General features: G+C 68.2%; 49 protein-coding genes (2 of these 49 cut by a window edge). 27 read left to right on the top strand and 22 right to left on the bottom strand.

Features of this window, described 5'->3' with window-relative positions:
• Positions 1–738, bottom strand: partial view of an alpha-ketoacid dehydrogenase subunit beta gene (locus tag ABIC35_RS13335; protein ID WP_019370888.1) — the 5' portion only. Its footprint begins 267 nt before the window's first position; only the first 738 of its 1005 coding nucleotides appear in the window; it begins with the start codon at positions 736–738; its stop codon lies off the left edge, out of view.
• A gap of 11 nt (positions 739–749) precedes the next feature.
• Complete coding sequence (locus tag ABIC35_RS13330) at positions 750–2021, bottom strand: 3-methyl-2-oxobutanoate dehydrogenase (2-methylpropanoyl-transferring) subunit alpha (protein WP_121072528.1); 1272 nt, start codon at positions 2019–2021, stop codon at positions 750–752.
• A 245-nt stretch (positions 2022–2266) separates the two neighbouring features.
• Between ABIC35_RS13330 and ABIC35_RS13325 the strand changes: the two genes are divergently transcribed.
• From ABIC35_RS13325 to ABIC35_RS13315, 3 genes are all read left to right on the top strand, one after another.
• Positions 2267–2980 (top strand): ImuA family protein, encoded by a 714-nt coding sequence (locus tag ABIC35_RS13325; protein WP_121072526.1) that lies wholly within the window; start codon positions 2267–2269, stop codon positions 2978–2980.
• 145 nt (positions 2981–3125) lie between these two features.
• Complete coding sequence (locus tag ABIC35_RS13320) at positions 3126–5045, top strand: DNA polymerase Y family protein (protein WP_354278480.1); 1920 nt, start codon at positions 3126–3128, stop codon at positions 5043–5045.
• A gap of 5 nt (positions 5046–5050) precedes the next feature.
• Positions 5051–8461: an error-prone DNA polymerase gene (locus ABIC35_RS13315; protein ID WP_121072524.1), complete on the top strand. Its 3411-nt coding sequence runs from the start codon at positions 5051–5053 to the stop codon at positions 8459–8461.
• Positions 8462–8503: 42 nt separating this feature from the next.
• Here the strand turns inward: ABIC35_RS13315 and ABIC35_RS13310 are convergent, their stop codons facing one another.
• The gene (locus tag ABIC35_RS13310; RefSeq protein WP_121072522.1) at positions 8504–9511 is read right to left on the bottom strand and encodes a fumarylacetoacetate hydrolase family protein; all 1008 of its coding nucleotides are present in this window, start codon (positions 9509–9511) and stop codon (positions 8504–8506) included.
• A 106-nt stretch (positions 9512–9617) separates the two neighbouring features.
• Between ABIC35_RS13310 and ABIC35_RS13305 the strand changes: the two genes are divergently transcribed.
• Positions 9618–12998, top strand: a complete 3381-nt coding sequence (locus ABIC35_RS13305; protein ID WP_354278479.1) for a PAS domain-containing protein — start codon at positions 9618–9620, stop codon at positions 12996–12998.
• Between the two features lie 142 nt (positions 12999–13140).
• Entirely contained in the window at positions 13141–14430 is a 1290-nt protein-coding gene (locus tag ABIC35_RS13300; RefSeq protein WP_121072520.1) for an adenylosuccinate synthase, read from the top strand.
• A gap of 96 nt (positions 14431–14526) precedes the next feature.
• On the opposite strand, the gene ABIC35_RS13295 is transcribed toward ABIC35_RS13300, so the two are convergent.
• The 3 genes from ABIC35_RS13295 to ABIC35_RS13285 form a co-directional block, all read right to left on the bottom strand.
• Positions 14527–14859: a hypothetical protein gene (locus tag ABIC35_RS13295; protein ID WP_183049267.1), complete on the bottom strand. Its 333-nt coding sequence runs from the start codon at positions 14857–14859 to the stop codon at positions 14527–14529.
• A 124-nt stretch (positions 14860–14983) separates the two neighbouring features.
• Complete coding sequence (gene aroC, locus ABIC35_RS13290; protein ID WP_121072518.1) at positions 14984–16054, bottom strand: chorismate synthase; 1071 nt, start codon at positions 16052–16054, stop codon at positions 14984–14986.
• 123 nt (positions 16055–16177) lie between these two features.
• A complete protein-coding gene (locus ABIC35_RS13285) occupies positions 16178–16954 on the bottom strand; it encodes a crotonase/enoyl-CoA hydratase family protein (protein WP_121072516.1) in 777 nt (258 codons plus the stop codon).
• A 79-nt stretch (positions 16955–17033) separates the two neighbouring features.
• Between ABIC35_RS13285 and ABIC35_RS13280 the strand changes: the two genes are divergently transcribed.
• Both ABIC35_RS13280 and ABIC35_RS13275 read left to right on the top strand, forming a co-directional pair.
• Positions 17034–17486 carry a PaaI family thioesterase gene (locus tag ABIC35_RS13280; RefSeq protein WP_121072514.1) on the top strand — a complete coding sequence of 151 codons (453 nt, stop codon included), beginning with the start codon at positions 17034–17036 and terminating at the stop codon, positions 17484–17486.
• Positions 17483–17860, top strand: coding sequence for a PaaI family thioesterase (locus ABIC35_RS13275; RefSeq protein ID WP_121072512.1), 378 nt, complete (start codon positions 17483–17485; stop codon positions 17858–17860). The genes ABIC35_RS13280 and ABIC35_RS13275 overlap by 4 nt, the downstream gene beginning before the upstream one ends.
• 44 nt (positions 17861–17904) lie before the next feature.
• Here the strand turns inward: ABIC35_RS13275 and ABIC35_RS13270 are convergent, their stop codons facing one another.
• On the bottom strand, positions 17905–19185 hold the full coding sequence (locus tag ABIC35_RS13270; protein ID WP_121072510.1) for a PQQ-dependent sugar dehydrogenase: 1281 nt from the start codon (positions 19183–19185) through the stop codon (positions 17905–17907).
• Positions 19186–19403: 218 nt separating this feature from the next.
• On the opposite strand from ABIC35_RS13270, the gene rimP reads away from it, so the two are divergent.
• From rimP to ABIC35_RS13225, 9 genes are all read left to right on the top strand, one after another.
• Positions 19404–19958, top strand: coding sequence for a ribosome maturation protein RimP (gene rimP, locus ABIC35_RS13265; RefSeq protein ID WP_121072508.1), 555 nt, complete (start codon positions 19404–19406; stop codon positions 19956–19958).
• 6 nt (positions 19959–19964) lie between these two features.
• Entirely contained in the window at positions 19965–21584 is a 1620-nt protein-coding gene (gene nusA / locus ABIC35_RS13260; protein WP_121072506.1) for a transcription termination factor NusA, read from the top strand.
• A 57-nt stretch (positions 21585–21641) separates the two neighbouring features.
• On the top strand, positions 21642–22346 hold the full coding sequence (locus ABIC35_RS13255) for a DUF448 domain-containing protein (protein WP_121072504.1): 705 nt from the start codon (positions 21642–21644) through the stop codon (positions 22344–22346).
• Positions 22347–22350: 4 nt separating this feature from the next.
• Positions 22351–25260 (top strand): translation initiation factor IF-2, encoded by a 2910-nt coding sequence (infB, locus tag ABIC35_RS13250; RefSeq protein WP_121072502.1) that lies wholly within the window; start codon positions 22351–22353, stop codon positions 25258–25260.
• Positions 25261–25352: 92 nt separating this feature from the next.
• Positions 25353–25463, top strand: coding sequence for a putative holin-like toxin (locus ABIC35_RS13245; protein ID WP_354278478.1), 111 nt, complete (start codon positions 25353–25355; stop codon positions 25461–25463).
• Between the two features lie 148 nt (positions 25464–25611).
• Positions 25612–26010, top strand: coding sequence for a 30S ribosome-binding factor RbfA (rbfA, locus tag ABIC35_RS13240; protein WP_121072500.1), 399 nt, complete (start codon positions 25612–25614; stop codon positions 26008–26010).
• A gap of 31 nt (positions 26011–26041) precedes the next feature.
• Positions 26042–26335 (top strand): AbrB/MazE/SpoVT family DNA-binding domain-containing protein, encoded by a 294-nt coding sequence (locus ABIC35_RS13235; protein WP_121072498.1) that lies wholly within the window; start codon positions 26042–26044, stop codon positions 26333–26335.
• The gene (locus tag ABIC35_RS13230; RefSeq protein ID WP_183049266.1) at positions 26322–26711 is read left to right on the top strand and encodes a type II toxin-antitoxin system VapC family toxin; all 390 of its coding nucleotides are present in this window, start codon (positions 26322–26324) and stop codon (positions 26709–26711) included. The genes ABIC35_RS13235 and ABIC35_RS13230 overlap by 14 nt, the downstream gene beginning before the upstream one ends.
• Positions 26711–27295 carry a thymidine kinase gene (locus ABIC35_RS13225; RefSeq protein WP_121072494.1) on the top strand — a complete coding sequence of 195 codons (585 nt, stop codon included), beginning with the start codon at positions 26711–26713 and terminating at the stop codon, positions 27293–27295. The genes ABIC35_RS13230 and ABIC35_RS13225 overlap by 1 nt, the downstream gene beginning before the upstream one ends.
• Positions 27296–27376: 81 nt before the next feature.
• Here ABIC35_RS13225 and ABIC35_RS13220 read toward each other — a convergent pair whose 3' ends face one another.
• Positions 27377–29641, bottom strand: coding sequence for a TonB-dependent receptor (locus ABIC35_RS13220; protein WP_121072492.1), 2265 nt, complete (start codon positions 29639–29641; stop codon positions 27377–27379).
• Positions 29642–29850: 209 nt separating this feature from the next.
• Here ABIC35_RS13220 and truB point away from each other — a divergent pair, with 209 nt between their 5' ends.
• The 4 genes from truB to ABIC35_RS13200 all read left to right on the top strand — a co-directional run bounded on the left by truB (position 29851) and on the right by ABIC35_RS13200 (position 34169).
• Complete coding sequence (truB, locus tag ABIC35_RS13215; RefSeq protein ID WP_121078993.1) at positions 29851–30744, top strand: tRNA pseudouridine(55) synthase TruB; 894 nt, start codon at positions 29851–29853, stop codon at positions 30742–30744.
• A 23-nt stretch (positions 30745–30767) separates the two neighbouring features.
• Positions 30768–31037 carry a 30S ribosomal protein S15 gene (gene rpsO, locus ABIC35_RS13210; protein WP_010544825.1) on the top strand — a complete coding sequence of 90 codons (270 nt, stop codon included), beginning with the start codon at positions 30768–30770 and terminating at the stop codon, positions 31035–31037.
• Between the two features lie 182 nt (positions 31038–31219).
• Entirely contained in the window at positions 31220–33571 is a 2352-nt protein-coding gene (gene pnp / locus ABIC35_RS13205) for a polyribonucleotide nucleotidyltransferase (protein WP_121072490.1), read from the top strand.
• Between the two features lie 160 nt (positions 33572–33731).
• Positions 33732–34169 carry a hemerythrin domain-containing protein gene (locus ABIC35_RS13200; protein WP_121072488.1) on the top strand — a complete coding sequence of 146 codons (438 nt, stop codon included), beginning with the start codon at positions 33732–33734 and terminating at the stop codon, positions 34167–34169.
• A gap of 53 nt (positions 34170–34222) precedes the next feature.
• On the opposite strand, the gene ABIC35_RS13195 is transcribed toward ABIC35_RS13200, so the two are convergent.
• From ABIC35_RS13195 to ABIC35_RS13175, 5 genes are all read right to left on the bottom strand, one after another.
• Positions 34223–34693, bottom strand: coding sequence for a DUF3885 domain-containing protein (locus ABIC35_RS13195; protein ID WP_436286783.1), 471 nt, complete (start codon positions 34691–34693; stop codon positions 34223–34225).
• 172 nt (positions 34694–34865) lie between these two features.
• On the bottom strand, positions 34866–38273 hold the full coding sequence (smc, locus tag ABIC35_RS13190; protein WP_121072484.1) for a chromosome segregation protein SMC: 3408 nt from the start codon (positions 38271–38273) through the stop codon (positions 34866–34868).
• A 13-nt stretch (positions 38274–38286) separates the two neighbouring features.
• Positions 38287–39054 (bottom strand): thioredoxin domain-containing protein, encoded by a 768-nt coding sequence (locus tag ABIC35_RS13185; protein ID WP_121072482.1) that lies wholly within the window; start codon positions 39052–39054, stop codon positions 38287–38289.
• Positions 39055–39078: 24 nt separating this feature from the next.
• The gene (locus ABIC35_RS13180; protein ID WP_121072480.1) at positions 39079–39774 is read right to left on the bottom strand and encodes a DsbA family protein; all 696 of its coding nucleotides are present in this window, start codon (positions 39772–39774) and stop codon (positions 39079–39081) included.
• A 1-nt stretch (position 39775) separates the two neighbouring features.
• On the bottom strand, positions 39776–40312 hold the full coding sequence (locus ABIC35_RS13175) for a DUF721 domain-containing protein (protein ID WP_121072478.1): 537 nt from the start codon (positions 40310–40312) through the stop codon (positions 39776–39778).
• Between the two features lie 28 nt (positions 40313–40340).
• Here ABIC35_RS13175 and ABIC35_RS13170 point away from each other — a divergent pair, with 28 nt between their 5' ends.
• The 3 genes from ABIC35_RS13170 to nudC are packed head-to-tail and all read left to right on the top strand — an operon-like array spanning position 40341 to position 43518.
• Positions 40341–41384 (top strand): A/G-specific adenine glycosylase, encoded by a 1044-nt coding sequence (locus tag ABIC35_RS13170; protein WP_121072476.1) that lies wholly within the window; start codon positions 40341–40343, stop codon positions 41382–41384.
• Positions 41381–42652, top strand: coding sequence for a serine hydrolase domain-containing protein (locus tag ABIC35_RS13165; protein WP_121072474.1), 1272 nt, complete (start codon positions 41381–41383; stop codon positions 42650–42652). The genes ABIC35_RS13170 and ABIC35_RS13165 overlap by 4 nt, the downstream gene beginning before the upstream one ends.
• Entirely contained in the window at positions 42649–43518 is an 870-nt protein-coding gene (gene nudC, locus ABIC35_RS13160) for an NAD(+) diphosphatase (RefSeq protein ID WP_121072472.1), read from the top strand. The genes ABIC35_RS13165 and nudC overlap by 4 nt, the downstream gene beginning before the upstream one ends.
• A gap of 51 nt (positions 43519–43569) precedes the next feature.
• On the opposite strand, the gene ABIC35_RS13155 is transcribed toward nudC, so the two are convergent.
• Positions 43570–44460 carry a prephenate dehydratase gene (locus tag ABIC35_RS13155; RefSeq protein ID WP_121072470.1) on the bottom strand — a complete coding sequence of 297 codons (891 nt, stop codon included), beginning with the start codon at positions 44458–44460 and terminating at the stop codon, positions 43570–43572.
• Between the two features lie 102 nt (positions 44461–44562).
• Between ABIC35_RS13155 and ABIC35_RS13150 the strand changes: the two genes are divergently transcribed.
• Positions 44563–45240, top strand: a complete 678-nt coding sequence (locus ABIC35_RS13150; protein WP_121072468.1) for a c-type cytochrome — start codon at positions 44563–44565, stop codon at positions 45238–45240.
• A gap of 146 nt (positions 45241–45386) precedes the next feature.
• Here ABIC35_RS13150 and prsR read toward each other — a convergent pair whose 3' ends face one another.
• Genes prsR through ABIC35_RS13135 form a run of 3 tightly spaced genes read right to left on the bottom strand, consistent with a single transcriptional unit; the run spans position 45387 to position 50166 of the window.
• Positions 45387–46739, bottom strand: a complete 1353-nt coding sequence (gene prsR, locus ABIC35_RS13145; protein ID WP_121072466.1) for a PEP-CTERM-box response regulator transcription factor — start codon at positions 46737–46739, stop codon at positions 45387–45389.
• Positions 46736–48778, bottom strand: coding sequence for an XrtA/PEP-CTERM system histidine kinase PrsK (prsK, locus tag ABIC35_RS13140; protein ID WP_121072464.1), 2043 nt, complete (start codon positions 48776–48778; stop codon positions 46736–46738). The genes prsR and prsK overlap by 4 nt, the downstream gene beginning before the upstream one ends.
• Positions 48778–50166, bottom strand: coding sequence for a TIGR03013 family XrtA/PEP-CTERM system glycosyltransferase (locus ABIC35_RS13135; RefSeq protein WP_121072462.1), 1389 nt, complete (start codon positions 50164–50166; stop codon positions 48778–48780). The genes prsK and ABIC35_RS13135 overlap by 1 nt, the downstream gene beginning before the upstream one ends.
• A 168-nt stretch (positions 50167–50334) precedes the next feature.
• Between ABIC35_RS13135 and ABIC35_RS13130 the strand changes: the two genes are divergently transcribed.
• On the top strand, positions 50335–51393 hold the full coding sequence (locus tag ABIC35_RS13130; protein ID WP_183049265.1) for a mannose-1-phosphate guanylyltransferase/mannose-6-phosphate isomerase: 1059 nt from the start codon (positions 50335–50337) through the stop codon (positions 51391–51393).
• A gap of 54 nt (positions 51394–51447) precedes the next feature.
• Here the strand turns inward: ABIC35_RS13130 and ABIC35_RS13125 are convergent, their stop codons facing one another.
• Together ABIC35_RS13125 and ABIC35_RS13120 are read right to left on the bottom strand one after the other, a co-directional pair.
• Positions 51448–51942 carry a PEPxxWA-CTERM sorting domain-containing protein gene (locus ABIC35_RS13125; protein ID WP_121072461.1) on the bottom strand — a complete coding sequence of 165 codons (495 nt, stop codon included), beginning with the start codon at positions 51940–51942 and terminating at the stop codon, positions 51448–51450.
• A gap of 169 nt (positions 51943–52111) precedes the next feature.
• The gene (locus ABIC35_RS13120) at positions 52112–52747 is read right to left on the bottom strand and encodes a trimeric intracellular cation channel family protein (protein WP_121072459.1); all 636 of its coding nucleotides are present in this window, start codon (positions 52745–52747) and stop codon (positions 52112–52114) included.
• An 80-nt stretch (positions 52748–52827) separates the two neighbouring features.
• On the opposite strand from ABIC35_RS13120, the gene ABIC35_RS13115 reads away from it, so the two are divergent.
• Positions 52828–53499, top strand: a complete 672-nt coding sequence (locus ABIC35_RS13115) for a YoaK family protein (protein WP_121072457.1) — start codon at positions 52828–52830, stop codon at positions 53497–53499.
• Here ABIC35_RS13115 and ABIC35_RS13110 read toward each other — a convergent pair.
• The 3 genes from ABIC35_RS13110 to ABIC35_RS13100 all read right to left on the bottom strand — a co-directional run bounded on the left by ABIC35_RS13110 (position 53483) and on the right by ABIC35_RS13100 (position 55165).
• Entirely contained in the window at positions 53483–53800 is a 318-nt protein-coding gene (locus ABIC35_RS13110) for a winged helix-turn-helix domain-containing protein (protein ID WP_121072455.1), read from the bottom strand. The genes ABIC35_RS13115 and ABIC35_RS13110 overlap by 17 nt on opposite strands.
• Positions 53797–54240, bottom strand: a complete 444-nt coding sequence (locus ABIC35_RS13105; RefSeq protein WP_121072453.1) for a hypothetical protein — start codon at positions 54238–54240, stop codon at positions 53797–53799. The genes ABIC35_RS13110 and ABIC35_RS13105 overlap by 4 nt, the downstream gene beginning before the upstream one ends.
• A 79-nt stretch (positions 54241–54319) precedes the next feature.
• The gene (locus ABIC35_RS13100; RefSeq protein WP_121072451.1) at positions 54320–55165 is read right to left on the bottom strand and encodes an oxygenase MpaB family protein; all 846 of its coding nucleotides are present in this window, start codon (positions 55163–55165) and stop codon (positions 54320–54322) included.
• A 72-nt stretch (positions 55166–55237) separates the two neighbouring features.
• On the opposite strand from ABIC35_RS13100, the gene ppc reads away from it, so the two are divergent.
• On the top strand, positions 55238–55728 hold the 5' portion of the coding sequence (gene ppc, locus ABIC35_RS13095; RefSeq protein WP_121072449.1) for a phosphoenolpyruvate carboxylase. 2176 nt of this gene lie beyond the right edge of the window; only the first 491 of its 2667 coding nucleotides appear in the window; its start codon is at positions 55238–55240; the stop codon falls past the right edge of the window.

Genomic DNA, 55728 nt, shown 5'->3' with positions numbered 1-55728 from the left:
CAGATCGAGGATCTCGGCATCGACGCCCAGCTCCTCGATCGTCGCGGCAACCACATGGACCATCGTGCCGTAGCAGAGAATCGTCACCGCCTCGCCCTCGCGGACCGTGGCGGCCTTGCCGAGTTCGACGCGGTAATAGCCCTCGGGCACTTCGCTCGCGGGATGCGCGGTCCAGTTCTTGGCCGGGCGATCGTAGTGGCCGTCGAACGGGCCGTTATAGATGCGCTTGGGCTCGAGGAAGAGGACAGGGTCGTTATCCTCGATCGCGGCGATCAGCAGGCCCTTGGCGTCATAGGGCGTCGACGGGATCACCGTCTTGATGCCCGAGACATGGGTGAAGATGCCCTCGGGCGACTGGCTGTGCGTCTGCCCGCCGAAGATGCCGCCGCCATAGGGCGAGCGCACCGTGATCGGCGCGGTGAAGTCGCCGTTCGAGCGATAGCGCAGCCGCGCCGCCTCGGAGACCAACTGGTCGAGCGCCGGGTAGATGTAATCGGCGAACTGGATCTCGGGCACGGGGCGCAGGCCATAGGCGCCCATGCCGATCGCCACGCCGATGATGCCGATCTCGGTGATCGGCGTGTCGAAGGCGCGGGTCTTGCCATATTTGGCCTGGAGCCCGGCGGTCGCGCGGAACACGCCGCCGAAATAGCCGACATCCTCTCCCATCACGACGACCTGGTCGTCGCGCTCCATCATCACGTCCATGGCGGAGTTGATCGCCTGGATCATGTTCATCCGGGGCGCGGTCATATGCCGGCCGCCTTGCGCTCGGCGATCATCTGGTCGCTCTGTTCCTTCAGGTGCCAGGGCATTTCCTCGAACACGCCCTCGAACATGGTCTCGAACGGCTGGTGCATGCCATGGCCGAGGATGCCGTTCTTCTCGGCTTCCTTCTGCGCGCGCTTCACCGTCTCGGCGAGTTCGAGGTCCATCGCCGCCTGGCGTTCCTCGTCCCATTCGCCGAGACCGATCAGATGGTCCTTGAGGCGCCGGATCGGATCGCCGAGCGGCCAGGCATTGGGCTCGCCCGAGGAGCGATAGGCGCTGGGATCGTCCGAGGTGGAGTGGCCCTCGGCGCGATAGGTGAAATGCTCGATCAGCGTCGGGCCCTGGTTGGTGCGCGCGCGCTCGGCGGCCCACTCCGTGGCGGCATAGACCGCCAGCGCGTCATTGCCGTCGACCCGCAGCCCGGCGATGCCATAGCCGATTGCGCGCGCCGCGAAGGTGGTCGCCTCGGCGCCGGCAAACCCCGAGAAGCTCGAGATCGCCCACTGGTTGTTGACGACGTTGAAGATCACCGGCGCACGGTAGACGGTCGCGAAGGTCAGCGCCGAGTGGAAGTCGCCTTCCGCGGTCGAGCCCTCGCCGCACCAGGTGGCGGCGATGCGGGTGTCGCCGCGCGCTGCGCTCGCCATCGCCCAGCCCACCGCCTGGGGGTATTGGGTGGCGAGGTTGCCGGAGATCGAGAAGAAGCCGGTCTCCTTCGACGAATACATGATCGGCAGCTGCCGGCCCTGCAGCGGATCGCTCCGGTTGGAGTAGATCTGGTTCATCATCTCGACCAGCGGATAGCCGCGGGTGATCAGGATGCCCTGCTGGCGATAGCTGGGGAAACACATGTCGTCGCCGGCCATCGCCAGCGCAGCCGAGACCGATACCGCCTCCTCGCCGGTCGACTTCATGTAGAAGCTGGTCTTGCCCTGGCGCTGGGCGCGGAACATGCGTTCGTCGAACGCGCGGGTGAGCGCCATGCTGCGCAGCATCCGGCGCTTGGCCTCCGCATCGAGCCGCGGATCCCAGGGGCCGACGGCGTTGCCTTCGTCATCGAGGACGCGGACCAGGCCATAGGCGAGTTCGTGGAATCGATCGGCCGGCTCGGCGGTATCGGGGCGGCGCGCGGCGCCGGCGGGGGGCACGACAAGATCGCTAAAATCGGCCTCGTCGCCGGGGCGAAAGCGCGGCTCGGGCACATGCAGCGATAGCGGCGGTAGGTTGGCGCGCGGGGCGTCCACCGTCATGGTCTCTCCATAAATTCGGCCGTGTCGCCACGGACAACGCACGGAACTCGATTTCACGCGCTTGTTATAAAATTTCAACGGGCCTGTCGAGATGGGGCAGCAGGGCTGGCCTAAAAATTTGGGACACCTAGCCCGATTGACTCGCGCTCCGATTAGAACAAAATAGGAACGAACGAGTCGGACCTGATATCAACCCCGAGCGAGTCGCCGTGCCCGATCCTGCCACTCTCGACCAGTTGCGCGCAATGCTCAGCGCACTCGACGGCACCGGGTTCCGTCGGCGTCCGGTGCTGCCGTTCGGGCTGGAGCGGCTCGATTCGAAGCTAGCCGACGGGGGGCTTCGGCTCGATGCGCTGCACGAGATTGCGGGGGCCACGCCCGACCTGACCGACGATTGCGCCGCCACGACCTTTATCGGCGGAATCGCCGCGCGCTGCTGGGGCCCCGTGCTGTGGGTGGTGCGGCGGCGTGATCTGTTCGCGCCGGGCCTGGCACAGGTCGGGCTCGATCCCAAGCGGGTGATCTATGCCGAGGCGCGCGACGACGACGAACTGCTCGCGATCATGGAGGAGGGGTTGCGCCATCGCGGGCTTGGCGCGGTGATCGGCGAGGTGAAGCGGCTCGCCATGCCCGCCACGCGGCGGCTGCAGCTGGTGGCCGAGGGGGGGCGCACGATCGCCCTGCTGCTCAAGCGCCATGCCCGCGAGGGGAGCGACCCGCTGGGGGCGCCGTCTGCCGCGGTGACGCGGTGGCGGATCGGCTGCGCGCCCTCGGCGCCGCTGCCGGTGGAGGGGGTCGGCCGACCACGCTGGGAATTGTCGCTGGCGCGGCAACGTGGGGGGGAATCGTTCCAACTCTTGGTGGAGGCCTGCGATGCAACGGGTCGCTGCGCTCTTCCTGCCCCACTGGTCGCTCGACCGCGTGCGGCGGGCCGAGCGGCGCGCGCTGCCGCCGCCTGAGCGGGCGCACCAGAACGTATATGCGAACGACGCTGTAGCTCTCGTTCCCCTTCCGCTTGCGGGAGGGGCTGGCGTAGAGAAGGCGTACGCGGCTGCCATCAGCCCCTCCCCCAACCCCTCCCGCAAGCGGAAGGGGAGCGCAGACTTGGAAGGGCTCGCTCAGGCACAGGCGCTCGCCGCCGCCGAACAGGAAGCCGCCTGCTCCGTCCAGCGGGGCGGTGGCTGGCGGCCGGGCGCGCGCTGGGCACGGGCGGCACGCGACGCCGCCATTGCCGCACTCCCGCCGCACCAGCGGCCGCCGATGCGCGAGCTCGGTCGGCGCAGCGAGGCGGCGGACCACGCCTTCAAGCGGATGCGGCCCGACGAGGGCGGCGCGATGGTGGGCGGGGTGGCGCGGCTGCCGCTGGCGGCACGCACGGCTGCGCTATCCGTTGCTGCGCCCCCGCCGCCGCCTCAACCGTCATCCCGGCGAAAGCCGGGATTCATTCGCCTGGCAGGCTCGGTTTCTTCCCCAGCAGAGAAGGCAATGGATCCCGGCTTTCGCCGGGATGACGAGGGGAGGGAGGATACGCCCCGCGTACTCTCCCGCCGCACCGGCAGCCGCAGCGAAGTCGCCGCCGTCTGCCCCGCAGCGATGACTGCGGGCATCCGCATCGGCATGGCGCTCACCCAGGCGCGCGCGCTGGTGCCCGAGCTCCGCGTCGACCCCGCCGACCCACAGGGCGACCGCGCCGATCTTGAGCGGCTGGCGCACAGCCTCGCGCGGCGTTGGTCGCCGAGCGTCACCCTCGCCGGCGAGGACCTGCTGTTCCTCGACCTGACCGGCGTCGCCCATCTCCATGGCGGCGAAGCCCGAATGCTGCGCCGGCTGTACGCGCTGCTCGCCCGGCTGGGCTTCGCCGCCAGGATCGCCGTGGCAGACACGCCCGGTGCCGCCTGGGCGTTCGCACGCTTCCGGCCCGAGACGCTGCTCCGCTGCCCGTCCGGCGAGCATGGCGCGTGGCTCGCCCCGCTGCCCGTCGAGGCGCTGCGGCTGGAAGGCGACGCGATCGACCTGCTCCACCGCCTCGGCGTCGACAGCATCGGCCAGCTCGCCGCGCTTCCCCGTGCGCCCTTGGTCCGCCGTTTCGGCACGGTCATCGCCGCACGGCTCGACCAGGCGCTGGGCCGTATCCCGGAGCCGGTCACCCCGGTCACCCCGCCCGAGCCGATCGCCGTCACCCAGCGCTTTGCCGAGCCGATCGCCACCCCCGAGGCGATTGCCCACTGGCTGGGCGACCTTGTCCACCGCCTCGCCGAAGCGCTGGCCGAAGCGGGGCAGGGCGCGCGCCGCATCGGGCTGGTTGCGGACCGGGTCGATGGGGTGCCGCAGCGGATCGGCATCGGTCTTGCCCGCGCCAGCCGCGATCCGGCGCATCTGCTCCGCCTGCTCGCCCGCCGGATCGACCAGATCGAGCCCGGCTATGGCCTCGACGCGATGACGCTGCATTTGCTGCGCAGCGAACCGCTGGGCGCGCTGCCGGTCGACGAGCGGCTCGATGCCGAGACGGTGCCCGACCTCGCCCCGCTGATCGACACGCTGGCGACCCGCATCGGCATGGCGCGGCTATGGCGGATGCGGCCGGTGGAAAGCGACGTGCCCGAACGCTCGGCAGCCGCCCTTCCGCCGCTCGACCCGCCCGAGCGCGAGGCCGCGCCGATGAAGGCCGACGATGTCCGCCAACTCGATCGCAATGCGCCGCTGCCGCCTTGGCACCCCGACTGGCCGCGCCCGATCCGCCTGCTGCGCCGGCCCGAGCGGCTCGACCATGTCGTCGCGGCCCTCCCCGACCAGCCGCCGCGCCGCTTCACCTGGCGGGGTGAGCGGCACGAGGTGATCCGCGCCGATGGCCCCGAGCGCATCCATGGCGAATGGTGGAAGCGCGCGGCGGAAACCCATGCCACCCGCGACTATTTCCGCGTCGAGGACGAGCGCGGCCGCCGCTACTGGCTGTTCCGCCAGGGGGACGGCGAGCGCCAAGTGACCGGCGATCTCAGCTGGTACCTCCACGGCCTGTTCGGGTGACGGCCATGTATTCCGAACTCCAGGTCACCAGCCATTATTCCTTCCTGCGCGGCGCCTCCGCGCCCTCCGAGCTGTTCGAGGCGGCGGCGGCCTATGGCATGCCGGCGCTCGGCATCACTGACCATAACAGCGTCGGCGGAATCGTGCGCGGGCTGGTCGCGGCGGAGGAGACCGGCGTGCGGCTCGTCACCGGCTGCCGGCTGGACCTGACCGACGGCAGCGGGGTGCTGGTCTGGCCCGAGGACCTCGCCGCCTGGTCGCGGCTTACCCGGCTGCTCAGCATCGGCAAGGCGCGGGCGGATGCGCAGCATGGCGAGAAGGGGCAGTGCTTCCTCCATTGGGAGGATGTCGCGGGGCATGCGGACGGCCTCGTCGCCGCGCTGGTGCCCGGCATGGCGGATAGCGGCGACCCGGCGGCGCTGCGCTGGATGGCGGATGTGTTTGGGGATCGCGGCCATGTCACGCTCACCCGCCATCGCCGTCCACAGGAGGCGGTGCGGCTGCATGGGCTGGCGGAGGCCGCCGCGGCGCACGGGCTGACCCCGCTCGCCACCGGCGACGTGCTCTACCATCATCCCGACCGGCGAATGCTGCACGACGTGATGACCGCGATCCGCCACACCACCACGGTCGACGATCTCGGTTTCCGCCGCGCCCGCAGCGCCGATCGGCACTTGAAGCCCCCGCACGAAATGGCGCGCCGCTTCGCCGCCTGGCCCGAGGCGCTGCAGGCGGTGGAAGCGGTGGTCGAGCGCTGCAGCTTCAATCCGCGCGAGCTAGGCACGCTTTATCGCTACCCCGACGAAGTAGTGATGTCCGGCCGCAGCCCGCAGGAAGCGCTGGCCAAGCTCGCGCGCGATGCGCTCGCCGCGAAGTTTCCGGAAGGGCCGCCGCCGGCCTATGCCGAGCTGCTCGAGAAGGAGCTGCGGCTGGTCGAGAAATTCGGCTATGCGCCCTATTTCCTCACCGTCCATTCGATCGTCCGCTTCGCCCGCGCGCAGGAGATCCTGTGCCAGGGCCGGGGGAGTGCGGCCAATTCACTGATTTGCTTCCTGCTCGGCGTCACCTCGATCGATCCGGTCGTGCACAAATTGCTGTTCGAGCGGTTCATTTCCGAGGACCGCGACGAGCCCCCCGATATCGACGTCGATTTCGAGCATGAGCGGCGTGAGGAAGTGATCCAGTGGATCTACGAAACCTATGGCGCGCGCCATGCCGCGCTCACCGCGGTGGTCAGCCGCTATCGCACGCGCGGGGCGGTGCGCGAGGTGGGGAAGGCGCTCGGGTTGTCCGAGGACGTGACGGCGGGGCTGGCGGGGCAGGTCTGGGGCTGGTCCAACGAAGGCGTGAGCGAGGCCGATGCTGCGGCGCTCAATCTCGACGCCAGCGAACCGCGGCTGGCGCTGACGCTGGACCTCGCCCGCCAGCTGATCGGCACGCCGCGGCATCGCTCGCAGCACCCCGGCGGCTTCGTGCTGGCGCAGGCGAACCTCGACGAGATCGTGCCGATCGAGCCGGCCGCGATGGTCGACCGGCGGGTGATCGAATGGGAGAAGGACGATATCGAGACGCTCGGCCTGATGAAGGTCGACATTCTCGGGCTCGGCATGCTCGGCTGCATGCGGCGGGCGTTCGATCTGCTCGAGCAGCACAAGGGGGTGAAGCTGACGCTCGCCTCGGACGCGATGCAGGAGGATGATCCCGCCACCTTCGCGATGATCCAGAAGGCCGACACGCTCGGCACCTTCCAGATCGAGAGCCGGGCGCAGATGTCGATGCTGCCGCGGCTGAAGCCCAAGGTGTTCTACGACCTCGTCATCCAGGTCGCGATCGTGCGGCCGGGGCCGATCCAGGGCGACATGGTCCACCCCTATCTGCGCCGGCGCGAGGGCAAGGAGAAGGTCGAGTATCCGAGCGAGGAACTGAAGGACGTGCTCGACAAGACCTTCGGCGTGCCGCTGTTCCAGGAGCAGGCAATGAAGGTCGCCATCGTCGGCGCGGGGTTCGAGCCGGCCGAGGCCGATGCGTTGCGCCGCGCGATGGCGACGTTCAAGTCGACCGGCGGCGTCACGCATTTCAAGGAGAAGATGATCAGCGGGATGCTGAAGAAGGGCTACACGCAAGACTTCGCCGAGCGGACCTTCAAGCAGATCGAGGGCTTCGGCAGCTACGGCTTTCCCGAGAGCCACGCGGCCAGCTTCGCCAAGATCGCCTATGCGTCGAGCTGGATGAAGTGCCACCATCCGGACATCTTCTGCGCGGCGCTGCTCAACGCCCAGCCGATGGGCTTCTACGCGCCGGCGCAGATCGTCCGCGACGCGCGCGAGCATGGGGTCGAGGTGCGCGCGGTGTGCGTCAACGACAGCGACTGGGATACGCGAGTCCTAAAATCCTCCCCGGAACAGGAAGGGCGACCATGTGCGCCAGCACATGATGGAGGGGGGGCGCCACACGGGCATCCCCTGCCGGGCTCCCCCTCCACCACCGCCTTCGGCGGCGGTCCCCGTCCCCGTTCCGGGGAGGATCTGGGTTACCTTCCCCTTCGCCTCGGCATGCGGGTGGTGCAGGGGCTGTCCGCGCGCGATGCAGACGCGATCCTCGCCGCGCGTGCCGAGCGGCCCTTCACCTCGATCGAGGATGTGTGGCGCCGTGCCCGGGTGTCCCCCGCCGCGCTGGAGAAGCTCGCGCGCGCCGATGGCTTCCGCGCCTTCGGGCAGGACCGCCGCCAGGCGCTCTGGGCGATCAAGGCGCTCGATCAGGCACCGCTGCCGCTGTTCGCCGGGATCGAGGGGCCGATCCAGGCCGCCGAGCCCGCGGTGACGCTCACCCCGCTCACCGCGGGGTGCGAAGTGGTCGAGGATTACCGCGCCACCCAGCTGAGTCTCCGCGCCCACCCGCTCCACTTCCTCCGCGGCACGCTGGCGGCGCGGCGCATCCGGCCGTGCGGCGACCTCAAGACGCTCAAGGACGGCGCGCGGGTGGAGGTGGCCGGCATCGTGCTCGTCCGCCAGAAGCCGGGCAGCGCCAAGAGCATCTTCCTGACGCTGGAGGACGAGACCGGCATCGCCAACGCGATCGTCTGGCCGGCGCGCTTCGCGCTCTACCGCCCGATCATCCTCGCCGCGCCGATGATTTCCGTGCGAGGACGCCTCCAGCGCGAGGGCGAGGTGCTGCACCTGATCGCCGAGACGATCACCGACCTCACCGACCTGCTGCGCAGTGTCGGCGCAATCGACCTGCCGCGGATGACGATGCCGGGCGACGGCGCGACGCATGGCGGCACGATCGATTCGCGCGACCGCAAGGTGACCCGATCGAGCGATCCCGCCCAAGCCTATCCGAAGCAGCGCACGCCCGAGAGCTGGCCCTCGCGCCGCGAGGACATCATCCCGATCAAGTCGCACGATTTCCACTGATGCCGGGAACGGCGGCCGCGGTGGACGCCGCTCCCGCGCGGATCAGCCCGCCACCACCGTCTGCTCGATCGTGCCGAAGATCGGGTGGTGCTTGTCGTCCTCCGCCCAGATGCGGATCGTGTCGCCGGGCTTGAGGAACGGCGTTTCGGCCGCGCCCCGCAGGATCGTCTCGACGGTGCGGACCTCGGCCAGGCAGCAGTAGCCCTTTCCGCCCTCGCCGATCGGCTTGCCCGGGCCGCCATCGGCATCGCGGTTGGAGACGGTGCCCGATCCGATGATCGTGCCCGCGCCCAGCGCCCGCGTCTTCGCCGCATGGGCGATCAGCGTGCCGAAATCGAAGGTCATGTCCTCGCCCGCCTCGACCCGGCCGAAGGGCTTGCCGTTGAGGTCGACCATCAGCGTGCGGTGGAGCTTGCCGTCCTGCCACCAGTCGCCCAGTGAGTCCGGCGTCACGAACACCGGCGAGAAGGCGCTGGCCGGCTTGGACTGGAAGAAGCCGAAGCCCTTGGCGAGTTCGCCCGGGATCAGGTTGCGCAAGCTCACGTCGTTGGTCAGGCCGACCAGCTTCACCGCCGCCAGCGCCTCTTCGCGGCTGGCACCCAGCGGCACGTCGCCGGTGACCACCACCACCTCGGCCTCCAGGTCGCAGCCCCAGCTCTCGTCCTTGAGCGGGATCGAATCACGCGGCCCGAGGAAGCCGTCAGAGCCTCCCTGGTACATCAGCGGATCCTGCCAGAAGCTCTCCGGCAGCTCGGCGCCGCGCGCCTGCCGGACCAGCGCGACATGATTCACATAGGCCGAGCCGTCCGCCCATTGATAGGCGCGGGGCAGGGGGGCCGATGCCTGGCGCTCGTGGAAGCGCATCATCGGGATGGTCTCGTGCTCGAGATCGGTGGCGAGGTTGCGCAGATCGCCTTCCACCCGCTCCCAATCGTCCAGCGCCGCCTGCAGCGTGGGGGCGATGTGGCTGGCATCCGCGCACCAGGCGAGATCGTTCGAGACGACGACGAGCTTGCCGTCGCGGCCCTGCTTGAGGCTGGCTAGTTTCATTTGACACCATCTCCTTCGGCGGTCGCCATAGGGCAACTTCGCTCGCCACGGAACCGTAACCCTTTGCTACGTATTTTGCCCAGTCGCATTGACTTCGGGGTGGGCCATGATCAACGAATTGCACATGGCCGCGCCGCTTCGCTTTCTGGATCATGGCGGCGAGATGGCCGAACGTATCCGCACGTTCGACTGGTCGGGTCATCCATTCGGTACGCCCGACACCTGGTGCGAGCCGCTGCGCATCACCGTCGACATGATGCTGGCCTCGCGCTTCCCCAAAGCGCTCTACTGGGGCCCCGAGTTCCGCCTGCTCTACAACGATGCTTGGGCACCAATCCCCGGCGAGCGGCATCCCTGGGCGCTCGGCCGCCCGGGCGGCGAGGTATGGGCCGACATCTGGGACGTGGTGGGGCCGCAGATGGACGAGGTGGTCGCCACCGGCCGCGGCTTCGCCGTCTATGACCAGCTGCTGCGCATCGAACGCGACGGGGTGCCGCGCGATAGCTGGTGGAACTACAGCTTCACGCCGATCCGCGATGCCGAGGGGCGCGTGCTGGGCATCCTCAACCAGGGCAACGAGACGACGCGGGTGGTGCTCGCCGAGCGCGCCAGACAGGCGGAGATCGAGCGACTGCGGGAGTATTTCCAGCAGGCGCCCGGCGCGGTGGCGCTGCTGGACGGCCCGGAACACCGATTCGTCCTTGCCAATCCCGCCTATCTGGAACTGGTCGGCCGCGAAGCGGTGGTGGGGCGTTTGGTCGCCGAGGCGCTGCCCGAAGTGGTCGAGCAGGGCTATGTCGAGATCCTCGACGGCGTCTATCGCAGCGGCGAGCCCTATCGTGCACTGGGCCGCGAGGTGATGCTGCAGCGTCGGGCGGACGCCGCGCCGGAGCGCCGCGTGCTCGATTTCGCCTTCCAGCCGATCAAGGATCCGCTCGGCGCAAGTACCGGCATCTTCATTTCCGCTGCCGACATTACCGAGCGCGCGACCGCCGAAGAAGCGTTGCGGCGGAGCGAGGAGCGGCTGCAGCTCGCACTCAACGCATCGACCGGGATCGGCACCTGGGACTGGACGGCGGAAAGCGGCCGGGTGACCGGCGACGAACGCTTCGCCGCGCTGTTCGGCATCGATCCCGAGCGCGTCGCCCATGGCGGCGCGTTCGATGCGGTGCTCAACTTCATCCATCCCGACGATCGCGTGCGCATCGCGCTGGAGGTGCGCCAGTCGATCGCCGATCGCGCGCCGCTCAAGCTCGAATTCCGCGTGGTGCGCGCCGATGGCGAGGTCCGCTGGCTGCTGACGCAAGGCCGCTGCACCTTCGATGCCGAGGGGCGGCCGGTCCGCTTTCCCGGGGTGAGCTTCGACATCACCGATCGCAAGCTGGCCGAGGAAGCCGCGCAGGAGGCGGCCGAGGATCTGCGCTCGGCCACCGAATCGCAGTCCTTCCTGCACGGCCTCGCCGAGCGCCAGCGCGCGCTCGATACGCCCGATGCGATCATGGAGCTCACCGCCGCCGAGCTGGGCGCGAAGCTGGGGCTCGCGCGCGTCGGCTTCTACCGCGTGGCGGGGGAGGTGATTCATCTCGGCCCGTGCTGGACCGATGGCAGCCTGCCCAAGTTCGCCGGGCAATGGCGGCTGGATGCGGTGGCCCCGCTGGTCGAGCGCTACCGCCAGGGCCGCACTGTCACCTTCGACGACAGCAGCGCCGAATTCCCACATACCGAACTGAGCAAGCTCTCGCCCTCGGCGATCGGCGTGCCGCTGCTGCGGGGTGGGCAATGGGTGGCGACCTTCTACGCCAACGGCGCGGGGCCGCGCGCATGGCGGCCCGAAGAGATCGCCTTCGTCGAGACGGTAGTCGAGACCACCTGGGATTCGGTCGAGCGCGCCGATGCGGTGCTGGCGCTGCGCGAGAGCGAGGCGCAGTTCCGCGCGATCACCAATTCGATCGATCACATGGTCTGGTCCGCCGATGCTGAGGGCGCGGTCGATTTCTACAATGACCGCTGGTACGATTATACCGGCGTGGAGCGCGGCAGCACCGACGGCCATGCCTGGGGGCAGGTGCTGCATCCGGGCGACCAGCGGCGCGCAGCGGCGGCCTGGCAGCATTGCATCCGCACCGGCGACCTGTACCGCATCGAATATCGCTTGCGGCACCACAGCGGCATCTATCGCTGGGCGCTGGGCCGCGCGCAGCCGTTGCGCGACGAGACCGGTCGCATCGTCCGCTGGTTCGGCACCAGCACCGATATCCAGGACATTGTCGATGCGCGCGAAGTGCTCGCCCGTTCGCGCGAGGAGCTCGAGGCGGCCGTCCGCGAGCGTACCGAACGGCTGATGGCCGCTGAGGCACAGCTCCGCCAGGCGCAGAAGATGGAGGCGGTGGGCCAGCTGACCGGAGGGATCGCACACGATTTCAACAATATGCTGGCGGTGGTGATCGGCGCGCTCGATTTGATGGAGCGCCGGGTTGCGCAGGGACGCACCGATATCGACCGCTATCTGATCGCAGCGCGCGACGGGGCGAGCCGCGCGGCGGCGCTGACCCAGCGGCTGCTCGCCTTCTCCCGTCGCCAGCCGCTCGCGCCGACCGCGCTCGACGTCAACGACATGCTTGGCGGGATGATCGAGCTGCTGGTGCGCACGCTGGGCGAAGGCGTGGTGATCGAGACCCAATTCGCCCGCCAGCTCGATCCGGTGGTGGCGGATCGCAACCAGCTCGAGAATGTCGTGCTCAATCTCGCGGTCAACGGTCGTGACGCGATGCCCGAGGGCGGCACGCTGACGATCGAGACCGAGCAGGTGGGGATCGGCGCCGAAGAAGCAGGCCGCTACGAGATCGCGGCGGGCGACTATGTCGAGATCCGCATCCGCGATACCGGCGTCGGCATGCCGCCGGAGGTGGCGGCGCGCGCCTTCGATCCGTTCTTCACCACCAAGGGTGTCGGCAAGGGTACCGGGCTGGGGCTCAGCCAGGTGTTTGGCTTCGTCCGCCAGTCGGGCGGGCATGTCACGATCGAGAGCGCGCCCGGGCAGGGCACCTGCGTGCGGGTGCTGCTGCCGGCCCAGCCCGAGGCGGTGCCGACGCCCGCCGCAAGCGGCGTCACGCGCCAACTGCCGCGCGGGCAATCCAACGAAGTGATTCTCGTCGTCGAGGACGAGGACCGGGTGCGCACCTATTCGGTCGAGGCGCTCCGCGAGCTCGGCTACGGCGTGGTGTTCGCGCGCGACGGGATCGAGGCGCTGCGGCTGCTCGAACGCGGGCAGAAGGTTTCGCTGCTGTTCAGCGACGTGGTGATGCCCGAGATGAGCGGCCGCGAACTGGCGACGAGGGTCCGCGAACGCATGCCCGATCTCAAGGTGCTGCTCACCAGCGGCTATGCCCCCGATTCGCCGTCGGCAAGCGAGGACGAGCATATCCTGCCCAAGCCGTTCGACATCGCCGCGCTGGCCACCGCGATCCGCGCCGCACTGGACGGGTGACGGCAGGAAAGGCTTGACCTTGGGCCCCGCGTTCGCCATTCGCGCCGCGGCTTCGGGCGACGCGTCCGGTTGACCAGTCCCTGCCGCCGAGTCCTGTCGAAGGGCGGCCAGGGTCCGCCCGGCAGGCGGAGGACGTGTATCCATGGCAAATGTGGCAGTGATCGGCGCCCAATGGGGTGACGAAGGCAAGGGCAAGATCGTCGACTGGCTCGCCGAGCGCGCCGATGTGGTGGTTCGCTTCCAGGGCGGGCACAATGCCGGCCACACGCTGGTGATCGGCGAAAAAGTCTACAAGCTCTCGCTGCTTCCCTCGGGCATCGTGCGCGGCACGCCCAGCGTGATCGGCAACGGCGTGGTGCTCGATCCCTGGGCGCTCAAGGCAGAAGTCGAGAAGCTGCGCGACCAGGGCGTCGGCGTGAACCCGGACACGCTCAAGATCGCCGATACCTGCCCGCTGATCCTGCCCTTCCACCGCGATCTCGACGCGCTGCGCGAGGATGCCAGCGGCGCCGGCAAGATCGGCACCACCCGCCGCGGCATCGGCCCGGCCTATGAGGACAAGGTCGGCCGCCGCGCCATCCGGGTGTGCGACCTCGCCAATCTCGACGCGATCGGGCCGCAGGTCGATCGCCTCGCCGCGCACCACGATGCGCTGCGCGCCGGCTTCGGCCAGCCGCCGATCGACCGCGAGGGCCTGCTGAACGAGCTGCGCGCAATCGCCGGCTTCGTGCTGCCCTTCGTCCAGCCGGTGTGGAAGATGCTCAACGAGGCCCGTTCGCGTGGCCGCCGCATCCTGTTCGAAGGCGCGCAGGGCGTACTGCTCGACATCGACCATGGCACCTACCCGTTCGTCACCTCGTCCAACACCGTGTCGGGCACCGCGGCGAGCGGCAGCGGCATGGGACCGGGCGCCGTGGGCTTCGTGCTCGGCATCGCCAAGGCCTATACCACCCGCGTCGGATCGGGCCCGTTCCCGAGCGAGCTGGACAACGAAGTGGGCGAGCGGCTCGGCACGCGCGGCCATGAGTTCGGCACGGTCACGGGCCGTAAGCGCCGTTGCGGCTGGCTCGACGCGGTGTTGCTGCGCCAGTCGGTCGCGGTCTCGGGCATCACCGGCATCGCGCTGACCAAGCTCGACGTGCTCGACGGGTTCGAGGAGATCCAGGTCTGCACCGGCTATCGTCTAAACGGTGAGGTGCTCGACTATTATCCCGCCAGCGCGCCCGACCAGGCGGCGGTGGAGCCGATCTACGAGACGATGGAAGGCTGGTCCGAATCGACCTTCGGCGCGCGCAGCTGGGCCGATCTGCCAGCGCAGGCCATCAAGTACATCCGCCGTGTGGAAGAGCTGATCCAGTGCCCGGTCGCGCTGGTCTCGACCAGCCCCGAGCGCGAGGACACTATCCTCGTCCGCGATCCCTTCGCGGACTGACGCGAAAACGCCCGGCCCTCGGGGGAGGGCCGGGCGCATCGGAGCTCAAGGCGCGGGGCTGAAAGGGGGAAAGGCCCCCCGCCGAGCTACCGCTTCTTAGCGCGGACGCTTGCGCTTCGGCTTGTCGCCGGTCTGGTCACCCGTGGTGGTGCCGGTCGTGCTGGCGCTCGGGTCGGTGGGCGAGGTCGTCGTCGTGGTCGAGGACGAGTCCGGCGTGTTCATCGTGCCCGAACCGGTGGTGCCGCCCGGCGTCGTCGTGGTCGACGGGTTCATCGACGGATCGGTCGGCGAGGTCGACGGCTGGCCCGGCGTGGTGCTCTGGTCCATCGTGGAGCCGCCCGGCGTCGTCTGGCCCGGCGTGGTCTGCTGCGCGAAGGCGGCCGGCGCGGCGATCAGCGTAGCAGCGGCGAGAATGGTCTTGATATACATTACACGGCATCCTTCTGTTGATTATGCCAACACAAGGTTAACCATCAAATGCCCAACAAGTCTCACCAGCTGATTTCGATTAATCGATAAAAGCGAACGGGTCAGGGGCGAGTCGAGCGCAAGATCAGCCGACCTGCGCCCGATGCAGCAATTTCTGGTCCGCCAGTACCAGGGCGACCATTGCTTCGACCACGGGCACGCCGCGGATGCCGACGCAGGGATCGTGACGGCCCTTGGTGCGGATCTCGCTCGCCTCGCCCTCGCGGGTGACGGTCTCGACCGGGATAAGGATCGAGCTGGTCGGCTTGAACGCCACCCGCATCCGCACCGGCTGGCCGGTTGCGATGCCGCCCGCGATGCCGCCCGCATGGTTGGCGAGGAAATCGACGCCGCCATCGCCGCGCGGCCGCATCGCATCGGCATTCTCCTCGCCGCGCAACGCTGCCGCCGCGAAGCCATCGCCGATCTCGAAGCCCTTGACGGCGTTGATCGACATGCACGCCGCCGCCAGTTCGCTGTCGAGCTTGGCGTAGAGCGGCGCGCCCCAGCCTGCGGGCACGCCGGTCGCCTCGCACGCGACGACGGCGCCGAGCGACGAGCCGTCCTTGCGGGCAGCATCGACCAGCGCTTCCCAGCGCTGCGCGGCGTCGGGATCGGGGCAGAAAAACGGGTTGTTGCCGATCTCGGCGGCTTCGAACTTCGCATAGTCGATTGTGTCGCCGCCGATCGCCTCGACCCAGGCGGTGATCGTCACTTCCGGGATCACCAGCCGCGCAACCGCGCCGGCTGCTACGCGGGCTGCCGTCTCGCGGGCCGACGAACGGCCGCCGCCGCGATAGTCGCGGAAGCCGTATTTCTGATCATAGGCATAATCGGCATGGCCGGGGCGATAGGCCTTGGCGACGTCCGAATAGTCCTTGGAGCGCTGGTCGACATTGTCGATGTGCAGCGCGATCGGCGTGCCGGTGGTGCGGCCCTCGAATACGCCGGAGAGGATGCGGACCTGGTCCGGCTCCTGCCGCTGGGTGGTGAAGCGTGACTGGCCGGGGCGCCGGCGATCGAGGAAGGGCTGGATGTCCGCTTCGGTCAGGTTCAGCCCCGGCGGGCAACCGTCGACCACGGCGCCGAGCGCGGGGCCATGGCTCTCGCCCCAGGTGGTGAAGCGGAACACGCGACCGAAGCTGTTGAACGACATCGGCGCACGCCCTCCGTCTGGGTTGAAACCACGGGCCGTTTCGCAGGTGTCGCGCGCGGCTGCAACCCGTTCGGCAGAGGCGGGGCGAGCGGCGCGGTCTTTTGAAGCTGCGGTATGGGCGCGCTAGTCGCGGAACTGGGGGCTGCGCTTCTGCAGGTTGGCCATCACTGCCTCGATCTGGTTGGGCGTGCGCAGCAGCGCCGCCTGCTCGACGCTTTCGGCCAGCAGCACGGCGGCAGCGTCGCCTTCATGGTTGGCGAGACGCTTGGCGGCGCGGATCGCGTCCGGGTTGCGGCCGGCGATGGCATGGGCGAGCGCGAGGGCTTCGGCGTGCGGATCGTCGGCCAGTCGGGTGACGAAGCCGAAGCCTTGCGCCTCCGCCGCGTCGAACTCGCGGGCAGTGTAGGTCAGCTCGCGCAGCACGTCGTCGCGCACGGTGCCGCGCCAGAGCACGAAGCCCGCCATGTCGGGCACGATGCCCCATTTCAGCTCCATCACCGACAGCCGGGTGTCGGGTGAGGCGATCCGCATGTCTGCACCGCTCGCGATCTGCAGCCCGCCGCCGAATGCAACGCCGTGCACCGCAGCGATCACCGGCACCGGCAGCGTCCGCCAGCCCCAGGCGACCTGTTGGTAGCTGTTCGCAAGGCCGTGCGTCCGCGCCGCGATGTCGACGCCGCTGCCGACATTGGCCATGCTCGCCATGTCGAGCCCGGCGCAAAAGGCGCGACCTTCGCCCGAAAGCACCACCGCGCGCACGCTCGGTGTCTGGCCGAGCGTGTCGATCGCCGCCAGCAGGCCTTCGATCATGGCGGGGTCTAGCGCGTTCATCTTGTCCGGCCGGTTGAGCCGTACATCGGCCACGCCGTCCTCGATGGTCCACGTCACGCGCTCGCTCATTTCGGTATCCTCTCTCGCTCGCGGGCAGTGTGCGGCGAAGCATTTGCGCGGGCAAGACGGTGGCGCTAGAAAAGTGGGTATGTCCCAACCCAGCGATCCCGCGGCGCCGCCCCGGTTCGATCCGCGCGCCTTCTTCGCGCTCCGTTTTCCCAACCATGGCAGCCGCCTGGGCGTCGCGCACCGCGACCATGGCGAGCACTGGTCCGAGCTTGAGCTGCCCTGGCGCGCCGATCTGGTCGGACAGGAGGAGACCGGCGTGCTCGCCTCGGGCCCGATCCTGGCGCTGATGGACATGGCGAGCAGCGTCGCGGTGTGGCTGAAGGTGGGCAAGTTCCTGCCGCATGCGACGCTCGACCTGCGGATCGACTATCTGCGGCCTGCGCGCACTGGGCAGACGGTGATCGGACGGTGCGAATGCTACCGGCTCACCCGCTCGATCGCGTTCGTGCGCGGCCAGGCGCATGACGGTGATCCGGCGGATCCGCTGGCGCATGTCGCGGGCACCTTCATGGCGGCGGAGGGATACTGGTGAAGCTGCCTCCTTATGCAGAGCTGCTGGGACTTACCGTCGAGCCGGGTGCCGATGCGCCGGTGCTGGTGATGCCGTTTTCGGGCGATGTGGTCGGTCGACCGGGATTCCTGCATGGCGGCGCGATCGGCGGGCTGCTCGAGATGGCAGCGGTCGGCGCGCTGCTCCAGGCGCTGGAGGCGGAAGGCGGGGCCAAGGTGAAGCCGGTCAACGTCACCGTCGACTACATGCGCGGCGGGCGCGAGAAGGAGACGCGGGCCAAGGGCACGGTCACGCGGCTGGGCAATCGGGTGGCGAATGTCAGCGCGGTGGCGTGGCAGGACGAGGAAGACCGGCCGATCGCCGCCGCGCGGATGAACTTCCTGATCGTTCGGTAATGCAACTCCTCCCCGAGCTGCGCCCGGGGAGGAATTTCACGGCCTCACTTCTTCGGGCTCACCCGCATCAGCCAGCCGCCATCGCCCTTGGCGCCGTCCTGCAGCAGCCAGAGCGAGCCGTCCGGCCCCTGCGCCACGTCGCGGATGCGCATCCCCGTGTCCCACTGGTCGGCCTTGCGGGCATTGGTGCCGTCGAGCGCGATGCGGATCAGGGCCTGGCCGGACATTGCGCCCATCAGCAGCGAGCCCTTCCACTGCGGGAACTCGCTGCCGGTGTAATAGATCAGCCCCGAAGGCGAGATCGACGGCACCCAGTAGAGCTTGGGCAGTTCATAGCCGTCGCCGGCCTTGGGCTTGGGGATCGGCTTGTTGTTGTAATTCTCGCCGAACGAGACGTTGGGCCAGCCATAGTTGCGGCCCTTGACGATCAGGTTGAGCTCGTCGCCGCCCTGCGGGCCCATCTCGTGCTCCCACAGGTTGCCGGAGGCATCGAAGACGAGGCCGTAGGGATTGCGATGGCCGCTGCTCCAGATCGAGGCCGGTGCCGGGTTGGGGCCGTCGAAGGCGAAGGGGCGGCCCTTGGCGGTCTTGGCGGCTTCGGTGTCCTCGGGCGGATCGATGACCTGCACGCTAGTAGCGCCGACCTTGCCCGCGTCCGGGTTGTCGGAAGCGGGTTTGCCGTCGAGCGTCAGGTGCAGGATCTTGCCGATCGCCTGGTTGGGGTCCTGCGCGGGGGTGAAGCGCTGGCGCTCGCCGGAAGACAGGAACAGCGACTTGCCGTCCGGCGCGAAGGCAATGACCGCGCCGAACTGGCCGCCGTCACCGTCCGCGCCAGAGCGGAACAGCACTTCCACATTGTCGAGTCGCGGCGCCATCGCCTTGCCGCGGGTGAGCTTGGCGCGGGCGAGCGCCAGCGCGCTGCCGTTGGCACGCGGCTCCGAATAGGTGAAGTAGATCGTGTTGCTGCTGGCGAAGTCCGGGGCGGGCGCCACGTCGAGCAGGCCGCCCTGGCCGCCGGCGGCGACCTTGGGCACGCCGGTTACTGCCTGCGCCTTCTGGTTGACCTCCCAATATTGCAGCTGGCCAGCCTTCTCGGTCACCAGCGCGGCACCATCGGGCAGGAAGGCGAGCGCGAAGGGCGAATCGAAATCCGCGACGCGGATCGCGGTGAACGGCACGCCGGCGGGCAGCGGCGCGGGGGTGCCGCTCGGCACCGGCAACGGTGTCGGCGTGGCGGTGGCGCCCGTCGGCTGCTGGGCATTGGAGCCGGGCGACGAGCAGGCAGCGGCGAACAAGATCGGGATCAGCAGCAGCGAACGGGGCATGGGGAATCCTCTCCGGCGATGGTTCGGCCACGAACGCAGCCGGTTTTGCAACGTGTTGCAACGACTTTCGTCCGCGAAAAGATGCAAGTAGCGAGCCGCCCCCTTGCTCCGCGCCACACGATTGCGTATATCGCGGATGCTTTCTCGGACATCGTCAAACATGATCGAGGTCGGCGCCACCAGGCACCGGCACCGAAGCTGCTTGATTTCAACCGGAGATGTGTGTGGCGAATCTCGCCGAACTGGCCAAGATGATCGAAACCGAGGCGCAGGCGCTGGGCTTTGCCCTGGTGCGCGTGAAGCTGTTCGGCGGCCAGAGCGATCCCACGCTGCAGATCATGGCCGAGCGCCCCGATACGCGCCAGCTGACGATCGACGATTGCGCCGATCTGTCGCGCCGCATCTCGGATCTGCTCGACCGGCTGGAAGCCGAGGGCCGCGACCCGATCGATCATGCCTATCGGCTGGAAGTTAGCTCGCCGGGCATCGACCGGCCGCTCACGCGGCTGCAGGATTTCGCCGACTGGAAGGGCCATGAGGCCCGCATTACGCTCGCCGAGAAGCTCGACGGGCGCAAGCAGTTCAAGGGCGATCTCGCCGGCATCGATGCGGACGCCGCGACCATCACGATCGTGACGCAGGACGAGGCGCACCATGTGCTGCCGTTCGCGGCGATCGAGGATGCCAAGCTGACGATGACCGATCGCCTGATCGCCGCCACCGCGCCGCTCTCTGCCGAGGGCGCCGACAAGATTATCGAAGTAGAAGGATAAGCCCGGATGGCCACCGCCATTTCTGCCAACAAGGCCGAGCTGCTCGCGATCGCCGATTCGGTCGCGAAGGAAAAGCTGATCGACAAGGCCATCGTCATCGAGGCGATGGAAGATGCGATCCAGCGCGCCGCGAAGAACCGCTACGGCGTCGAGAACGACATTCGCGCGAAGCTCGATCCGGTCTCGGGCGACCTCCGCCTGTGGCGCGTCGTCGAAGTGGTCGAGCAGGTCGACGACTATTTCAAGCAGGTCGACCTGAAGGGCGCCGAGAAGCTCCAGAAGGGCGCCAAGGTCGGTGACTTCATCGTCGATCCGCTGCCTCCGATCGAGTTCGGCCGCATCCAGGCGCAGGCCTCGAAGCAGATCATCTTCCAGAAGGTCCGCGACGCCGAGCGCGAGCGCCAGTATGACGAGTTCAAGGACCGGGTGAACGAGATCATCACCGGTGTGGTGAAGCGCGTCGAGTTCGGCCATGTCGTCGTCGACCTGGGCCGCGCCGAAGGCGTGATCCGCCGCGACCAGCAGATCCCGCGCGAAGTGGTGCGCGTCGGCGATCGCGTCCGCTCGGTGGTGCTCAACGTCCGCCGCGAGAACCGCGGGCCGCAGATCTTCCTGAGCCGGGCGCACCCCGAGTTCATGAAGAAGCTGTTCGCGCAGGAAGTGCCCGAAATCTACGACGGCATCATCGAGATCAAGGCCGCCGCCCGCGATCCGGGCAGCCGCGCCAAGATCGGCGTGATCAGCCATGACGGCTCGATCGATCCGGTCGGCGCCTGCGTCGGCATGAAGGGCAGCCGCGTGCAGGCCGTCGTGCAGGAAATGCAGGGCGAGAAGATCGACATCATCCCCTGGTCCCCGGACACCGCAACCTTCGTCGTCAACGCGCTGCAGCCGGCGAATGTTAGCCGCGTCGTGATCGACGAGGAAGAGGATCGAATCGAAGTGGTCGTCCCCGACGATCAGCTGAGCCTCGCCATCGGCCGTCGCGGCCAGAATGTGCGCCTGGCGTCGCAGCTGACCGGCAAGGCGATCGACATCCTCACCGAGGCGGATGCGAGCGAGAAGCGCCAGAAGGAATTCGTCGAGCGTTCGGAGATGTTCCAGAACGAGCTCGACGTCGACGAGACGCTGGCCCAGCTGCTGGTCGCCGAAGGCTTCGGCGCGCTGGAAGAAGTGGCCTATGTCGAGGTCGAGGAACTGGCGACGATCGAGGGCTTCGACGAAGACCTCGCGCAGGAACTCCAGAACCGCGCCCAGGAAGCGCTGGAGCGCCGCGAGGAAGCCAATCGCGAGGAGCGCCGCGCGCTGGGCGTCGACGATGCGCTGACCACCATGCCGTACCTCACCGAAGCGATGCTGGTCACGCTCGGCAAGGCGGGCATCAAGACGCTCGACGACCTCGCCGACCTGGCGACCGACGAGCTGGTCGAAAAGAAGCGCGCCGAACCGCGTCGCCGCGGCGACGACACCCCCCGCAAGGAGCCCAAGGGCGGCATCCTGGCGGAATATGGCCTGAGCGACGAACAGGGCAACGAGATCATCATGGCGGCCCGCGCCCATTGGTTCGCCGATGAAGAACCTGCGGAAGCAGGCGAGGAGGACGCAATTGCGGACTCCGAACAATGATACGCGCCGACTGACATTGGCATTGGTCATCCCCCCTCTCGGCAACGGGAGGGGACGATGACCGACGCGGTCCGTACCTGCATCCTGTCGCGCGAGGAATCGCCGCGGGAAGGGCTGATCCGACTCGTGCTTTCGCCCGAGGGCGAAGTGCTGCCCGACATCCGTGCCAAGGCCCCCGGCCGCGGTGCCTGGATTTCCGTCGACAAGGCGGGGCTGACGGCGTCGCGCGACAAGGGCAAGCTTCGCGGGGCCCTCTCGCGCAGCTTCCGCACCGGCGAGATCCGCATTCCCGACGATCTGGAAGACCGGATCGCCGCCCAGCTCCAGCGCGCCGCGCTCGACCGGCTGGGGCTGGAGGCGAAGGCCGGCTATGTGGTGATCGGCGCCGAGCGCATCGAAAAGGCTGCGCGCAGCGGCCGACTCCATCTGCTGCTCCACGCATCCGATGCACGCGACGACGGCAGCCGAAAGCTTGCGCAGGCGTGGCGGGTTGGCTCGGATCGGGAAGGTTCTTCCCTCAAGGGCTTAACATTGCCGGTCTCGCGCACCATATTGTCCTTGGCGTTAGGCCGCGAAAATGTGGTACACGCCGGACTCATCGACGCCCGGGCGGCGCAACGGACGAGCGAAGCGCTCGATCGCTGGCTGCACTTTATCGGACCCGAACCTGATCCCGTGTCTTGCGATTCCGCATCGCAAGGCGCATCGGCTTTGCCGTCCGCCGTGCCATTGACGACGAACATTATCGAGGAACTTGAGTAGCCGCATGAGCGACACCGAAAACGACAAGCCGAAACTGGGCATGCGCGCACCGCTGGGTCTGAAGCGCACGGTGGAAACCGGCAAGGTGAAGCAGAGCTTCAGCCATGGCCGTTCCAACACCGTGGTCGTGGAGGTCAAGCGTCGCCGTGTTCTCGGCCCGCAGGGTGCGCCGATCGACGAGTCGACGCCGGCCCCTGCCGCTGCGCCCGAGGCTCCGGCTGCTCAGGCTCCCCGCGCCGCTGCCCCGCAGCAGGCACCGCGCCCGGCTGCCCAGCCGCCGCGCAAGCCGATGGACAATCTCTCGCCGCAGGAGCGCCAGGCCAAGCTGCTCCGCGAGGCCGAGGAACAGCGCATGCAGGCGCTGGAGGAAAGCCGTCGTCGCGACGATCGCCTCCGCGCCGAAGCGCAGGAAGAAGAGCGTCGCCGCGCCGAAGAGCGTGCGCGTGCCCAGACCGAGGCGGCTGCCGCCCCGGCCGAAGCCGCCGCGCCCGAGCCGACGCCTGCCCCTGCGCCCGCCCCGGAACCGAAGCCGGAAGTGGTAGCGGAGGCTCCGGCCGCCGCGCCTGCTCCGACGCCGGAGCCGACGCCTGCACCCGCGCCCGCAACTGCTCCGGCAGCCCCGCAGGCCGCTGCCCCGCAGCAGCCGGCAGCGCCCAAGCCTGCCCAGCCGCAGGCCGCAGCCCCCAAGCCGGCCGCGCCCGCGCAGCCGCCGCGTCGTCCGATCCCGCAGGGTCCGATCACGCTGCAGCTCGATGCGTCGCTCCCTGCGCCGCGTCGCTTCACGCCGGTCGTGCGTCCGGAAATTCCCAAGCCGCAGCCCAAGCCCGAGCCGCAGCAGGCAGCCCCTGCCGCGACCCAGCAGACGCAGCAGGCACCGCAGCAGAACCAGAACCAGCAGCGTCCCGCCGCTGGCGCCGGTGCCGCGCGTCCGGCCCCCTCGGGTCCCGGCGCCGCGCCGCGCCGCCCGGGTGCCGATCCGGCCAAGCCGTCGCGCGACCGCAAGGGCGACGATCGCCGCCAGTCTGGCAAGCTCACCGTCACCCGTGCGCTTGGTGGCGACGATGGTGCGCGTGCGCGCAGCCTCGCGGCGCTGAAGCGCGCGCGTGAAAAGGAGCATCGCCGCTCCTATGGCGGCCCGCGCGAGCCGCAGATCAAGCAGGTCCGCGACGTGGTGGTGCCGGACGCCATCACCGTGCAGGAACTCGCCAACCGCATGGCCGAAAAGGGCGCGGACTTGGTGAAGGCCCTGTTCAAGATGGGCATGATGGTCACGGTCAATCAGTCGATCGACCAGGATACCGCCGAACTGCTGGTCACCGATTTCGGCCATAACGTGCAGCGCGTCAGCGAGAGCGACGTCGATCTCCAGATCGATACCGAGCTCGATCCCGAGGACAAGCTGCAGCCGCGTCCGCCGGTCGTCACGATCATGGGTCACGTCGATCACGGCAAGACCTCGCTGCTCGACGCGCTGCGCGGCACCGATGTGGTGCGCGGCGAAGCCGGCGGCATCACCCAGCATATCGGCGCCTATCAGGTTACCCTGAAGGACAAGTCGAAGATCACCTTCCTCGACACGCCGGGCCACGAAGCCTTCTCGGAGATGCGCGCACGTGGTGCCAACGTCACCGACATCGTGGTGCTGGTGGTGGCCGCGAACGACGGGCTGATGCCGCAGACGATCGAGGCGATCAACCACACCAAGGCGGCCGGCGTGCCGATGATCGTGGCGATCAACAAGGTCGACCTCGACAGCGCCAACCCGCAGCGCGTGCGCGAGCGTCTGCTCGAGCATGAGGTGATCGTCGAAGAGATGGGCGGCGACGTCCAGAACGTCGAAGTCTCGGCGCTCAAGAAGATCGGCCTCGACGCACTGATCGAGAAGATCCAGCTCCAGGCCGAACTGCTCGAACTGCGCGCCAACCCCGATCGCGAGGCCGAAGGCACCGTGATCGAGGCGAAGCTCGACAAGGGCCGCGGCCCGGTCGCGACGATCCTCGTCAACCGCGGCACGCTGCGCGTGGGCGACGTGTTCGTCGTCGGCGCAGAGAGCGGCAAGGTCCGTGCGATGATCGACGACAAGGGTCGCCAGATCAAGGAAGCGGGTCCGGCGATGCCGGTCGAGGTGCTCGGCATCTCGGGCGTGCCGTCGGCCGGCGATCCGATGCAGGTGGTCGAGAGCGAGGCGCGTGCCCGCGAGGTCGCCGAATACCGCCAGGGCGTGCTGCTCCAGAAGCGCACCACCCAGGCACCGGCGAGCCTCGAGAGCATGTTCTCCGCGCTCAAGGACAAGCAGGCGATCGAGTATCCGGTGGTGGTCAAGGCCGACACGCAGGGTTCGACCGAGGCGATCGTGGGTGCGCTCAGCAAGCTGGGCAACGACGACATCCGCGTGCGTATCCTGCACTCGGGCGTCGGCGGCATCACCGAGAGCGACGTGGCGCTGGCTTCGGCGAGCGGCGCGCCGATCATCGGCTTCAACGTCCGTGCCAATGCCAAGGCGCGCGAGATCGCCGAGCGGAACAAGGTGGCGCTGAAGTATTACGACGTCATCTATGACCTGACGGACGAGATCCGCGCCGGCATGGCGGGCGAGCTTGGTCCGGAAGCCTTCGAAACGGTCGTCGGCCGCGCCGAGATCAAGGAAGTCTTCTCGGCGGGCAAGCACGGCAAGGCAGCCGGTCTGCTGGTCGTCGACGGCTTCATCCGCAAGGCGCTCAAGGCACGCATCACGCGCAACGACGTCATCATCTACACCGGCGAGATCGCGTCGCTGCGTAGGTTCAAGGACGACGTGGCCGAAGTGCGCGCAGGTCTCGAATGCGGTGTGACGTTCACGCAGAACTTCGTGGACATCAAGGCCGGCGATTACCTCGAAACCTACGAAGTCGAGCTGCGCGAACGTACGCTGTAATGGGGCAGGGCTGCCGATGGACACCTTTTGTTCCTCGCCGGCCTCGCCTGTGATACGCTTCCTTTCCGGCTGCACCTGCGGCCGGAAAGGAGGTGGTTCATGTGCCAATAGAAACAGTTGCAGGTCTGGTTCTGGGTTTCGCGACGTTCATCGTCGCGTTGCTCGGATTGGTGGCGAAGCTCATTGAGCTAAGCCGCAAGTAACCCAGTGCGGGCTCTCGGTGCTGGAACGCCGGGAGCCCAAAATGCTTTGAGCCCGGGCGCTGGAACACCCGGGCTCAGGAGGTGACGTTGTACCAACGGTCACAGTTGCAGTGCTCTTTAGATAGCGAAAACCGGTCAGAATCACAAGATGCGCCAGAACGACACCGATGAAACCCGCTCCGTCCGCGTGCTGCGCGTGGGCGAACAGGTGCGCCATATCCTCAGCGAAATCCTCCAGCGCGGCGACGTGCACGACGAGGTGTTGGCGAAGCACCTGGTCTCGGTGACCGAGGTGCGCATGTCGCCCGATCTGCGCCATGCGACGGTGTTCGTGAAGCCGCTGCTCGGCAAGGACGAGGAGGCGGTGCTGAAGGCGCTGCGCACCAACACCGCCTTCCTCCAGCGCGAAGTCGCGCACCGGGTGAAGATGAAATATGCAGCCAAGCTCAAGTTCCTCGCGGACGAGAGCTTCGACGAGGGCAGCCATATCGACCAGTTGCTCCGTGCGCCCAACGTGGCGCGGGACCTGGGCGGGGACGAAGATTGACTCCGTAGGTGGTAAGACGCATCTTACCTACATGAACGCTACGACGACGCTCTCTGCGAAAGGCCAGGTGGTGATCCCGAAGGAGGTTCGGGACGCGCTCGGGTTTCTGCCCGGTCAGCAGCTGGAGGTGGTTCGCAGCGGCGCATCGATCGTGCTGCGCCCGATCGTGACCAAATCCGGCCGGTCGTTCGAGGAAATCACCGCTTCGCTTCGCGCGACGCTGCGGTACGATGGACCGCCGATCAGCATCGAAGAAATGAACCACGCCACTAGGGAAGCTGCGGCGGACGTAGCGGGTGCGCGGGACGATCGTGCGCGCCGTTGATACCAACGTCCTTGCCCGGTTCCTGATTGGCGATGATCCGGCGCAAGCCGCAGCGGCCGGCGAGGTGCTGCGTAGCCCCGTCTATGTGTCGAACAGCGTGCTGCTCGAACTCGGGTGGTTGCTGCGATCGCGCTATCGCCAGCCCCTCGACGCGGTGACCCGCGCCCTACGCGACCTGATGGATCTGCCCACCGTCCAGGTGGAGGATAGCGCCGCACTGGCTTGGGCACTCGACCGTGTCGCACAAGGCGCCGACATGGCCGACATGTTCCATTTGCTCGCGGTCGGCCCTGCCACCAGCTTCGTGACGTTCGACCGGGGCATAGAACGTGCCGCCGGTTCCAATTCTCCGGTCACCATCGAGACCCTCGCCTGATGGCCAAGCTCTATTTCTACTATGCCTCGATGAACGCGGGGAAATCGACCACGCTCCTCCAGGCCGATTTCAACTACCGCGAGCGCGGCATGCGCACCTTGCTGTTCACTGCCGGCGTGCATGATCGGGGCGGACACGGCGTTATCGACTCGCGGCTCGGCATCCATGCCGATGCGATCCCGTTCGACGGCACCACCGACCTGCGCACGATCGTCCAGGATGCCCATTTCTCGGCGCCGCTCGCCTGCGTGCTGGTGGATGAAGCGCAGTTCCTCTCCGCCGCGCAGGTGCGGCAACTGGCGGCAGTGTGCGACAAGGATGAGGTGCCCGTGCTCTGCTACGGGCTGCGCACCGATTTCCGGGGCGTGTTGTTCGAGGGCGCGGCGGCGCTGCTGGCGATCGCGGACTCGCTGGTCGAGATCAAGTCGGTCTGCGAATGCGGGCGCAAGGCGACGATGAACCTGCGCGTCGATGCCGAGGGGCGGGCCGTGCGCGAGGGCGAGCAGCGCGAGATCGGCGGCAACGACCGCTATGTCGCGCTCTGCCGCCGCCATTTCGTCGAGCGGCGCGGCGCGATCGGCTGATACGGAAAAGGGCGCCGCGAGGATCTCCCCGCGACGCCCTTCCGCTATGAAGCATGCGGGGATCGCTCCCCGCACCTCCGATCAGAAGTGGAAGCGGATCTCGCCGCCGATGATGCGCGGCTCGTTGATCATGCCGGTCAGGTTGTTGAAGTCGATCGCGCTCTGCGCGCGGATCTGGTTGAGGATGTTGCGGGCGAACGCCGCCACCTCATAGCCCTGCGGCGCGCGGTAGCCGATGCGCAGACCGCCCTCGAGCAGCGAACGCCCGCGGAACTCCTTCGCCTCGTAGAGGAAGTAGTTGATATCGCTGCGATACGCCCAGTCGGTATAGGCGTAGACCTCGCCGCCATTGGCCAGCGGCACGCCGTAGCGCGCGGTGGCGTTGAGCACGAAGCGCGGCGCCTGGGGTAGGCGGTTGCCGTCGATCCGCGCGAAGGTGCTGGTGCCGACGGTGAAGGTCGGATCGGTCATCGTGCACAGCGAGCCGCAGGCCGCCACGACCAGCTTGGGATCGCGGATCTGGGTGAAGTTGTAGCTGCCGCTGGCGGTGAGATCGAGCCCGCGGACCGGGCGGTAGCTGAACTCCGCCTCGACGCCATAGCCGTTGACGTGATCGGCCGAGAGCAGCTGGTTGGCATTGCTCGCGCCGCCCACCGCGGTCAGCTGCAGGTCATCGGTGCGGAACCAGTAGCCGGTCAGCGCATAGTTCAGGCCCTTGGCCGGAAGCGCGCCCTTCACGCCCACTTCGGCCGACTTGGTGAACTGCTTGCCTGCGGTGGTCGGCACCGAACCGAAGGTCACGCGGTCCTGGATCGCCGGGCCCAAGTAACCGGTGGCGAAGCGTGCGTAGACGTTGACGTCGGGGGTCAGCGCATAGGTGGCGCTGGCGTCCCAGGTCACCGCCTCGCCCTTGACCTTGGTCTGCAGCGGCAGGGTGAGGCCGCCGGTCAGCGGGCCGAAGCCGGTGATCACATCGTTCTTGCGGTCATGCGAGTAGCGCACGCCGGCGCGCAGCGTCAGCGCATCGGTCGCCTTGAACTCGCCCGAGGCGAATACGCCGATATTTTCATTGATGTTCACATGGCCGATATTCTGGTTCTGCGCGCCGCCGCCCAGATCATAGCCATATTCGCTGTAATCGAGGTTCTGGTCGAAATAATAGACACCGGCCTGGCCGCGGAACGCACCGAACTGGTCGGTTGCGAAGCGAAGTTCCTGGCTGAACTCCTTGGGGCTCGTGATGCCGCCGGTGTTCGACGGGAACAGGGCGTTGTTCAGGCCCAGCGCCGGGAAGGTGTAGTTGTCGCCGCCGTCGACGTCGCCGGTGCTCTGCACCTTGGCGCGCTCGTAGGCGGTTACCGAGTAGAGCGTGCCCAGACCCTCGAAGTGATAGTCGAGCTGCAGGTTGCCGCCCCACTGCTCGAGCCACTGGCTGGTATAGCCGTCGAGCTTGACGTGCTTGGGGTCGAAGCCCGCCGAGAAGTTGTTCGAGCCCTGCTGGAACAGGCCGGCGCGGAACACGCGGGGCGTGCCTTCGAGGTCGCGGCCATGGACGTTGATCAGCGCGTTGAAGTCGCCGCTGGTGTAGGACAGCTGCACGCGGCCGGCGCGATCGGTATAGCCTTCGAGCTTGCGGTTGGCGACGCTGAGCTTGCTGGTGCTGTCGTTCACCACCCAATTGTCGCGGTGCTGGACCAGGCCCGAGACGCGCAGCGCGAAGCCGTTGCCCAGCGGTGCGTTGAGCGCGAGATCGGCGTTGATCGTGTTGTAGGTCGCCCAGCTGACGCTGCCCTGCGCTTCATACTTGTCGGTCGGACGCTGCGATTCGAGCTTCACCACGCCGGCCGGCGTGTTGCGGCCGAACAGCGTGCCCTGGGGACCGCGCAGCACTTCGACGCGGGCGAGGTCGAACGCCGGGAAGGCCTTCAGCATCGGGTTCTCGAGCGCCACATTGTCGTACACCACCGACACCGGCTGCGCAGCGTTGGGATCGAAATCCGTGTTGCCCAGGCCGCGGATGTAGAAGCGCGGGAAGGTGCGGCCGAACGAGCTTTCGATCTGAAGGCTGGGCGTGCGCGCCGAGAGGAAGCGGATGTCGAGGCCCGAAGAGTTGAGCACGTCGAGCTTCTCGCCGCCGATCGCGGTGACGGCGACGGGGACGTCCTTGGCGGCTTCGGTGCGGCGCTGCGCGGTGACGACGATCTCGCCGGCCTGCTGCGGCGCGGCGTCCTCGGGCTGGGCGCCTTGGACGGGTGCGGGCGTTTCGTGGCTGGCGGCGAGTGCCGAGGGCGCGGTGAGCGCGGCGCTGGCGAGCAGCAGGCCGCGAAGAAGGGCGGAAGTGGTCATGGCTGAGTCGAGTCCCCGTACAGTGTTGGCTCGTCCTCTCCGGCGCGTTTTCGCGATCGCTTCTTGTCGATGTCGCTGATTTTTCGCGCGCCTGTAGCGGAACCGTCATTTGCAGCAAGCGTTTCGGGCGACGCCCGAACGGTTTGCTTCCGGGTGTTGCAATAATGTCGTGATTTGCACGGGTGCCGATCGCCACCTATGGCGCGGCGATGCACGGCTGGATCCTCCTCGACAAACCCCTGGGCCTCGGCTCGACACAAGGCGTGAGCGCGGTGAAGCGCGCGCTGCGTGAGGGGGGCTATGCCAAGGTGAAGGTCGGCCATGGCGGCACGCTCGATCCGCTGGCGACCGGGGTGCTGCCGATCGCACTGGGCGAGGCGACCAAGCTCGCCGGCCGCATGCTCGACAGCGACAAGGTGTATGACTTCACCATCCGGTTCGGGGTGGAGACGGATACGCTGGATGCCGAGGGGAAGGTGATTGCGACGTCCGAGGTGTTCGTAGACGGCGCGGACGTCGAGGATGTTCTCGGGCAATTTCTAGGCGAGATTGACCAACTGCCGCCTGCCTATTCCGCACTGAAGGTCAATGGCGAGCGGGCCTATGACCTCGCGCGATCGGGTCAGGAAGTTACATTGGGGACTCGTCGGATCACGATCCACGATCTGCAGTATCTATCTTCGCAGAACGAGGATGGCGCGCAGTTCGCCACCCTTCGCGCCCATGTCTCCAAGGGCACGTATATCCGCAGCCTGGCCCGCGACATCGCCCACGCCCTTGGCACCGTCGGCCACGTCACCTATCTCCGTCGCATCAAGGCCGGCCCCTTCACCCTGGACCAGGCGATTTCGCTGGACTCTTTGGCGGATGCCGCTAAGGAGCGGCGCCTTGAAGACATTTGCCTGCCGCTGAGGGCGGGGCTGGACGACATCCCGGCTCTATCCCTCACCCCCGATCAGGCAGGGCTGCTCCGCCAGGGGCGGGTCTTGGTCGGGATTGCCAAAGACGATGGCCTGTATTTCGCGCTGCTCGGGGATACCCCGGTTGCGCTGGTAGAGGCGGAAGCCGGAAGCATCCGGGTCGTACGCGGCTTCAACCTGTAGCCTTAGATGTCGAAGGAAAATGCATGTCGATCACGCAGGAGCGCAAGGAAGCGCTCGTCAAGGAACACGCTCGCAACGAGGGTGACACCGGCAGCCCCGAAGTGCAGGTCGCGATCCTCTCGGAGCGCATCGCCAACCTCACCGAGCACTTCAAGACCCACGCGAAGGACAACCACTCGCGCCGCGGTCTGCTGATGCTGGTCAACAAGCGCCGCAGCCTGCTGGACTATCTGAAGAAGAAGGACCAGGCGCGCTACGCAGATCTCATCGCGAAGCTCGGTCTTCGCAAGTAACACGGAAAGGCGACCTTCGGGTCGCCTTTTTGTCATTCCGGTGCGATACTGCATCGGCGATCCCCGGCGAATGGCGCCGGGATCGAAACGGGGGATCCGGCAATACGGTCGGTCCCACGAGCCACATACGGCTCACGCATAGGCCCCCCGCGTGATTGGCACCGGGGAGTGAAGGAAACAACATGTTCGACAAGAAGACTGTATCGATCGAGTGGGGCGGCAAGACGCTGACTCTCGAAACGGGCAAGGTTGCCCGTCAGGCCGACGGCGCGGTGATCGCGACCCTCGGCGAAACCGTGGTGCTGTGCGCAGTCACCGCCGCGAAGAGCGTGAAGGAAGGCCAGGACTTCTTCCCGCTGACCGTCCACTACCAGGAAAAATTCTCGGCCGCCGGTCGCATCCCGGGTGGCTTCTTCAAGCGCGAGCGCGGCGCCACCGAGAAGGAGACGCTCGTCTCCCGCCTCATCGACCGCCCGATCCGCCCGCTGTTCCCGGAAGGGTTCTACAACGAGATCAACGCCATCGCTCAGGTGCTGAGCTATGACGGCGAGAACGAGCCCGACATCCTCTCGATGATCGCCGCCTCGGCAGCGCTCACGCTCTCGGGCGTGCCCTTCATGGGCCCGATCGGCGCGGCGCGCGTCGGCTACATCAACGGCGAATACATCCTCAACCCGACCGACGCGCAGGTTGCCGAGGGCGAGCTCGATCTCGTCGTCGCCGCCACCTATGACGCGGTGATGATGGTCGAATCCGAAGCCAAGGAGCTTTCGGAAGAGGTCATGCTCGGCGCCGTGCTGTTCGCGCACGATGCCTGCCGTGAAATCGTCAAGGCGATCGTCAAGCTCGCCGAGCAGGCCGCCAAGGATCCGTGGGAAATCGCGTCGTCGAACGACAATGCGAAGCTCAAGGACAAGCTGAAGAAGCTCATCGGCAAGGACATCGCCGCCGCCTACAAGCTGACCGACAAGTCGGCCCGCTCGAACGCGCTCAACGAGGCGCGTGCCAAGGCGAAGGCGCAGTTCACCGAGGACGGCCTGAGCCCGCAGGACGTCATGGCCGGCATCAAGCTGACCAAGAAGCTGGAAGCCGAGATCGTCCGCACCGCCATCCTCAAGGACGGCAAGCGCATCGACGGCCGCACCACCACGCAGATCCGCCCGATCGAGGCAGAGACGCACTTCCTCCCGCGTGCGCACGGCTCGGCGCTGTTCACCCGCGGCGAGACCCAGACCATCGCCACCTGCACCCTCGGCACCAAGGATGCCGAGCAGATGATCGATGGCCTGAACGGCCTCAGCTACCAGAACTTCATGCTGCACTATAACTTCCCGCCCTATTCGGTCGGCGAAGTGGGCCGCTTCGGCGCGCCGGGCCGTCGCGAAGTCGGCCATGGCAAGCTGGCATGGCGCGCGCTGCACCCGGTGCTGCCCGCCAAAGAAGACTTCCCCTACACGATCCGCCTGACCAGCGACATCACCGAGTCGAACGGCTCGTCGTCGATGGCGTCGGTGTGCGGCGGCAGCCTCGCGATGATGGACGCCGGCGTGCCGATCAAGCGTCCGGTCTCGGGCATCGCCATGGGCCTGATCCTCGAGGGCAAGGATTACGCGATCCTGTCCGACATCCTGGGGGACGAAGATCACCTGGGCGACATGGACTTCAAGGTCGCCGGCACGTCCGAGGGCATCACCACGATGCAGATGGACATCAAGATCGCCGGCATCACCAAGGAGATCTTCGAGGCGGCGCTCAACCAGGCGAAGGCCGGTCGCGCGCACATCCTGGGCGAGATGAACAAGGCGCTGGGCGAAGTCCGCTCGGAGCTGTCGGCACACGCGCCGCGCATCGAGACCTTCACCATCGACAAGTCGAAGATCCGTGAAGTGATCGGCACCGGCGGCAAGGTGATCCGCGAGATCGTCGCCACCACCGGCGCCAAGGTCGACATCGACGACGAGGGCGTGACCAAGGTCAGTTCGTCGGATCCGGCGCAGATCGAAGCCGCGATCAAGTGGATCAAGGGCCTGGTCGAGGAAGCCGAAGTCGGCAAGATCTACAACGGCAAGGTCGTCAACCTGGTCGATTTCGGTGCGTTCGTGAACTTCATGGGCGGCAAGGACGGTCTCGTCCACGTCTCGGAGATCAAGAACGAGCGTGTCGAGAAGGTCTCGGACGTCCTGAGCGAAGGCCAGGAAGTCAAGGTCAAGGTCCTCGAGATCGATCCGCGCGGCAAGGTCCGCCTGTCGATGCGCGTCGTCGACCAGGAAACCGGTGCCGAGCTGGAAGACTCGCGTCCGGCCCGCGAACCGCGCGAGCCGCGCGGTGACCGTGGGGATCGCGGCGACCGTGGCGATCGTGGCGGCGACCGCCGTCGCGAGGGCGGCCGTGGCGGCGAGCGCGGTGGCGAGCGCGGCGAGCGTGGCCCCCGCCGCGACCGTGGCGACAAGCCGCGCGGCGAGCGCAGCGAAGGCGGCAAGGACGACGGCGGCGACATCGGCCTGCCTGCGTTCCTGACCGGCGATCGCGACTGATCGCACGCGTTTCGCCCAAGAAATGAAGAAGGGGTCCGGCGCTGCCGGGCCCCTTTTTTCATTAACCCATTCCGTCGTTCCACTTTGCGTTAAACAGCGCTATGCAATGGCTTGGGGGATTGGAGCGGAGCAGACGACGTTTAGGGGTGAGGACCGACCGATGATGGCAACGACGACGATCGCGGAATTGCGACACGATCACGAGATGATCGATATTCTTGCGCGGCGCCTGTCCGGCCTCCTCGAAAGCGACGCGACTCCGGTCGAGCTTTCCACCGCGCTCGATCACCTGCTCCACTGCGTCGCCGAGCACCTCGCCCGCGAGGACACCACCATCTACACGCTCACGATGTCGGCCCAGCCGGGCATCTCGCGCACCAAGGTCGACCAGGTCCGCGAGGATTTCGAGCGGCTCAAGGCCAACTGGCAGGAATATCTGCTGTTCTGGACCCCCGAGCAGATCGCCGCCGACCGCCAGGGCTTCGCCGCCGCCAGCCGCGCGATGCTGCCGCGCCTGCGCGACCGCGTGAAGCTGGAGGAGAGCCTGTTGGTCGCCGCCGCGCTGCAGGGCGAGCCGAGCTTTCAGACGCGGCATTGAGAGGCGGGCGGTTAGTTTGCAACCGCCCAATTGCGGACGTTTCAGGGCGAACCTCACAGCCCCGCGGGATGATCGGAAAGCCAGTTAGGCCATGCCGCCTTCAACTGGCGAACGCCTTCCCACGATTGCGGAAACAGGTCGAAGCCGCCGTCATAAGGCGCGAACACCGCACCGTTGTCGCACCTCATCCAAACCGCACGCCGAGGCTCATCGTCGGCAATCGACAGCAGCTTTGCGTTGCTCGATCCCGAGCGCCAACGTTCGTGGCGGACGTAAAAACTCCAGACGGGATCGTCGGGATCATCGGTTTCTCGGCCCAAGAGCGCTTCCTCGCCCGCAGTGACCGGATCATCGGTGTCGCCCTCAATCACCCAACACCACTCGTTCTCCCCGAGCAACCAGTCGGCCAACGCATTTGCTCGCGAGAGGATGATGCTTCGCTCGGCTTCATCCTCTCCGTATCTCTCCGAACCCGGGAGAGCGTGAAACCGGACCCAGGGCGCTCTCGCGCAGCTACGGAGCATCCATCCCAGCGGCAGGCATGTCGGATGATACCGCGCCCAATCGCGTCGAAACTGTTCGGCAGTGGCGCTGTCTCCGGTCATCGCTGCTACCTACAATGAACGTCCGCTTTCCACCAAAATTTGCCATGTCGACAGTCGAGGTGAGCGCAATCGGCTGTCGAAGGGCGGCCCCCTACTCCGCCGCCAACAAGCTCGTCGCCCCGCCGAGGTCGACCGACACCAGCCGGCTGACCCCGCGTTCGACCATCGTGACCCCGAACAGCCGGTGCATTCGCGCCATCGTCGCGGCATTGTGGGTGACGATCAGATAGCGCGTTGCGGTTTCGCGGGTCATCGCTTCCAGCAGGTCGCAGAAGCGGTCGACATTGGCGTCGTCGAGCGGCGCGTCGACTTCGTCGAGCACGCAGATCGGCGAGGGCTTGGTGAGGAACAGCGCGAAGATCAGCGCGACCGCGGTCAGCGCCTGCTCGCCGCCCGAGAGCAAAGTGAGCGATTGGAGCTTCTTGCCCGGCGGCTGCGCCAGGATCTCCAGCCCCGCCTCCAGCGGATCGTCCGAATCGATCAGCGCGAGATGCGCCTGGCCGCCGTTGAACAGCGTGGTGAACAGCCGCCGGAAATGCTGGTCGACCGCCTCGAACGCGGCGAGCAGCCGCTGCCGCCCCTCGCGGTTGAGCGTGCCGATCGAGCCGCGCAGCCGGTTGACCGCCTGGAGCAGTTCGTCGCGCTCCTTCGCGTTGGTGCCGAACGCGGCCTCGATTTCGGCCAGCTCGGTCTCGGCGACGAGATTGACCGGGCCCAGCCGCTCGCGATCGGTGGTCAGCTTTTCCATCGCGGCGGATTCGTCCTGCGGGCTGCGCACACTGTCGGCCTCGAAGTGCAGCCGCGCCGGGAGCAAGGGCGGCGGACATTCGAAGCGTTCGCCCGACAGGCGGCCCATCTCCACCCGGCGCACGTCCTGGTTCTCGGCGCGGGCGGCGGCGCCGGCACGGCGCTCGCGAGCTTCGGAGAGCGACTCGCTTGCCTTGCGCAGCGTCGCCTCGGTCGTGCGTAGCCGGGCGTCGGCCTCGCGCTCAGCGACCTGGGCGGCGGCGGATTCCTGCTGCATCCACGCATCCGCGGCCTCGGCATCGGCGAGCTGCGCGGCGATCTGCGCGGGGCGGGCGGCGATCGCCTCGCGCTCCTGCGCCAGCGTGGCGGCGCGCTCGTCCATCTCGGCGGAGCGGCGCGTGGCATCGGCGGCGCGGGCCGACCAGCTCTTCGCCTCGGCGCCGGCGCCGGCGAGCCGCTCGCGGACCTGGGCGAGATCGCGGTCGAGGCTGGCGCGTTCGGCGCGGGCGCTGGCCACCGCGGCGCGGGCATGGTCGGCCTCGCGGGAGAGGGCGGCAACCTTGGCGCGGGTTTCGGTCCCGTCCGGCAGCGCAGCCTTGGTTGCCTCGGCGCGGGCGAACTCGCCGGCGGCTTCCTCCGCTTCGGCGGCGATGCGGGCGCGGCGGGTTTCGAGATCGGCGCGCTGCGTCTCCAGCCTTTCGATCTGGTTGGCGGCGCGATCCTCGGCACGGGTCGCCTCGCGCGCGGCGAGATCGGCCTGGTCGAGCCGCTTGCGGTTCTCGGCGGCGCTGCGGCGGGCCTCGGCGATGCTGACCTCGATGCGGCTGAGTTCGGCCGCCGCCGCTTCCAGCGCCGCCTGTGCCGCCGGTCGCGCCTTCTCCAGCGCGGCGAGCCGGTTGACCCGCTCCAGCCGCTCGGCCGCCGCCGCGCCGCCCGAGCGGGCGCGATAGCCGTCCCAGCGGCGCAGCATGCCCTGCAGCGTCACCAGCCGCTGGCCGACCGCAAGCGGCTGGCCCCCATCCGCCTCGCACACCAGCACCTGCGCCAGCCGCCGGGCGAGTTCGGGTGGCGCGGTGACATGCTCGGCCAGCCGGGTCGTGCCCGGCGGCGGTGCGGGATCGGTCGGCAGTGCGTCCGCGCCGCCCCAATGGCGCTCGGCGCTCGCGTCGAGCCCGGCTTCGAGATCGTCGCCCAGGGCGGCGGCGAGCGCGCGCTCGTAACCGGCGGCGACGGTCACCCGATCAAGCAGACGCTCCTTGCCCGAGGGCTTGGTCGCCTTGGCAAGCGCGGTCGCCTCGCTGTCGATCTGGGCGAGTTCGGCATGCGCGGCTGCGCGTGCCGCCTGGGCGCCGTTGCGCGCCTCGATCGCGGCGCGCTCCTCGGCATCGGCACGGGCAAGGGCGTCGCGGGCGGAGTCGGCCTGGCGCTGCGCTTCCGTGCGCGCCTCGCTCGCCCGCTGGCGCTCGGCGAGGAGCGGTGCGGCATCGCCGAGCGCGCGGGCCTCGGCCTCGATCCGGGCCTGATCGCGCTGGCTGCGTTCCACCCGGCCGCGCGCAGCGGACAGCGCGGCGTCGGCGACGCGCACTTCCGCCGCTTCGGCCGCCTGCTGGGCCAGTGCCTGCGAGAGCGCGACTTCGGCATCGCGGGCGGCGCGTTCGGTATCGGCGAGCGCCGCCTCGAGCAGCGGCACGCGCGCGGCGGTCTCGGCGATACGTGCCTCCAGCGTCGCCTGCTCGGCGGTCAGCCGCGCGATTGCCTCGGCGGCGTCGCGCGCGAGCGAGGCTTCGCGCGCACGGTCGGTCTCCAGACGACGGCTCGCCTCGGCCAGTTCGGCGATCCGCCGCTCGACGCCGTGGCGGGCGCTGCGCAGCGTCTGGAGCCGGTGCTGCGCGTCGCTGGCGGCATCGCGCAGCCGGAGCGACTCGGCGCGCAGCGTGCCGACCGCCTCGGCCGCCGCCATCTGCGCGGCTTCCGCCTCGGCCTGCGCTGCGGTGCGCTCGGCAACCAGCGACTCGGCCTCGGCGGCCTCCTTGCGCGCGATATCGGCGGCCAGCGCCGCGTCGCGCCAGCGCGCGAAGATCATCCGCGCCTCGGCAATGCGAATGCGGTCGGAAAGCTCGCGATAGCGTTCGGCCTGCCGCGCCTGGCGCTTGAGCGCGGCGGCGCGCTGCTCCTGCTCGCCGATCAGCTCGTCGAGGCGAGTGAGGTTGGTCTCGGTTGCGCGCAGCTTCTGCTCGGCATCGCGACGGCGGACATGGAGGCCGGCGATCCCGGCCGCTTCCTCCAGCATCGCACGGCGCTCGCCGGGCTTGGCGGCGATGATCGCGCCGATCCGCCCCTGGCTGACCAGCGCGGGCGAGTGCGCGCCGGTCGCGGCGTCTGCGAATGCGAGCGCCACGTCCTTGGCGCGCACGTCGCGGCCGTTGATGCGATAGGCGGATCCGGCGCCGCGCTCGATGCGGCGGATGATCTCCAGCTCGTCCTGCTGTTCGGGCAGGTCCGCGACCACCGCCACTTCGGCGAAGTCGCGCTGCGGCCGCGTCGCGGTGCCGGCGAAGATCACGTCTTCCATGCCGGCGCCGCGCATCGACTTGGCGCTGGTCTCGCCCATCACCCAGCGCAGCGCTTCGAGCAGGTTGGACTTGCCGCAGCCATTGGGGCCGACGATTCCCGTCAGCCCCGGTTCGATCCGCAGATCGGCCGGGTCGACGAAGCTCTTGAAGCCTGTCAGCCGCAGCCGCTTTATCTGCATGAGGTGTCGTCGATCAGCGTGCGCCGGCCTTCTGGAGCAGCGGCTCCAGGCCGGCCCAGTCGTTCACCTCGGTCTTCTGGCCGTTGATGAAGAAGGTCGGGGTGGAGTTCACGCCATAGACGTTGGCGCCGTCGGCATTGACCTTGGCGATCGTCTCGATCTGCTTCTGGTCGGCGAGGCACGCCTTGGCCTGGGCCTCGGGCAGGCCGCGCTGCTTCATGAAGTCGACCATGCCCAGCGCCTGGGCGAAGCCGGCCGCGGCCTGGGGCGGCGGCATCTGCTGGATCTGGTCGAGCACCTGCGGGTTGGTTTGCTGGAGCGCCATGATCTTCTTCTCGAACTCTTCCTGGCCGGCATAGATCTGGTCCAGCGTCGGGAAGAAGGCGTCCGAAGGCACGCACTGGTTGAGCAATGCGAGCGCGAGGTCGGGGGCGCCGTGGATCAGGAAGTCGCGATATTCATAGCTCACCTTGCCGGTCGCGATGTACTTTTCGCGCAGCGGGCCGACGCCGGTGGTGCCGAACTGGGCGCAGAACGGGCACATGCGCGAGCCGTATTCGACCAGCTTGATCGGCGCGTTGGGATTGCCCTGGCGGAAGCCGTTGTCCTTGGTCTTCTCGACGACGTCGGTCCACTGCTTGCCGGCCGGGGCCGCCGCGCCGGCAACGGGGGCCGAGGCCTGGACCGGCGCGCTACTGTTGCCGCCGGTGCCGCCGGCCTTGTTGCCGCCGTTGCAGGCGGCGAGCGCCAGGATGGGAAGAAGCGCGAGGGCGAAACGCATGGAAGTCTCCGGGTTACGAAAGGGTCAGGCGCCGGCGGCGCGCAGTTCGGGCTCGAGATAGGGCCAGGTGAAGGCGCGCACCCGCCGGCCGTTGACGAAGAAGCTCGGCGTGCCGTCCACCTTGTAGAGGTTCGCGCCGTCCGCCTGGGTCTTGGCGATGCGGGCGATCGCCTTGGTATCGGCGAGGCACTGGCGCGCCTTGGCCTCCAGCAGGCCTTGGGTCTTGAGGAAGGCGATCATGCCCATATTCTCGGCAAAGCGCGTCGCCATCTGCGGCGGGGGCAGCTTCTGCCAAGCCTCCAGCGTGGCGGGCGTCTTTTCCAGCGCGATCAGCTTTTCTTCGAACTGGGGCTGGTGGGCGTAGATCGCGTCGAGCACCGGGAAGAAGCGCTGGGTGCCGACGCACTGGTTGAGCAGCGCCAGCGCGAGGTCGGGCGCGCCGTGCACCAGATAGTCGCGATACTCGTAGCTGACCTTGCCGGTGGCGACATACTGGTCGCGCAGCGGCTTCATCCCATCGTTCGCGAAGCGGCCGCAGGTTGGGCAGGTGCGCGAGCCATATTCGACCAGCTTTACGGGCGCGTTGGGGTTGCCCTGGCGATAGCCGCCCTCGGGTGTCGCCACCACGGTGGTGAGCCAATTGGCCTGCGGGGCAGGGGCGGCGCCGAGTGCGAAGAGCGGCACCAGGGCGAGCATCAGGGTGAGGAGTCGCTGCATCATCTCAATCGATCCGGCCGAACACCGGGGTTTCGTCCTGCGCCGCAACGCCCGCGGCAAGCGATTCGAGCACCGCGCGCAGTTCCGGATCGGCGATGCCGCGCAGGCTGTCGCCCATTGCCTCCGGGATCGGCTTGAGGCTGGGCGGCGGCGCAGGCTTGGCCTTAGGTGCGCGCAGGTCGCCGTGGCGGATCGCCAGCTTGGCGACGGCGGGATAGCCGAAGAAGCGATTGACCCGCTCGATGATCTCGGGCGCGATATGCTGCATCATCGGCGCGAAGGCACCCGATACGGTGAGCGCCAGCACGCCTTCCTCGCGCTTGCCGCGCGGGAAGCGAATCGATTCGGGGGCGGAGACGCGGGCATAGCGCTCGCCGACGATCTCGCTCCAGCGGCTGACCACGGCGGACTGGACGAAGCCGAACTTCCGGAATGCGGCGCCGCCTACGTCCGGCAGCAGCTCGGACACCGCACGGACGCGGTTCGAGCGCTGCGGCTCGAGGCGCGGCTGGCGGGTGGTGGTACGCGGGGGCTTCGTCATTGCGGGTCCCCCATGCCATAGGCGGGGCGTGCCCGACAACGCTCCTGAATCGATCGCCCCCGCCCTGCTCGCCTGGTACGACGCCAATGCCCGCCGCCTGGCCTGGCGCGCGCCACCCGGCGCTGACGCCGCCGACCCGTACCGGGTGTGGCTGTCCGAGGTGATGCTGCAGCAGACGCAGGTCGCCACGGTGATCCCCTATTTCGAGAAATTCACCAGCCGCTGGCCCAGCTTCGAGGCGATGGCGGCGGCGGAGGACGCCGATGTGATGGCTGCCTGGGCAGGGCTCGGCTATTATGCCCGGGCCCGCAACATGCTCGCCTGCGCCCGCGAAGTTGCGCGGCTCGGCCCGCTGCCCGACACCGAGATGGGTCTGCGCGCGCTGCCCGGCATCGGCGATTATACCGCGGCGGCCATCGCCGCGATTGCGTTCGGGCGGCGGGCAGTGGTCGTAGACGCCAATGTCGAGCGGGTGGTGACGCGGCTGTTCGCGCTGGCCGATCTGCTGCCAGGCTCGCGCCCGACGATCCGGCGGCTGACCGACACGATCACGCCCGATGCCCGCGCCGGCGATTTCGCCCAGGCGATGATGGACCTCGGCAGCGGCATCTGCACCGTCCGCGCGCCGAAATGCCTGCTCTGCCCGATCGCCTTCGGTTGCGCGGCGCGGGCGGAAGGCAATCCCGAGGCCTATCCGGTCAAGGCCAAGAAGGCCCCCAAGCCGCAGCGCCACGGCACGATGTTCTGGCTGGAGCGCGACGATGCGGTGCTGCTCGTCCGGAGACCCGACAAGGGCCTGCTCGGCGGCATGCGGGCGCTGCCCACCGGGCCCTGGGGCGAGTCGCCGCCGGGCGTGGTCGACGCGCCGGCCGCCACCCATTGGCGAATGTTGAACGAAACCGTCCGCCACGGTTTCACCCATTTCGACCTCGAGGTGGCGCTTGCGACTGCAACAATCCCTCGCCATGCAAGCGCACCCCCCGGCGAATGGTGGCCGATTGCCGACATCGAGTCGGCGGGTCTGCCCACCGTCTTCGCCAAGGCGGCCAAAGCGATACGGAGACTGCGATGACGGCCAAGCGCGTATTCGGACTTTTCGGGGCGGCACTATTGCTCCAGGCGCCTGTGGTGCAGGCCCAGACGGCCCCCAGCCAGGTCCAGAGCTTCGCGCGCCAGACCGTCGCCTCGGGCAAGGTGCCCGGGATCGTCATCGCCTATGCCAAGGGCCAGGCGCCCGTGACGATCGTGGCGGAAGGCCGCATGTCCGACGAGCCGACCGCGCCCAAGGTCAATGGCGACACGCTGTGGCGGGTCTATTCGATGACCAAGCCGATCACCGGCATCGCCGCGATGATCCTGATCGAGGAAGGCAAGCTCAAGCTCGACCAGCCGATCAGCGACTTCATCCCGGCGTTCAAGGACATGAAGGTGCTGGTCGATCCGAACAAGGACCTGACCAGCCGCCCGGCGACCAAGCCGATCACGGTGCGCAACCTGCTCACCCACACCGCGGGCCTCGGCTACAACATCATCACCAAGGGGCCGCTGCTCAACGAATATAACCGCCTCGGCATCAACCCGGCGCAGGTGAGCGACTCGTTCGAGGCGACCGCGCGGCCGGTGCGTCCGGCGACTCTCGAGGAATTCGCCAACCGCACCGCGACGCTGCCGCTGATCGCCGAGCCCGGCGCCAAGTTCAGCTATTCGATCGGGCTCGACGTGCTCGGCCGGGTGATCGAGGTGGCGAGCGGGATGCCGTTCGACAGCTTCGTCAACACGCGCATCCTTGCGCCGCTCAAGATGACGTCCAGCTACTGGACGGTGCCGGCGGGCGAGGCGGGGCGTCTCGCCACCGAGTATGCGATCGCGGGCGGCAACCGCTTGCCGATCGATCCGGGCGCGACCTCGGTCTATCTCAAGAAGCCGAGCTTCCCCTATGGCGGCGCGGGGCTGGCGATGTCGGCGCGCGACTATGATCGCTTCCTCCACATGCTGCAGAATGGCGGCGAACTGGACGGGGTGCGGATACTCAAGCCCGAGACGGCGGCGCTCGCCATGTCCGACCTGCTGCCGGCGGGCGTCGACAAGACCAACCTAGCGGTGATGGCGCGCGACACCGGGGTGCCGATGGGCTTCGGCGCGGGCGGATCGGTGTTCCTCGCCGACCAGCCGGGCGGCGCGGGCAAGGGCACCTATGGCTGGTCGGGTGCTGCCGGAACCTTCGCCTGGGTGGACCCCAAGAACCAGGTCCGCGCGACGATGATGGTCAACATCCTGCTTGCCGAACTCGGTCTGAAGGTACCGATGCGTACCGCCGTCTACGCCGATCTCGCCAAGTGATCGCCCCCGGCTTCACGGGCGGCACGCTCGACCGCGACGATCGCGTCCGCCACGAGCCCGAGCTGCTGGCGGCGGCGCTCGCCGATCCGCGCGCGCGGCTGCTGGTGATGGACGGGTTGGTGCCGGCGCTGGACGGCGAGGGGCGGCTGGTCTGGACCGGGCTCGACGCCGCGACCCAGCCGCTGCTGTTCCTCGGCTTCATCGACGGCGAACCGCGCTTCGTGCAGACGCTGGCACCCGGCACGCCGCTGCCGCCGGGCCGGCCGCCCGAGCTGTCGGCGATCCTCGACGCCTTCCGGCCCGAGGATGCCGCCAACTACGCCGCGGCGCGCAGCCTGATCGATTGGCACGCCCGCAACGGCTTCTGTTCGCGCTGCGGCACGCCGAGCGACATTTTCCGTGCGGGCTGGGGCCGGCTGTGCCCAAACTGCGGCACCGAACATTATCCGCGCGTCGATCCCGTCGTGATCATGCTTGCCGAGCATGGCGACCGGGTGCTGCTGGGCCGCCAGCCGAGCTGGCCGCCGGGGCGCTATTCGGCGCTGGCCGGGTTCCTCGAGGTGGGCGAAAGCATCGAGGATGCGGTGCGACGCGAGACGCTGGAGGAAGCGGGGGTGCATGTCGGCAAGGTCCGCTATGTCGCCAGCCAGCCCTGGCCGTTCCCGTCGCAGCTGATGATCGCGTGCATCGGCGAAGCGCTCGACGAGGAGATCGCGATCGACGCGCACGAGCTGGAACATGCCGGCTGGTTCGATCGTGCGCAGGTGCGGCAGGCACTGGCGCGGGATCCAGAGGCGCCGTTCCTCGCGCCGCCCGGTTATGCGATCGCCTATACGTTGTTGAAGGCCTGGGCGGAGGGAGAGTAGGTCAAGCCGTATCCTCCCCCGGGCGGGGGAGAATACGGCTTTTCCTCTATCTTATGGCCGCGGTCGCGCCTGCGGATAGGTTCCCAGCAGTCGCACCCACTTGGAGTGGAACACCAGTTCCTCCAGCGCGCGGACCACGCCCGCGTCTTCGGGACTGCCGACGATATCGGCGTAGAATTCGGTCGCCGAGAAGCTGGCCTCGCGCTGATAGCTCTCCAGCTTGGTCATGTTGATGCCGTTGGTCGCGAAGCCGCCCAGCGCCTTGTAGAGCGCCGCGGGGATGTTCTTCACCTCGAAGATCAGCGAGGTCATGAACGGGCCTTCGCCGGTGACTCCCGGCGCATTGCGCGACAGCACCACGAAGCGCGTCATGTTGTGCGCGGCGTCGGCGATGTCGCTGGCCAGCACCTGCAGGCCATATAGCTCCGCGGCGTGCGCAGGCGCCAGCGCCGCCATTTTGGGATTGCCGAGCTCGGCAACCATCGCCGCAGCGCCCGCGGTATCGGGATAGGCGACCTGGGCGATGCCGTGCGCCCTCAGCCAGTGTCGGCACTGGCCGAGCGCTTGCGGATGGCTCATCGCCTCGCGCACGCCCTCGATGGGGCCCGTGCCCATCAGCGTGTGGCGGATGGCGAGGAAATGCTCGCCGATGATCGACAGGCCGGATTCGGGCAGCAGGAAGTGGATGTCTGCCACGCGACCGTGGAGCGAATTCTCGATCGGGATCATCGCCCGGTCGGCGCGGCCTTCCTTCACCGCATCGATCGCATCGTCGAACGAGAAGCAGGGCAGCGGCAGCGCGTCGGGAAAGGCCTCTCGCACCGCGACGTGCGAGTTGGCACCCGGCGCGCCCTGGAACGCCACCGCGCGCGCCGGCGCCGCATCGGCCTCGGCGAGCATGCGGGCGACGATCGGGCGGGCGGGCGCGGCGAAATTCTCCATGGGCCGCGGCGCTAGCCTCCGTAGAACTCCGCCGCAAGTCCGCTTGCCTTCGTAGGCGAGCGCGCTCTAAAGATGAACCAAAGCACAGGTGGGAGCGGATGAATGCAAGATCGCTTCAATACGATCGCAGGTTGGGCGCTGGCGGGTGGTATCGCCGCCCTGGGACTTTCGATCGCAAGCGCGAAGTATTTCCATTCCGAAAAGCCTGAACGCCCCGGCTATGTCGTCGAGGCGGTAGAAGATGCCGCCGGTGGCGCCGCGGCGGCCGAGCCGCTGCCGGTGCGCCTCGCCAAGGGCGACGTCGCCAAGGGCGAGAGTGGCTTCAAGCAGTGCGCCTCGTGCCACACCATCACCCAGGGCGGCGCCAACGGCATCGGCCCGAACCTCTATGCCACGCTGGGCGAGCCGATCGGCCAGGGCAAGGGCGGCTTCGCCTTCTCGGACGCGCTGAAGGGCGTCGGCGGGAGCTGGGACCTCGACAAGATGGACGCCTGGCTCACCAACCCGCGCAAGTTCGCGCCGGGCACCAAGATGACCTTCGCGGGCATCTCGGACCCGCAGCTGCGCGCCGACGTGATCCTCTACCTGAACAAGCAGGGCTCCAACCTGCCGCTGCCGGCGGCGCCCGCCGCGGGCTCCGAGCCGGATAATGCCGGGGTGCAGAGCAACAGCGCCGCGGAAGGCGCCGACGTGTCGGTGAACGTCCAGCAGGCCACGCCGGCCGAAGGGGCTCCGTCCAAGGATCCGCAGGCTGCGGTGCAGGCCGAGAAGAAGAAGTAAGCGGCGTCCCGCCTCTCTTAATCCCCTCCCGCTTGCGGGAGGGGCTAGGGGAGGGTGAGCGAGGCTCGCGGGCGACGCCGTCTCAGAAAGAATCTCCACGACACACCCTCCCCCATTCCCTCCCGCAGGCGGGAGGGAATGGGGGATCACCCCTGCAGGTCATATGCCTTCAGCAGGTCGTAGAGCGTCGGCCGGCTGATCCCGAGCAGCCTTGCGGCGGCGGAGACATTGCCGTCGCTCCGCGCCAGCGCATGCCGGATCGCCTGGCGGTCCGCTGCCTCGCGCACCGCGCGCAGGTTGATCGCCGCGGCGTCGCCCGGTGCTAGGTCCAGGTCCTCGGCGTGGACCGTCTTGCCCTCGGCCATGATCACCGCGCGCTTGATGCGGTTTTCCAGCTCGCGGACGTTGCCCGGCCAGCCCCAGGCGTCGATCGCGGCGAGCGCGTCGGGGGCGAAGCTCTTCTGCCCGGCCTTCATCTGCTCGGCGTAGCGGGCGAGGAAGTGCCGCGCGAGCAGGCCGGCATCGCCCGGCCTCTCGGCCAAGGACGGGATGCGCACCACGATCTCGGCAAGGCGGTAGTAGAGATCCTCGCGGAACTGGCCTTCCGCCACCATCGCGTCCAGATCGCGGTGGGTTGCGCAGACGATGCGCGTGTCCACGGGAATCGGTTTCCGCCCGCCGATCCGCTCGATCACCCGCTCCTGCAGGAACCGCAGCAGCTTGACCTGCAAGGGCAGCGGAATGTCGCCGACTTCATCGAGGAACAGCGTGCCGCCCTGCGCGAGCTCGATCTTGCCCTCGGTGGTCTTCACCGCGCCGGTGAACGCGCCCTTCTCATGGCCGAACAGCTCGGATTCGAGCAGCGTTTCCGGAATCGCCGCGCAGTTGATCGCGACGAAGCTGCTCCCAGAACGCGGGCTCGCCTCGTGCAGACCGCGCGCCAGCAACTCCTTGCCGGTGCCGCTCGCGCCCAGCAGCATCACCGAGACATCGGCGCCGGCGACGCGCTCGACCGTGCGGGTGACCTTGAGCATCTCCGGCGCGCCGGTGAGCATGCCGCCCAGCACCGCCTTGGCCTCGGCCTTCTCGGCGAGGCGACGATTCTCCGTCTCCAGCGCATGGACGTGGAAGGCGCGCGCGACGATCAGCCCCAGCGCGTCGATGTCGATCGGCTTCTGGTAGAAGTCCCAGGCGCCGAGTTCGATCGCGCGGCGCATTGACTCGCGCTCGAAATGGCCGGAGGCGACGATCACCTTGGTCGAAGGCGCGAGCTTGAGGATCGCCTCCAGCGTCGCGAATCCCTCGCTGGTGCCGTCGGGATCAGGCGGCAGGCCGAGATCGAGCGTCACCACCGGCGGCTCCTCGGCGCGCAGCATCGCGATCGCCTCGTCGCGCGTTGTCGCGGCGAGGATCGTGTAGCCCTCATAGGCCCAGCGCAACTGGCGCTGGAGCCCCGCATCGTCCTCGACGATGAGGAGCTTCGGCAGTGCCTCGCTCATGCCGCCGCCTCCACCGCGGGCGCGGCGCGGAGGACCACGCGAAAACGGGTGCCTTGGCCCTCGCGCGAGCTGACCTCGATCCGTCCGCCCATGCCCTGCGCCAGCTGCTGCGCCTCGAAGGTGCCCAGCCCGAAGCCGCCCGGCTTGGACGAGGTGAACGGCTTGAACAGGCGGTTGCGGACGAAGCCGGGCGACATGCCGCAGCCGCGATCGATCACGTCGATGATGGCGTTTTCCTCGTCGGTGGCGAGCGCGAGCGTCACCGGCGCGTCGGCCGGGCTCGCCTCGATGGCGTTCTGGATCAGGTGGACGAGCAGTTGCTCGAGCGCGGCGGGCTCGGCGAGCGCGATGGCGGGCTCGGCGCCCGACACCAGCCGCACCTGTTCGGGCTGGCGCGCGACGAGTCGTTCGAGCAGCGGCAGCAGCGGGGTTGGGCGTGGCGGCTCGCTGCGCCCGCGATGGTGCTGGCCGAGCCGCGCGAGCAGCGCGTTGAGCCGGTCGGACGAGTCGCGCAGCGTCGCGATCATGTCGGCGCGGAATTCGGGATTGTCGGCATGGCGCTCGGCGTTGCGCGCGGTGAGTGCCAGCTGGCTGACCAGATTCTTGATGTCATGGAGCAGGAAGGCGAAGCGGCGGTTGAACTCGTCGAAACGCTGCGCCTCGGCCAGCGCTTCCTGCGCGCGCGCCTCGGCGAGATAGCTCGCCACCTGGCGTCCGGCCGCCTTGAGCAGATCGAAATCCTCCCAGTCTAGCCGCCGCGCCAGCGCCGGGCGGCCGAGCAGGATCGCGCCGACCAGCGCGCCGCGGTGGAGCAGTGGCACCACCACCCAGGCAGCGTCGACGTCGCGCATCCAGCCCGGGGTCGCATCGGCATCGGCGGCATCAGCCTGGGCGAGGCGCACCGCATCGACTTCGATGATCCGGCCGGTGGTCTCGAGATGGGTTGCGAGCGGCTGGTCCGCGGTCAGCGGCAGCGTCGCGCGGTCCCAGTGCCAGCCGGCGCCTGCCACCAGCCCGCCCTCCTCGGCGACGAGCAGCAGGCCGGAGGGCGAGGCGGTGAGGTCGGCCAGCGCGCGGACGATACGCTGGTCGAGCGGCGCGGCGCCCGGTGCGCCCAGCGTTTCGGTGAAGCGCAGCCATTCGGCGCGATAGTCGTAGCGGTGGCGGAACAGATGCTTGGCGAGCTTCACCTTCACCCAGCCGCGCAGCCCGGAGTTCGACACCAGCGCGAGGATCGCGGCGGTGGCGCCGAACACGAAGGCGGTCTGGAGCAGCCGGGCATGCGCGCCGCCCAGCGTCGCCAAGGCACTCGTCGCCAGCGCGAGCAGGACGAAATAGGCGCCGACCGCGACCAGGGTCAGCGACTGATAGGCGACGGTGCGCGACATCCGCACCCGCCAGTCGCCGCGCCGCTGCAGCCCCAGCCCCATCGCGGCGGCGACGCAGACCAACGCCGCGCCGCGCGCGACGAGCAGCAGCCCGTTCATCGGCACGCCGAGATAGGCGAGCGTCAGCACCGCGAACTCGATCAGCCAGAAGCCGCCGAGCGCCGCCACCGTCCAGCGCAGGCCGCCGCCACCGGTGTGGGCGAGCGCCGAATGCAGCGCCTGCACCATCACCAGCACGCCGACCGCTACGAGCAGGTTGAGCAGCAGCGCCACGGATGCCGCGTCGGCGGCGATCTGCGACGGCCCGGTCGCGATCATGTCCAGTGCCATCGCCGCGGCGGTGACCAGCGCGACCACGCCATAGACGGTGCCGAGCGCGAGCGGGGGCCGCGGCTCGCCGGCGCGGCGGTGGAGCAGCAGCAGGAAGGCGAGCCAGGCGAGCGTGCGCAGCGTCTCGGCAAGGCGAGTCGCGATCTCCTCCGCGCCGATGCCGGCGGTGGCGAGTGCGGCGAGCGCGGTCAGGCCGAGCGCCGCCGCCAGCGCCCGGCGCGGCAGCGGATCGCCGCCGGTGCGCAATGCCGCGAAGGGCAGCAGCGCGAACAACAGGGCGGCCAGGGCGTGCAGCCACAGGCTCAGCGCGGCGGTGAGCATCAGCGCGCCCCGCTGGGGAACAGGATCACGCGTGCGGTCTGGAGCAGGATCAGCAGGTCGAGGAAGGGCGAATAGTTCTTGGCGTAGAACAGGTCATATTCGAGCTTCTGGCGCGCATCGTCGATCGAGGCGCCATAGGGATAGTTGATCTGCGCCCAGCCGGTGATGCCTGGCTTCACCATGTGCCGCTCGGCATAATAGGGCAGGGCCTGCTCCAGATCCTCGACGAACTTGGGCCGCTCGGGGCGGGGCCCTACGAAGCTCATCTCGCCCTTGAGGACGCTCCAGCATTGCGGCAGCTCGTCGATGCGGATCTTGCGGATGATCCGGCCGATGCGGGTGATGCGGGGATCATTCTCCTCCGCCCACACCGCCTCGCCCGGCGCTTCGGCGTCCTGGCGCATCGAGCGGAGCTTGAGCACGTCGAACGCCTGGCCATAGAGGCCGACGCGCTGCTGGCGGTAGAGCGCCGGGCCGCGGCTCTCCAGCTTGATCAGTACGGCGGTGACGATCACCAGCGGGAAGGCGACGAGCAGCAGGATCAGGCTGGCGAGGATGTCGAACAGCCGCTTGAACAGGCCCGACATCCGCCGCCCCGAGGAAAAGCCGTCCGAGAAGATCAGCCAGCTCGGATTGACGCTGTCGAGGTCGACGCGGCCGGTCACGCGCTCGAGAAAGGTCGAGAATTCGTTGACATGGACGCCGGTGGTCTTGATCCGCAGCAGGTCCTTAAGTGGCAGCGCGTTGCGGCGCTCCTCCAGCGCCAGCACCACTTCGCTCGCGTTGAGCAGCACCACATGGTCGGCGAGGTTGTAGATTGCGTCGCGCGCGATCGCCTCGGGGATGACGCGGTTGGCGTCGCTCATCGCGACATAGCCGACGATGGCGAAGCTGGCGCCGGGCGCCTTGGACAGCTGCTTGAGCCGCGCCGCGCGGGGGCCCGCACCGAGCACGACGATGCGCCGCTTGAACGCCGCGCCGCCCAGCGTCTTGCCGAGCAGCACCCGCATCAGCAGCAGCAGCACGAAGGCGGTGGCCGCGGCGTAGAGCAGGTTGGAGCGCCAGAAGCCGATCGGCGGCACCAGGAAATAGAGGAAGCCCAGCCCCAGCACGCCGAGCCCGATCGAGACAAGCAGCCGGACCAGCGCGTGGCGGAGCGACTGCAGCGCCTCCGCGCCATAGGCGCCGAGCGCCACCAGCGCAGTTTCGAGCACTAGCGCGAAGCTCGCCAGCTGCGGCACGCGCTCGCCGATCGGGCCGACATCGATCGCTGCCTGGTGCGCGCGGAGCTGCCAGCCGAGTTCGCCTGCGGTGACCAGCAGGATCACGTCCAGCAGGCCGAGCAGCAGCACGGTGTTGGGAACATAATGCTTGAACAGGCGGACCATGGCGCCGTCGATTGTAGCGCGGAAGGGTAAACGAAACGGTGGTCGGGCCGCCGCGACGCGCCGAACTTGGAACAAAATTCCGCTGACCGTAACAAATTCGTCGGTCGCTTGTTTCAGACGGGCTTTTCTAGCAAGTGCCTGCAGGTATCAAACAAGGAGCTTCATCGAATGTCGCCATCGAAGCCGATCACGCCCGTCATCTTATCGGGTGGGTCGGGAACGCGCCTTTGGCCGATGTCACGTCCTGAGCGGCCGAAACAGCTGCTGTCGCTGACGGCCGAAGAGACGATGCTCCAGTTGACCGTGGCTCGTGCCACCGGAGATCGTTTCACCGATCCGATCATCGTCGCCAACACCTTTCATGTCGAACTGGTAGAGGAGCAACTCGCCAGCATCGGCACCGGGATCAAATCGCTGATCCTGGAGCCGATCGGCCGCAATACCGCGCCGGCGATCGCGCTCGCCGCCATGGCGGCGGGCGGCGGCAGCGAGCCGATCCTGGTGATGCCGTCGGACCATGTCATCGGCGACGTCGACGCCTTCCACGCCGCGATCGATGCGGCGTTGCCGCTGGTCAACGAAGGCTGGCTGGTCACCTTCGGCATCACCCCAGATTCCCCGGAGACCGGCTATGGCTGGATCAAGATCGGCGAGGAGGAGCTTGCCCCCGGCGTCCACCGCGTCGATCGCTTCGTCGAGAAGCCGCCGCGCGACCGCGCGGAAGCCATGCTCGCCTCGGGCGACCATGCCTGGAACGGGGGCATCTTCCTCTTTCGTGCCGACATGTATCTGGGTGCGCTCAGCGTGTTCGCAGCCGAGATGCTGGTCGCCGCGCAGCAGGCGATGGACAAGGCCCGGCGCGAAGGCGTGCGGATCTTCCCCGATGCCGAGAGCTTCGCGGCCTGCCCGTCCGATTCGATCGACTATGCAGTGATGGAAAAGGCGCCGCGCGTTGCGGTGGTGCCGGTGGCGATGGGCTGGAACGATGTCGGCAGCTGGGATGCGCTGCACGCGATCAGCAATCCCGATGCGGGCGGCAATGTCGTGCGCGGCGATGTGGTGGCGATCGAGGCGACCAACTGCCTGGTGCAGAGCGAGCCCGGCAAGCGCGTCGCGCTGGTCGGCGTGCAGGATCTGATCGTGGTGGTTTCTGGCGCCGACGTGCTGGTGCTGCCGCGCGGGCGCAGCCAGGAAGTGAAGAAGCTCATCGACGCGATGAAGGACTGAGAACGCGCTGGAACGCGCCGCCGATCCCTTGGGACCGGCGGCGCCGAACGCAGATCAGCCGCTGAAGCGCACCCGGACGGTGACGTTGCGGCGACGGCGGATCGCCATCCCGAGCCCGCCAAAGCCGGCCAGTAGCAGCGCCCAGCTTGCCGGCTCGGGAACGGCGGAGATGGTCACGCTATAGGCCGGTGCGAGCTCGAAGGTGCCGAGCTTGAACGTCGGTGCAGACTCGGAACCGGTATAGAGGGTGGGCCCAGTCGAGAAGATGCTCGAGCCGATGCTGTTGTTGAACAGGCCGAAATTGAAAAAATAGCTCGGGCTGCCGAAGCCCAGATCGAAAGTCGCGGCAGCGCCGTCGATCGTACCGGTTGTTCCATCCATGCGGAAAAAATGGCCGGAATCGATCGTGGTGGGCGTCGGCGAAGAGTCCAGGATGAACTTGATCGTCTGGCTACCGGTAATCACGAACGAATACGGGGCGGCCTGGGCTGGCGCAGCGGCTGCCAATGCAGCGGCGCAGCACGTGGCCAAGAAAAACGTTCCCTTCATGTCATCCTCCACCAAGTATGTTACAGAGTTGTAATCCTACGCGGTACAGGCAAAGTGCGTGGCCGGCGTACCAGATTTGCGAGAGTGTTTGCAACAAATCGGTAGTGACGTTGCCTCACTATGGGGCAACTGTCATGCAACTACTTGGCCATGCAGCAGATTGTTGCGCTTAGGCGCGGCCGCCGCGATAGGCGGGAAGGCCCCATTTCCAAATCATCGCAGCACCGCGCAGTGCGAAGCCTGCGGTGGCCGAGACGAGGCCTGCGGCATAAGGCGGCAGGCCGAGCAGCGTGAGGATCACGTACAGAGAGGCGGTGAGTGCCGCGGCGGTCACATAAAGCTCGGGCCGCATCAGGATCGACGGCTCGCCTGCCAGCACGTCGCGGATGATGCCGCCCACGCACGCCCCCACTACGCCCATCACCGCAGCGGGTACCGGCGGGATGCCGTAGCCGAGCGACTTGGCCGCGCCGAACGCGGCATAGGCGGCGAGACCCAGCGCATCGAGCCAGGCGAAGGTCCGGTCGCTCCACCAATGCTGGGGCGTGATCCACACGATCGCCGACATGCCCAGGCAAAGCGAGGCGACCGAGGCATCGTGCACCCAGAAGACCGGCGCGCCGATCAGCAGGTCGCGCACCGTGCCGCCGCCGACGCCGGTGATCAGCGCGAAGAAGGTGGCGGTTACGATGGTCTGCTGGTGCCGCGTGGCGGCGAGCGCGCCGGTGGCGGCGAACACCGCGATGCCGAACAGGTCGAGCCAGGGCAGGATGGGACCGATCTGGACGGCGACCGAACTGTTCATCCCCTCGCTTTGCCGCGCGGGCGCTCTCGAAGTCAAACAGGCTCTTGGCGGAGCGCGGCGGCTTGGGGCAGAGAAGGCCTATGCAACGTACCGAGTCCCCGCTGATCGCGCTTGCGATCCTTCTGGCGGCGCTCGCCGGCTTCGTCGATGCGCTCGCCTTCACCAGCCTGGGCGGTTTCTTCGCCTCGTTCATGAGCGGCAATTCGACCCGGCTCGGCGTCGGCCTCGGCAGCGGCTCCAGCTATGATGCCGCCATCGCCGCGTCGCTGGTGATGAGCTTCGTCGCGGGCGTGATCCTGTCGAGCGTGATCGGCCGCGCCCGGCCGCATCGCCACCAGCCGGTGGTGATGACGGCGGTGACGCTGCTGCTGACGCTGGCCGCCTTTGTCGCGACGCTGATGCCGGGGCCGATCGTGCTGCTGCTGCTCGCCGCCGCGATGGGCACCGAGAACGGCGTGTTCCAGCGCGACGGCGAAGTGACGATCGGGCTCACCTATATGACCGGCTCGCTGGTCAAGCTGGGGCAGAAGCTGGCCGGCGCGCTGATGGGCGATGCCGATCGCTTCGGCTGGCTGCGCTATCTGGCGCTGTGGCTCGGCTTCGTCAGCGGGGTGGTGATCGGCGCCGAGAGCCAGTTCCGCTGGGGCTGGAACGCGCTGTGGCTCGCGCCGCTCTTCGCGGCGGTGCTGACGCTGCTGCTGGCGAGCATGACCCGGCCGCGGCGCCGGCCCGACCTCACGCTGGTGCGCTGACCGGTTCGGCAGGCACCAGCCCGGCCAGCGCCTGGAGCGCCGCTACGTGCCGCTCGAATGCCGTGCGGCCCGTCCGCGTCACCGAGGCCCAGGTCCGCTGCCGGCCATTGGCGGCGGCCTTGCGCAGCTTGACATAGCCGGGTTCGGCCAGCGCAGACAGGTGCTTCGATAGCACCGAATCGCTGACCTTGGTGAGATCGCGCAGCGTCGCGAACTCGGCTTCTTGCACGTTGGTGAGCACCGCCATGATCTGCAGCCGGGCAGGCGGGTGGATCACCGCGTCGAACTCGGGGGTGCTCACAGGCTGCTCTCGAGTTCGCGAACGAACACGCGCTGCCAGACGATGCTCATATAGGTCGCGACGCCGAACATCAGCGCGGCGAGCAGCAGCGACGGCCAGATTTCCTGCCTGGCAAAGACGAAATAGACGCTGGCGCCATAGAGCGCGAGCAGGACCGGCAGGAATGCCGCGATCACCAGGCGGGTGCGGCCGCGGCGATAGCCGTTGATGAACATGCCCAGCCGGCGGCGATCCCAGCGCACGACCAGCACCAGGCCCAGCACGAGCGGGATCATAGCCAGCAACTGATAGGGCGCGGCGGCGGGGGAGGCGACGATCCCGGCCTCCAGCGCGGCAAAGGCGAGGTGCCGCGTCGGCGGACACTGCGCAACGCGGGCAAGTTGGGCGCGGCTGGCGTGGATTTGCGCCAGCGCTTGCTGGGCTTCGGCGACGCTCGACATGATGATTCTCCCTTTCCGATGTGGAAAGAGATAGCGTGTGTTTCCCGAATGGAAAGCGAAAACTTTCCTGTTCGGAAAGTCAGCGAAATGCCCAGCGCAGCGTCTCCGCGACGCCGCGGGTGCCCAGCCGCACGGCAGGTGCGGCAAGCGGCGGGGTGGAAAGATGGTGCATCTGCCGCGCCCAGCCGGGCAGCAGGTCGATGGCGGCGGCGAAGGTCATCGCCTGGAAGGGCTTGGTCGCTAGGTTGGGTGCGGGCTGTTCGAGCAGCAGCCGCGCCACCTCGCGGGTCCGCGTGTCGTAGCGGAGCTCGCTACGCATCTCCGCGATCAGCGCCAGTGCCTCGGCGCGGCTTTGCGGCACCGGATCGGCGCCCAGCGCCTCGGCCACGTGCGCGAATTCGGCGAAATAGCGGTCCTGGTCGGCGCGCGACATGCCCGGCTCGGCATAGCGGATCCAGCCGTCGAGGAAGCTCACCGCCTCGGTCACGTGCACCCAGGCGAGCAGCCGGGGATCGTCGGCGCGATAGGGCGTGCCGTCAGGCAGGGTGCCGCGGATATGCTGGTGGATGGTGCGCACCCGCGCGATCGCCCCCTCGGCCTCGGCGCGCGACGCATAGCTGGTCTGGGCGATGAACCGCGCCGTGCCGCGCAGGCGGCCGAGCATGTCGTGGCGGAACTTGGAATGGTCCCACACCCCCGCAAGCACCGCCGGGTGGAGCATCTGGAGCAGCAGCGCCGCGACGCCGCCGACCATCATCGTGGTCACGTCGCCGTGCACGCGCCACAGCACCGAATCGCGGGAAAACAGCGCGTCGTCGCTCGGCTGCACCGGCGTTTCGCCGCGCGCTGCATCATTGAACACGGCGCGTACCTGGCCGACCATCGCCCGCCGTACGCTGTGGGTTGCAAATGCAACGAAATCCATCTTGCTAAGCTAGGTACTCTGGTAGCGCGAACAAGTTGACCGACCTCGCTTTGCAGTGCAGCAATCGCGCCCATGGCCACACTCGCGATCACCAACAACCCCGACATCCGCTTCCTCGGACGGCTGCTCGGCGACGTCATTCGTGCCTATGGCGGCGAGGAATTGTTCAAGCGGATCGAATATATCCGCGCGACGTCGGTCGATCGGCATCGCGGCGTGGCAGGGGCGGGGAAGATCGATTCCGGGCTCGACCGGTTGAGCCTGGACGAGACGCTCGATTTCGTCCGCGGCTTCATGCTGTTCTCGATGCTCGCCAACCTGGCCGAGGATCGCCAGGGCGTCGCGACCGAGAAGGACGCCGATGTCGCCGCCGCGCTGGAGCGGCTGGCCAAGGCCGGCATCGGCCGCGAGCCGGTGATGGCGCTGCTGGAGCACGCGCTGGTCAGCCCTGTGCTCACCGCGCACCCGACCGAGGTGCGGCGCAAGTCGATGATCGACCACAAGAACCGTATCGCCGAGCTGATGGCGCTGCGCGACCAGGGCGTCGCCGAGACCCCCGACGG

This window comes from Sphingomonas trueperi (assembly GCF_040545965.1).
Lineage (GTDB): Bacteria > Pseudomonadota > Alphaproteobacteria > Sphingomonadales > Sphingomonadaceae > Sphingomonas > Sphingomonas trueperi_C.
This window is presented reverse-complemented; position numbering and strand designations above follow the sequence as displayed.

What these genes read in the sequence shown, in the direction of transcription:
- ABIC35_RS13330 (WP_121072528.1), bottom strand. Translation starts at nt 2,021, where the DNA reads ATGACGGTGGACGCCCCGCGCGCCAACCTACCGCCGCTATCGCTGCAT.
- ABIC35_RS13325 (WP_121072526.1), top strand. Translation starts at nt 2,267, where the DNA reads ATGCTCAGCGCACTCGACGGCACCGGGTTCCGTCGGCGTCCGGTGCTG.
- ABIC35_RS13315 (WP_121072524.1), top strand. Translation starts at nt 5,051, where the DNA reads ATGTATTCCGAACTCCAGGTCACCAGCCATTATTCCTTCCTGCGCGGC.
- ABIC35_RS13310 (WP_121072522.1), bottom strand. Translation starts at nt 9,511, where the DNA reads ATGAAACTAGCCAGCCTCAAGCAGGGCCGCGACGGCAAGCTCGTCGTC.
- ABIC35_RS13305 (WP_354278479.1), top strand. Translation starts at nt 9,618, where the DNA reads ATGATCAACGAATTGCACATGGCCGCGCCGCTTCGCTTTCTGGATCAT.
- ABIC35_RS13300 (WP_121072520.1), top strand. Translation starts at nt 13,141, where the DNA reads ATGGCAAATGTGGCAGTGATCGGCGCCCAATGGGGTGACGAAGGCAAG.
- ABIC35_RS13295 (WP_183049267.1), bottom strand. Translation starts at nt 14,859, where the DNA reads ATGTATATCAAGACCATTCTCGCCGCTGCTACGCTGATCGCCGCGCCG.
- aroC (WP_121072518.1), bottom strand. Translation starts at nt 16,054, where the DNA reads ATGTCGTTCAACAGCTTCGGTCGCGTGTTCCGCTTCACCACCTGGGGC.
- ABIC35_RS13285 (WP_121072516.1), bottom strand. Translation starts at nt 16,954, where the DNA reads ATGAGCGAGCGCGTGACGTGGACCATCGAGGACGGCGTGGCCGATGTA.
- ABIC35_RS13280 (WP_121072514.1), top strand. Translation starts at nt 17,034, where the DNA reads ATGTCCCAACCCAGCGATCCCGCGGCGCCGCCCCGGTTCGATCCGCGC.
- ABIC35_RS13270 (WP_121072510.1), bottom strand. Translation starts at nt 19,185, where the DNA reads ATGCCCCGTTCGCTGCTGCTGATCCCGATCTTGTTCGCCGCTGCCTGC.
- rimP (WP_121072508.1), top strand. Translation starts at nt 19,404, where the DNA reads ATGTGTGTGGCGAATCTCGCCGAACTGGCCAAGATGATCGAAACCGAG.
- nusA (WP_121072506.1), top strand. Translation starts at nt 19,965, where the DNA reads ATGGCCACCGCCATTTCTGCCAACAAGGCCGAGCTGCTCGCGATCGCC.
- ABIC35_RS13255 (WP_121072504.1), top strand. Translation starts at nt 21,642, where the DNA reads ATGACCGACGCGGTCCGTACCTGCATCCTGTCGCGCGAGGAATCGCCG.
- infB (WP_121072502.1), top strand. Translation starts at nt 22,351, where the DNA reads ATGAGCGACACCGAAAACGACAAGCCGAAACTGGGCATGCGCGCACCG.
- rbfA (WP_121072500.1), top strand. Translation starts at nt 25,612, where the DNA reads ATGCGCCAGAACGACACCGATGAAACCCGCTCCGTCCGCGTGCTGCGC.
- ABIC35_RS13235 (WP_121072498.1), top strand. Translation starts at nt 26,042, where the DNA reads ATGAACGCTACGACGACGCTCTCTGCGAAAGGCCAGGTGGTGATCCCG.
- ABIC35_RS13225 (WP_121072494.1), top strand. Translation starts at nt 26,711, where the DNA reads ATGGCCAAGCTCTATTTCTACTATGCCTCGATGAACGCGGGGAAATCG.
- ABIC35_RS13220 (WP_121072492.1), bottom strand. Translation starts at nt 29,641, where the DNA reads ATGACCACTTCCGCCCTTCTTCGCGGCCTGCTGCTCGCCAGCGCCGCG.
- truB (WP_121078993.1), top strand. Translation starts at nt 29,851, where the DNA reads ATGCACGGCTGGATCCTCCTCGACAAACCCCTGGGCCTCGGCTCGACA.
- rpsO (WP_010544825.1), top strand. Translation starts at nt 30,768, where the DNA reads ATGTCGATCACGCAGGAGCGCAAGGAAGCGCTCGTCAAGGAACACGCT.
- pnp (WP_121072490.1), top strand. Translation starts at nt 31,220, where the DNA reads ATGTTCGACAAGAAGACTGTATCGATCGAGTGGGGCGGCAAGACGCTG.
- ABIC35_RS13200 (WP_121072488.1), top strand. Translation starts at nt 33,732, where the DNA reads ATGATGGCAACGACGACGATCGCGGAATTGCGACACGATCACGAGATG.
- ABIC35_RS13195 (WP_436286783.1), bottom strand. Translation starts at nt 34,693, where the DNA reads ATGCTCCGTAGCTGCGCGAGAGCGCCCTGGGTCCGGTTTCACGCTCTC.
- smc (WP_121072484.1), bottom strand. Translation starts at nt 38,273, where the DNA reads ATGCAGATAAAGCGGCTGCGGCTGACAGGCTTCAAGAGCTTCGTCGAC.
- ABIC35_RS13185 (WP_121072482.1), bottom strand. Translation starts at nt 39,054, where the DNA reads ATGCGTTTCGCCCTCGCGCTTCTTCCCATCCTGGCGCTCGCCGCCTGC.
- ABIC35_RS13180 (WP_121072480.1), bottom strand. Translation starts at nt 39,774, where the DNA reads ATGATGCAGCGACTCCTCACCCTGATGCTCGCCCTGGTGCCGCTCTTC.
- ABIC35_RS13175 (WP_121072478.1), bottom strand. Translation starts at nt 40,312, where the DNA reads ATGACGAAGCCCCCGCGTACCACCACCCGCCAGCCGCGCCTCGAGCCG.
- ABIC35_RS13165 (WP_121072474.1), top strand. Translation starts at nt 41,381, where the DNA reads ATGACGGCCAAGCGCGTATTCGGACTTTTCGGGGCGGCACTATTGCTC.
- ABIC35_RS13155 (WP_121072470.1), bottom strand. Translation starts at nt 44,460, where the DNA reads ATGGAGAATTTCGCCGCGCCCGCCCGCCCGATCGTCGCCCGCATGCTC.
- ABIC35_RS13150 (WP_121072468.1), top strand. Translation starts at nt 44,563, where the DNA reads ATGCAAGATCGCTTCAATACGATCGCAGGTTGGGCGCTGGCGGGTGGT.
- prsR (WP_121072466.1), bottom strand. Translation starts at nt 46,739, where the DNA reads ATGAGCGAGGCACTGCCGAAGCTCCTCATCGTCGAGGACGATGCGGGG.
- prsK (WP_121072464.1), bottom strand. Translation starts at nt 48,778, where the DNA reads ATGCTCACCGCCGCGCTGAGCCTGTGGCTGCACGCCCTGGCCGCCCTG.
- ABIC35_RS13135 (WP_121072462.1), bottom strand. Translation starts at nt 50,166, where the DNA reads ATGGTCCGCCTGTTCAAGCATTATGTTCCCAACACCGTGCTGCTGCTC.
- ABIC35_RS13130 (WP_183049265.1), top strand. Translation starts at nt 50,335, where the DNA reads ATGTCGCCATCGAAGCCGATCACGCCCGTCATCTTATCGGGTGGGTCG.
- ABIC35_RS13125 (WP_121072461.1), bottom strand. Translation starts at nt 51,942, where the DNA reads ATGAAGGGAACGTTTTTCTTGGCCACGTGCTGCGCCGCTGCATTGGCA.
- ABIC35_RS13120 (WP_121072459.1), bottom strand. Translation starts at nt 52,747, where the DNA reads ATGAACAGTTCGGTCGCCGTCCAGATCGGTCCCATCCTGCCCTGGCTC.
- ABIC35_RS13115 (WP_121072457.1), top strand. Translation starts at nt 52,828, where the DNA reads ATGCAACGTACCGAGTCCCCGCTGATCGCGCTTGCGATCCTTCTGGCG.
- ABIC35_RS13105 (WP_121072453.1), bottom strand. Translation starts at nt 54,240, where the DNA reads ATGTCGAGCGTCGCCGAAGCCCAGCAAGCGCTGGCGCAAATCCACGCC.
- ABIC35_RS13100 (WP_121072451.1), bottom strand. Translation starts at nt 55,165, where the DNA reads ATGGATTTCGTTGCATTTGCAACCCACAGCGTACGGCGGGCGATGGTC.